Below are 57,671 nucleotides of genomic sequence, written 5' to 3' on the forward strand. Positions count from 1 at the left end.
CACACTCGATGACGCACAAGCGGCCAAACTCGACCTGATCTGCCGCAAGCTGCGGCTCAAACCCGGCCAACGTGTGCTCGACATCGGTTGCGGTTGGGGCGAAGCGCTGAAGTTCGCGGCGGAGCATTACGGCATCGAAGGCGTCGGTGTAACGGTCTCGCAAGAGCAGGCTGAATTTGCGCGCGAGTTGTGCAAGGGCCTGCCCATAGAGATCCGCCTGCAGGATTATCGCGAGCTCGACGAGACCTTCGACGCGGTCTTCTCGATCGGCATGTTCGAACATGTCGGTGCACTCAACTACCGCACCTATTTCGAAGTGGCACGACGAGCGCTGAAAGAAGATGGTTTGTTCCTGCTGCATTCGATCGGCAGCAACGGCTCGCCCTCGCGCCCCGATCCATGGATCGAGAAATACATTTTCCCCAATTCGATGATTCCGGCGGCAAGCCAGGTGACCGAGGCGCTGCAGAATCTTTTCGTGGTGGAGGACTGGCACAATTTCGGCGCGGATTACGATCGCACGCTCACCGCATGGCGGCAGAACTTCGATGCCGCGTGGCCAGTGCTGTCGGCCAACTACGACGATCGCTTCAGGCGCATGTGGCATTTCTATCTGGGCGTTTCCGCGGCAGTATTTCGCAGCCGCCGCGATCAATTGTGGCAACTCACGCTAAGTCCACATGGCGTGCCCGATGGTTATCGCGTACCGCGCTGATAGCGCTTCGTGAACGAGGGTCGACGTGCCCGACCAGTCCGGTTAGCCTCGAACGATGTCCCATCCACAAGCGGACATCGTCATCACCGACGTACCTGCGCGGCTCGACCGACTGCGCTGGGGCCGTTTTCATAGCCTGGTCGTCGTGGCGCTCGGCATCACCTGGATACTCGACGGGCTCGAAGTTACGGTTACCGGCTCGATCGCCGGCGCGTTGAAATCCAGTCCCGTGCTTCATCTGACCGACGAACAGGTCGGCCTCGCTGCCAGTTGCTATTTGATCGGCGCGGTGGGTGGCGCATTCGGCTTCGGCTGGCTTACCGACAAACTCGGCCGCAAGAAGCTTTTCAACATCACGCTCGGGCTGTATCTGACCGCGACCGCCTTGACCGCTTTCAGCTGGAATTTCTGGGCCTTTGTGCTGTTTCGCGCACTGACCGGCGCCGGCATCGGCGGTGAGTACGCAGCAATCAATTCGGCAATCCAGGAGCTGATTCCCGCGCGCTATCGCGGCCACACCGATCTTGTGATCAACGGAAGCTTCTGGATCGGTGCCGCGCTTGGCGCACTGGGTGCGGTGGTATTGCTCGACTCGCACTGGCTCCCGGCCGAACTGGGCTGGCGACTCGCGTTTGGCCTGGGCGCCGCGCTCGGCCTGGTGATCCTGCTGTTGCGGCGCTACATACCGGAAAGTCCGCGCTGGTTGATGCTGCACGGTCGCGTCGATGAAGCCGAGCGCATCATGACCGGCATCGAGGCGCGGCTTGGCGTGACGCTGCCGGATGAACCGCTACCGACACTGCGCCTGCGTCCGCGTGAACTGCGCCTGCCCGATGTCGCACGCACGCTGTTTCGCGACTACCCGCAACGCACCCTGGTCACGCTGGTGCTGATGGCTTGTCAGGCGTTTTTCTACAACGCGATCTTCTTTACCTATGCGCTGGTCTTGAGCCGCTTCTACGGTATCGCCGACGATCGCATGGGCTGGTTCCTGCTGCCCTTCGCGGCCGGCAATTTCCTCGGACCACTGTTGCTCGGCCGCTGGTTCGACACGATCGGACGCCGGCCGATGATCGCCATCACGTACGCCATGTCGGGGGTGTTGCTTGCGCTGACGGCGTGGCTGTTCGGGCAAGGCGTGCTTACCGCGCAGACCCAGACGCTTGCGTGGAGCGTGGTGTTTTTCTTCGCCTCCGCCGCCGCCAGCTCGGCGTACCTGACCGCCAGCGAAAGTTTCCCGCTGGAATTGCGCGCTCTGGCCATCGCCTTGTTCTATGCGCTGGGCACGGCCATCGGCGGCGTAATCGGGCCGTGGCTGTTCGGCGTACTGATCGGTAGCGGCCAGCGTATCGCCATTGTCTGGGGCTACCTCGGCGGGGCCGCGCTGATGCTGATCGCGGCACTGGTGGTCTGGCTCTGGGGTGTGGCCGCCGAGCGGCGTGCGCTGGAAGACATTGCCGCGCCGTTGTCGCTGGACGAATCGTAAGGCTTGTCGCGACAACCGACCGCTCCACGATATAGTCCCGGCATGGTCGATAAGGGGAAATCCATGAAGCGCTATGTCGTTGCCTTGGTCGCCTTGCTGGGCGCCTGTTTCAGCCTTGCTACACAGGCCGTGGAGAGCTCGCCCAAACCGGGCAGCTATTTCGATCAGACCGGTCGCGACGACGTGCTCGCCGGCGGCGTGAAGATGATCGAAATCACCACGCCCAAGGGCAAGTTTCACGTCTGGACCAAACGGGTTGGCAACAATCCCAAGCTCAAGGTGCTACTGCTGCACGGCGGCCCGGGCGCCACGCACGAATACTTCGAAGCGTTCGACAGCTATTTCCCCGGTGCCGGCATCGAGTATTACTACTACGACCAGCTCGGCTCGGCCTATAGCGATCAACCCAAGGACGACGCGTTGTGGACCACCGATCGCTTTGTCGAAGAAGTGGAACAGGTACGCCAGGCGCTGCACCTGGACCGCGACAACTTCTGCCTGCTCGGCCATTCCTGGGGTGGCGTGTTGGCGATCGAATACGCGCTGAAATATCAGCAGCACCTCAAGTGCCTGGTCATTTCCGACATGGTCGATTCGATCCCGGCCTATAACGAATACGCCACCAAGGTCCTTATGCCGAAGATGGACCAGGCCAAGCTGGCTGAAGTGAAAAAGCTCGAAGCCGAACACAAGACCGACGATCCGCGTTACATGGATATCCTGATTCCTATGCACTATGAGCAGCATCTGCTGCGCATGCCGCACGATCAGTGGCCCGACCCGGTGAACCGCGCCTTCGGCCATCTCAACGAGCACCTCTATCAGCTGATGCAGGGCCCCAGCGAACTGGGTGCCAGCGGGCGCTTGCTCAACTGGGACCGCAGCAAGGATCTGCATCGCATCGATGTGCCGACACTCGTGATCGCTGCGCAATACGACACGATGGATCCCGCCTACATGGCACAGATGGCAAAGCGCCTGCCCAAGGGACAGTTTCTGCTCTGCCCCAAAGGCAGCCATATGGCGATGTATGACGACCAGCAAACCTACTTCAACGGCCTGATCGGCTTTTTGAAGAACGTCGAGCAACACGACTGATCCGAGGTTCAAGTGCAAAGGTTTTATCGCTTTCTCGCTGTTATCACGCTGTCGTTCCTGCTAGTCACCACAGCGTCGGCCAAGCCGCTGCTGTGGTCGGTCAAGCAGGGCAACACCACGATCTATCTGTTCGGCACCGTGCATCTGCTGCCGTCCGATACCGACTGGATGTCGACCAAGCTCGACGATGCACTCCATCGCAGCCAGCGCCTGAGCATCGAGCTGATCGATGACGATCCGGTCACCATGCAGTTGCTGGTGATGAAATACGGCCTGGACCCTGCGCATCCGCTATCGCAGAAGCTCCCTGCCGCCGACCGGGAAAAGCTCAAGCTGGCCGCGGTCGAAGCGAAGCTACCCCGTGGCGAGCAGTCGCTCGAACCGATGCGACCCTGGTTGGCGGCCCTGGTGCTTACGGTGACGCCGCTGGTTCAAGCGGGCATGGATCCGAGTCAAGGTGTCGACAAGCAACTGAAAGCGCGCATGACGAAGGATGGCAAGCCGGTCGACGGCCTCGAAACGGCCGATCAGCAGTTGCGCATCCTGGCCGGCATGCCCGAGCCGCTGCAGTTGGACATGCTGCGCCAGACCTTCCGCGAAATCGAAGAAGGCCCGAAGAAACTGCGTGAGCTGATCGATGCCTGGAAGAACGGCGACACCCAGGTCATCGCCAGGCTGGAAAGCACCGAGCTTCAGCAGGAAAGCCCCGAGCTCTACAAACAGCTGATCGTCGATCGCAACAAGGCCTGGGCGCAGACCATCGCCAAGCGTCTGCGCGATCCGGCCGGGGGCACCAGCATCATCGCGGTGGGTGCCGGGCATCTGGCCGGTCCCGACAGCTTGCAGAAGCAGTTGGAAGGGATGGGGTTTACGGTGGTGAAGGAGTGAGCACCGGCGCATCCGGTGAGACCTGGGCAAGCCAAAATCCCCTCGATCTGGCACCATCTCCCGGTTAAGGCCGCCCCGCGGCAACCCTATAGCTGACGTAACTTCATGAATCTGCAAGCCAATTACGAACAGATCCCGCTCAAGGAATACGCCGAGAACGCCTACCTCGATTATTCGATGTATGTCGTGCTCGACCGCGCCCTGCCCTCCGTCCGCGACGGCTTGAAGCCGGTCCAGCGCCGCATCATCTACGCCATGAGCGAGCTCGGACTGCCGGCGAGCGCCAAGCCGAAGAAATCGGCGCGCACCGTCGGTGATGTCATCGGTAAATTCCATCCGCATGGCGACAGCGCCTGCTACGAAGCGATGGTGTTGATGGCGCAGCCGTTCTCCTATCGCTATCCGCTGATCGACGGCCAGGGCAACTTCGGTTCGCCCGACGATCCGAAGAGCTTCGCGGCGATGCGTTACACCGAATCGAAGCTGCGGCCGATCGCCGATGTACTGCTGGGCGAACTGGGGCTGGGCACCGTGGACTGGGTCGCCAACTTCGACGGCACCATGGAAGAACCGAGCTGGCTGCCCGCGCGCCTGCCGCACGTGCTGCTCAATGGCTCGATGGGTATCGCCGTGGGCATGGCCACGGATATCCCGCCGCACAACCTGCGTGAAATCACCAGCGCCTGCATCCGCCTGCTGGACGATCCGGATGCCACCGTCGCCGACCTGTGCGAACACGTGCGCGGCCCGGACTACCCGACCGCCGCGGAAATCATCACGCCGCGCAGCGAACTGCTGGCGATGTACAAGACCGGCAACGGCTCGGCGCGTGCACGCGCGGTGTATGAACGCGAAGACGGCAACATCGTCATCACCGCATTGCCGCACCAGGTCAGCCCGTCGAAGATCCTCGAGCAGATCGCCGCGCAGATGCGCGCGAAAAAGCTGCCGATGATCGAAGACCTGCGCGACGAGTCCGATCACGAGAACCCGATCCGCCTGGTGATCGTGCCGCGCTCGAACCGCGTCGACGCCGACGAGATGATGCAGCATCTGTTCGCTACCACGGACCTGGAAAAGAGCTTCCGCATCAACCTCAACATGATCGGCCTGGACGGCCGTCCGCAGGTGAAGGATCTCAAGCGCATCCTCAGCGAGTGGCTGGTCTTCCGTACCGATACGGTCATGCGCCGACTCAACCATCGCCTGGCCAAGGTCGAGCGCCGACTGCACTTGTTGGAAGGCTTGCGCATCGCCTACCTCAATCTGGACGAAGTGATCCGCATCGTTCGCACCGAGGAAGAACCCAAGCCGGTGCTGATGGCGCGCTTCAAGCTGTCCGACGAACAGACCGACTACATCCTCGAAACCAAGCTGCGCCAGCTGGCCCGCCTGGAAGAGATGAAGATCAACGCCGAGCGCGACCAGCTCGAAGAAGAGCGCGCGCGCATCAACGTGTTGCTGAAGTCGCCGGCCAAGCTCAAGAGCCTGATCAAGGACGAACTGCGCGCCGATGCCGCCAAGTACGGCGACGACCGTCGCTCGCCGCTGGTCGAACGTGAAGTGGCGCAGGCACTGGACGAGAGCGCGTTAGTCGCCAGCGAACCGGTAACCGTGGTGCTCAGCCAGAAGGGTTGGATCCGCGCCGCCAAGGGGCACGATATCGATGCCGACGGCCTGTCCTATCGCGAAGGCGACAGTCTACTTGCCGCGGTGAAGGCCCGTACCACGCAACAAATAGCCGTGATCGACTCCACCGGTCGCAGCTATTCCACGCCGGCGCACACGTTGCCTTCCGCGCGCGGCAACGGCGATCCGCTGACCGGCCGCTTCACGCCACCATCAGGCGCCAGCTTCGATGCCCTGGTCGCCGGAGACAACGACACGCGTCTGATCCTCGCGACCAATTTCGGCTATGGCTTCGTCACCCGCTTCGAGGCGCTGACCGGCCGCAACAAGGCCGGCAAGCAGATCATCAGCCTGAGTGACGGCTCCAAAGTGCTGCAGCCGCAGATCAGCACCGATCCGTCGCGCGACCGCATCGTGGTGGTGACGACCGAAGGCCATCTGCTGATGTTCTCGGTCGCCGAGCTGCCGGAACTCGACAAGGGCAAGGGCAACAAGCTGATCGAAATCCCCAAGGCCAAGCTGAGCTCGGGCGACGAGCGCGTTGCCGGCGTGGCCGTGGTCACCGAGGGCAAGGGCGAAGTCACGCTCTATGCCGGACAGCGCAAGCTCACCCTGCGCTGGTCGGACCTGGTCGAATTCGGTGGCAACCGCGCCACACGCGGTGGAGTCTTGCCACGCGGGCTGCGACGCGTCGAGAGCATCCAGACCACTGGCTGATGTCCATACGATGCTCCGTGCCAAACGCACGGAGCATCGCGCACCCGTTGGCACGCTAGCGGAAGTCGCGAAAACCGATAGGCGAGGCATTGCCCGCGGAGTCCAATCCGTAGGCGCAGAACCGCCATGGCGCACCCGACTTGGCAAGTGTCGTCAACATGCCCCGGCGCTGCCAACGATACCCGTCCATATCCTGACAATCCGTCTCGTCCGAAGGACCAAACTTGATCACTGCCACCTGGGTATCGTGATAAGCCTCACGTGCCGTTACCTGCCAGCGATCCTCTTCGTCGAACGGAACATCGATGACAGGCGCCTGGGCAGGCGGGGTATCGTCGATCTTGCGCAATTGCATTGTCGCGTTTGCCACCGATTGCCAGATGTCGCTACCGGCCCGTTTACCCACGGCGCACAGCATGTGGATGCCCTCGACCGGTTGCATCGCTAATGTTTCCAACGGCTGCGTCTCCACTGATAACGGCAGGCCGTAACCCCATTCGTCGGCGCAGATCGTCTCCGTGGCAAGACCCTCCTTGTAACGAATTAACTCGAACTGCGGATCGATAGCCAGATCCCTGCGCGGAACCTGGCAAGCGCCGGCCTCATCCGGAACGCAGGACTGGCTGTCCCATCCAGAGTGCAGCCGCTGCAAAGGGATGCCATCGCCCTGATCGAGCTTGTGTATATCGAGCTCGCCCTGCGGCGTAAGGGCCAACGCCACCGTATCTACTGGGATGTAATAGCTGGCGCCTTCGCGGGCTACGTGCCCCGATCCGGCGACCTCACACGGCCGGCCGGGACCGCATCCTGTATAGCCACGGTCGACCGTAGTGTTGAGTACGCCTACTACCCGGTCTACTCCCTCGGCCATCACGGGAGAACCTGACGTGCCGCCGGATACACCCGCGCAATCGTTAGCTACGGCGTCTTTCCAGAACCACGGCGAGTAGTTTTCGTAGATATCTGTCGGGCGGCGAGCGGAACAAGATGCATAACGCATGAACTTTTCATCCTGCGGGACGCCAACCACAGGAATCTGAACCAGCTCGATCGGCATGCCATCGTAGGATGGCCGCGTCTGCAGGCGCATCGGCGCGACGTTCAATCGACTCAGGTCAGCATAAGTGGCGTCGAGTTCCAGGACGGCAAGATCCCTGTTTTTCATGCTTGCATAAAGCACTCGGGCAACCGGAAAAGACTGATGCTCGGCCTGGGTATCGATGAAGAATGCCGGCGTATAGGTCCAGGACTCAGGCGCAGCCTGGTCGGTAATGACCTCGTTTGTCGTCATCGTGTCCTTGACGCAATGACCTGCCGTAAGAATTAGTGCACGACGATCGGGAGCCGGTTCTGCAGAACCGGCAATTAATGTTGCCGTGCAATGGCTGCCCGCAATCAATTGACCTGCAGCGCGAAAGCGCGATGCCTCGGGATCTGTCGACCTCAACAACCTCGCTTCGCTTTGTTGCCCTTCTGTCTTGTTTAGGTGGCTCTGGGTAGCAGTAGCGGACTGCGCATGGACCGCGATCAAGGCCACTCCCGTCGCTAGCGCCATGACAGCTACGACTCTCTTCTTGAACATGACGACTCCTTCGTCAATTAAAGGCACGTAAGCCTCTCAAACCAAGAACGCCAGCGACGTGACCTTTGACACGTAGATCTGTCAGCCAAATAAGGCTTTTTTAGAGGGCAATAGTTCATAAATGATGTCCTAGCTCGCTGAGACGCCATGTCAGGAACTTCTTAACGCCGCCAGACGTCCAAAGCGCTACGGTGCACGCATTGACGCGCGATGCGTTGAATGCACTGAATCCAAGAGGCAGAACACGATGAACCGAGCCCTGATCGCAATCGCAGTCTGCCTGACGGCGTTGGGCGCACAGGCGCAAAGCGCCACCCCGCCGTTGAATCTGAAGCTACCCAACGACATGCCGCCGGCCATGGCGCCCGCGTCGAGCAGCACAGCGGCCGCCAAACCCAGCTCCGGCGCTACCGCCTCCAGCGATAGCAACAGCACCAAGCCCAAGGATGCGCCTGGCGTGTATTACGGCGACACCAGCGGACGCACCTACCACGAGGACGAGGACCGCGTGGCCGCGGCCCGCCAGGATTGCGACGACGCCACCTACAACAACACCCAGGTCCACGGCAGCGTGGGCATGGGCGTGGTCAGCGGCAGCCACTTCGGCGGCAGCTACCAAACCGGTGACGTCAACTTCACCAAACGCACCGGCAGCTGCGATCACCCGACCGGCGGGGTCAGCGTGTCGATCGGCGTGGGGCAGTTCCACGGGCATTGAACCTGGCCTGATCCCCCCGGAAAGTTCTCAGAAAGAGTCCAGCCCCACACTGGAAGCTCAATCTCAGCTCTTCCCGGTGCCCATGCTCCCTGCCGTCTTGTCCCACGTCGTCGCGCCTAAGGCGGTCCGTTCATGATCGAAAACGTCGAATTCCGCTTCGAAGGCGGACGCGCCGGCGTGCTGCTGATTCATGGCCTGACCGGCACGCCGGCGGAAATGCGCCTGGTCGGCAAGGGCCTGAGCCGGGCTGGCTTTTCCGTGTACGGCATGCAGCTGGCCGGGCATTGCGGCAGCGTCGAAGACCTGCTGAAAACCGGTTGGCAGGACTGGTACGCCAGTGTCGAGGCCGCGGCGGAGAAGTTTCGCCATGAAGTCGACCACCTGTTTGTCGCCGGCCTGTCGATGGGCGCCGTGCTGTCGCTCAAGCTCGCCGCCGAGCGCCCCGAGTGGATCAAGGGCGTCGGTGTCTACGGCGCGACGTTCCGTTACGACGGCTGGGCCACACCCTGGTACAACCGACTGTCGTTCCTGCTGCCGCTGATCGGCAAGTTCGGCATCGGCAAGCACCGGATGGTGCATGAAAACGAGCCTTACGGCATTCGCGACGAACGCCTGCGCGCGCAGGTGGCCGGTCTGATGCTCGGCGGTAACAGCGCCGCCGCCGGACTCCCGGGCAATCCCTGGCCCTCGCTGGCGGAGATGTACAACATGGCCAAGGTGGTGCGCCGCGATCTGCCGCGCGTACAGGCGCCGTGTCTGGTGGCGCATGCGCTCGAAGACGACATCGCCAGCGTCGCCAATGCGCGTCTGGTCGAGGAAGGCGTCTCCGGTCCGGTGGAAATGCTGATGCTCAAAGACAGCTACCACATGATCACGATCGATCGCGAGCGTCGCCTGCTTACCGAACGCTCCGCGGAGTTCTTCGGTCGCGTTGCCGATACGTACAAGCCCGCCGCGCGCGCAGCGGCCTGAGGGCGCGCGCGTGACGCCTCTGGTTGTAGTGCTCTGGCTGCTTAACGTCACCCTCGATACGGTCGGCCAACTCGCGTTCAAGGCGGCGGCCGGCGATCCCAATGCCGGCGATGGCCTGGCGCGCTGGCGCTATATGGCATCGCGGCCATGGATCTGGATCGGCATCGTGTCCTATGTGGCCGAATTCCTGGTGTGGATCGCGTTCCTTTCGCTGGTCGATCTGTCCGAAGGCGTGTTGCTGGGTTCGATCAACATCGTGGTGATCATGATTGCCGGACGCATTCTTTTCCGCGAAAAGCTCACGCCACTGCGCGTGACCGGCATCCTGCTGGTGACGCTCGGCGTGGCCATCGTCGGCGTGGCGGGAGGCTGAGCCGATGAAGCGTTTCTACCTGATCGGCTTCACCGTGCTGGTGCTGTTCGACACCATCGTGCAGCTGAGCTTCAAATATGCCGGCAACCATGCGTTTCCGCCCGAAGCGAACTGGGCGTGGATCGTGCGTGTCTTTGGTCATCCGTGGATCTACTTTGCGGTAGTCGGCTACGTCGGCAACTTTTTTACCTGGATGACTCTGCTCAAGCACGCGCCGATCGGGCCGGCCTTTGCCGTCACCCACCTGGAAGTGGTCAGCGTGATGCTGTTCTCGGCCTACCTGTTCCACGAGCCGCTGACCTGGCCGCGCGTACTGGGCGCGGCGGTTATTGTCGCCGGTATCGTCTGCCTGGCGTTTGCCGAAACCGGCGCGCATCCAGAAAACGATGCGCCGACCGAAGCCAAAGGGGCGCTGGGCGTAGCTGCCGGCGACTGAGACGCGGCCATGCGCGAACTTCCGCCGACTGCCGGACTTCCGCTCAACGTCACTGACCTGCGTCCGGGCAGCGCGGATTTCGCCGCGCAAGCCACCGCATGGCTCGGCACACCGCCGTTGCAACTGGAATGCTCGGGAACAGCGGCGCTGGTCGTCACGCTGCATGCCATGCGCAAGCTCAAGCCCGAACGACATGAAGTGGTCGTACCGGCCTGGACCTGTCCGCTGGTCGCACTGGCCATTCATCGCGCCGGCTTGGTACCGCGCCTTTGCGATCTTGCACCGGATCACTACGACATGGACGCCGAACAGCTGGCGGCCGTCACGGGTCCTGACACGCTGGCGATCGTACCCACGCATATCGCCGGCCGCGTCGCTGACGTCCATACCTCCAACACGATCGCGCGACGCGCCGGTGCCTTCGTCATCGAGGACGCCGCACAAGCTACCGGTGCGCGCCAGGATGGTCGCAGCGTCGGCCTGCTAGGCGATGCGGGCTTCTTCAGTCTGGCGGTCGGCAAAGGGCTGACCCTGTTCGAGGGAGGCCTGCTGACGGCACGCGATTCGGCCATGCGCGATGCGCTTATGGCCAGCCACAACGACATCATTCACGCCGACCCGCGCATGGACCGGCAACGCGCGCTGGAACTGACGGGCTACGCCTTGATGTATCGGCCGTCGCTGCTGTCGCTGGTCTATGGCAATCCGTTGCGCAAGGCGCTGGCCGCGAACGACCCCGTGGCCGCCGTCGGCGACGATTTCGGCCCTGATATTCCCTTGCATACCGTCAGTCGCTGGCGACAGGCGGTCGGCGCACGTGCGCTGCCGCGACTGCATGGTTTTTTGCAGGAGACACGCAAGCAGGCACAACGGCGACTTGAACGGTTGCGCCGCATTCCCGGCATCGTCGCATTCGACGATGCCGCCGGCGATGAAGGCGTGTGGCCATTCCTCTTGCTGTTGATGCCCAGCGAAACGGCACGCGACGCGGCACTGAAAGAACTCTGGACCGCCGGCCTGGGCGTCAGCCGGCTGTTTATCCACGCCCTGCCCGACTATGGGTATCTGCGCGACATCGTCGCACCGACCGCATTGCCGCGAGCGCGCGACTTCGCCGCACGTTCACTGACCATCAGCAACAGCCTGTGGCTGCGCGATAGCGAATTCGCGCGCATCTGCGACGTGCTGGAACGCACTGCCTCAGGCTAGAGGCTGCTGGCCGCGATCGCTGTCAACAGCCGTGCATTCAGCGCGCGCTGTTGCGCCTGCCAGGCGTCGAGTTCGCTTTGCGGCACCGGCGTCTGGCCGTCCATGCCGCTCAGCCAGCGCTTCCACCAGGTGCGATAGCTATACGCGGATACCTCACCATTGATGTCGCTGGCGATGATGCGCCCGCGCAACGCCTCGATGATCTCCATGGCGTGATGTTCTTCAATACGCCCCTGATCCCAATTGGTACGTGCGGTATCGATACTGAAAGCATCCTTGTCGATCGAAAGATAGGTCGCCTGCGGCGCGCTGCGCAGCTGCGCCACGAAGGCGGCCGTCAAGGCATCGGGATCGTCGTAACGCCGGAAGGCGTCGCCAATGCCAAGTTTCGCCGCCCAGGCAACGTCTACGTCCATGCACCAATAGCTCAACTTGCCAGCACGCAACGGCTGCAAGTAGTTCTCCCACGCGTGCTTGGCGCCGATGTCGCCTGACGTGATGCCGACCACATGCACGTGACTCACATAAGGAAGCATCGCCACCTTGCGCACCCATGAGCCGCAGTGGATGCCCCAGGGAAAACGCATATTGTCCGGATGGTTGTCGAACACCACCAATTGAAACGGACCCTTGCCGCGTTGACGCTCCACCAGCGGCCAGGTGAGATGGTGATAATCGCCCGACCCCATCAGCACGGTGCCGTAATCGGCCGGCATCTGCGTATCGAGGTGCTTGCGCAAGGTACTGAACGTACCCAGCGTGCAGCCGAAGCGGATCGCTTCCTGCCAGTCGTTCAAGGCAATGACCGTCGCACCGGGCAGCTCGCCAATGGAACTGTCGAAATCAAGAATCAGCGGATCACGCTTGCTCATGCGTCGCCCATTGGCTGTCGCTTTCAAAGAATCGGCCAAGTCGCCGCGCCAGTGCGCGCAATAACGGATTGCGCAAATAGATCGCGTGCCGGGTCAGGGTAAATTTTGCGCCGAGATAGGATTTGATCTCGGGATCGGTCCAGCCGGCGACATAGTGGGTCAGGCCACGTTCGCGCGCCCAGGCCAGGTTGTGAAACCAGCTGGTGAAGTACAGATTGTGCTCGCGTGCGGCGGGATAGACAAAGCCGACGTATTTGTCGATCAACTTGCCGTCGACCACAAAACAGATGTTCCAACCGATCATCGCCTCTTCATGGCGGTAGACGAAAATCACGCCGTTCACCGCTGCATCGCGTAACACAGCGGCGAAGAAGTCGCGGCTCAGCCGATCGAAATGGATTTCGCTCTGTGCATAGACGTTTTCATATAAAGCATAAAATTGGTCCACCAGCGCATCGGCAGCGAAGCACGCATCCCCGCAGCGCACGACCTCCACCTCGACCTGTTCGCGCTTGCGCAACTTGCGGCGTATATCCTTTCGGCGTCCCGAGGAAAGACGGGCGAGGTATTCGTCCTCGTTCGCAAAGTCGATGGGCACATAGGCCAATGCCTGGCCTTCGAGCAAAATGAAGCCCTCGTTCGCGCAAGCGTCTGCAAACGCCTGGTTCCAGTGATTGCTGGCATCGTCGAGCAAAGGCGACACCGAAGGGATGTCCTTGACGACCGAGAGTCGCTGCTGCCTGCCGATGGCCTGGCGCAAGGCACCGGGCAACGTATCGGCGTTCGCATCGCGGGGGAACAAGGCGTATTCGGAAACCGTAGTGCCGACAAAGGTCGTGCGCCAGCGCAAGAGGCGTCCCCACCAGCGGTATCCCGGTGCAGCCAGCATGCGCTTGCGCACCGGGGCGTCGGCAGTCGTCAACAGATCGAAGGCCGCGGCGAAGGCCGGCGTACCCGCCGCATCCAGCACACGAAAATCGACAGGAGGATGCTCGGCGAACTTCGCCACCAGGGCGTCGGGCTCGAGCTGATTCAGGTACCGCACGCGTCAGGATTCCACCGCAAACCGACGCATAGCATACGACCGCGCGCCTCCGGGTTCGAAAAGCCCGGCGAAAGGTTCGAGGATCAACGTCCCCATCGACCCCAGCTGGACAACGCCCAACGAGTTCGTCAGGCTTGCGAAAGCGGCGGGCGCATCGCGTCCAAAACCTCCTTTTTGGATAAGAGGACAGCGAAAATGAGTACACAGCAGGAAACGTTCGAGATCATCGCCAAACAGGCCAAGATCGACATCGACACCATCAAGGTCGAGTCGACCCTGAAAGACCTGGGCATCGCCTCCCTCGACGCCATCGAAGTGATCTTCGACCTGGAAGAACATTTCGACGTCACCTTGCCCAACGAAGATACGGACTTCGACAATGGCACCGTCGGCCATCTGGTCGAAGCGATCGATCGGCAGCTCGCGGCCAAGAACGCCGGATAACCCATGCGCCGAATAGTGATTACAGGCATGGGGGCGATCTGCGCCCTCGGGAATGACGCCGCCTCCACCTGGAAAGCCATGACCCAGGCCCGCAGCGGCATCGGCGTCATTGAACGCGTCCCGGCCGATCAATTGCGCGCCGGCGGCGTGGTCGCAGAGATCAAAGGCTTCGATCCCACCTCGCGCATCGCCGAACAGCGGGCGGCGATGATGGACCTGGCCGGTCAGTACGCGCTGGTGGCGGCCGATGAGGCGATCGCGCAGTCGGGCATCCGTTTCGAAGGCGAGAATGCCTCGCGTACCGCGGTCGTCGTCGGCACGGGCGCGTCCGGCGAAGCCACACGCGACGATCAATACCGGCGCCTGTACGCCGACAACGCATCACGGCTGCACCCGTTGGGCATCGTCAAGATGATGATCAATGCCTCGGCCAGCCATATCAGCATGGCCCATGGCATCACCGGCCCTACCTTCGTGGTGGCCAGTGCCTGCGCCTCGTCCAACCATGCGTTTGCACAAGCGGCGATGATGATCCGCTCCGGCCTGGTCGACGCCGCCGTAGCCGGCGGCACCGAAGCCTGCATCACGCTGGGCACCCTGCGCGCATGGGAAGCGATGCGCGTACTCGCTCCCGAATGCCGCCCCTTCAGCGCCGGCCGCCGCGGCATCGTGCTGGGCGAAGGCGCGGGCATGTTTGTGCTGGAAACCCTGGAACATGCACAGCAGCGCGGCGCCACCATCCTGGCCGAGCTGGCCGGCGCCGGCATGAGTTCCGATGCCGGCGATATCGCAGCACCCTCGGATGTGGGGGCTGCGGCAGCCATGAGGGCCGCGCTGCGCGACGGAGAGATGTCGCCCGATGAGGTTGATTACATCAGTGCGCATGGCACCGGGACCCAGGCGAACGACAGCACCGAGACGCGTGCCATTCATCAGGTCTTTGGCGAGCATGCGCGCAAGCTTGCCGTGTCCTCGACCAAGCCCATGCATGGGCATGCGCTGGGGGCTGCCGGGGCGTTGGAGATGATTGCCGTGATGGGGGCGCTGCGCGAGGGGATTGTGCCGCCTACGCTGAATTATCTGGAGGCGGATCCGGCTTGCGACCTGGACTATGTGCCTAATGTTGCTCGTGAGATGGCTGTTTCTGCCGCTGTGAGCAATTCGTTTGCGTTTGGGGGGTTGAATGCGGTGGTGGCGTTGAGGAGGTGGAAGTAGGTTTTTTGGTGCGCTGGTGTTTTTGCGACGTGGCCGCTTGCGCAGCCTCTCCTATTTCGTCATTCCGGCGTAGGCCGGAAGCGCTTTACAACAGCGAAGCTGGTCACCCAGTGGCGTCAGTGCTTGGTTCTTGCCTGGGTGTTCGGGCGATCTGGCCGCTTACGCAGCGGGCGTTTCACTCGCCTGCCGGCGAGCGAGTCACTTTCTCTTTGCTGGCCCACGCTTGCGCGTAGCGCATGCGAACGGCGAAGCCGGCCCGCAGGGCGGAGGACCTTTAGGTCCGGAGTAAAGAGAAAGTAACCAAAGAGAGAATGGCCTTTAGAGCCAAGGCTCTGAGCAGCATTGAGAGATACAACCGTTCGTGCCGCCTACTCGAATCGATAGGGGACACTTCTGGCGCTTCTGAGGTGCGCCGGAGCTGTGCGCGAGGCGTCGTGGCGGCGAGGACTTAAGGTGCTCCCTCACCCTCGCCTACCCCTCTCGTCATTCCGGTGCAGGCCGGAATCTACTCCTCAGGCTCTCGCTCGTCAGACGACATATCGCAAGCGGAAACCTTGAGGTATGGATGACCAGCTTCGCTGTTGAAAAGCGCCTCCGGCCTGCGCCGGAATGACGGATAGGGGAGATGGAGCGAGGTTGGAGGTCGATCTTCGCTCTTGGCAAGCGATGCGTAGCGAGCGGTCAGCTATTGGGGCCGCCTCGGGAGCCGAGTGAGGTTTGGACGATCAGGCCCCGAAGGGGGACTCGGCAGGGATGCCGAGTCCTTTTCGACAGGACAGGGACGTCCTGTCGAAAAGCCCGGCCAAGCCTCACGGTCGCGCAGCGACGGCGGACTAGGGGTGTCCTTTCTTTGGTTATCTTTCTTTACTCCGGGCCTTGCGGCCCTCCGCCCTTCGGGCCGGCTAACGCCGTTCGCACTGCGTGCGTGGACAAGCAAAGAAAGTAACTCGGCGACCGGCAGGTCGGCGAAACACGCCAAAGGCGACTTTCTAGCCGAAGCGCAGAATCAGAGCGACAGACGCTCCAGCGACAACCCAACACCGAAGCCACTGGATCCCCACCTACGCGGGGATGACGAGGTTGGAGAATGAGGCGAACCCTGCAGAACGACGAGAATGTGGTGCCAAGGCAAACCCCATCACAACCGTGTAAACCCCCACGACTGCATCTTCCCATCCCGATACGGCATCACCCCATGAAACGGCCGCGCATCCTCGTCAAACACCAACGGCAGGAAGTGGCGATCGCCCTCCCACATCGGCAGCTCCATCAGGCGATCCCGCTCTACCCATTCCAGCGCCCCCTCAGGATTACGCTCAAAAGGCTCGCCACTGAAGGCGTCGATCAGAAAAATAAAACCCAGCCAGTCCTCGCCCTGTTTGCCGAACCCCGGCCAGTTCAAGGTGCCGCGTAGACGCATCGACTGGCACTCGATACCGGCTTCTTCGAGAATCTCGCGACGCATGCAGGCGGCGATGTCTTCGCCCGGCTCCATCTTGCCACCCAGGCCGTTGTACTTGCCCAGATGAATGTCGTCGGGACGGGAATTGCGGTGAATCATGAGCACCCGACGACGGTCCGCGGACAGCACGTAGCCGAGGGTAGCGACAATAGGGGTGTAGGGCATAACGTCGGCTGCGCGTAAAAACAACAGTTTAGCGCGCCAACACCCGCGCCGCAGCCGAATCGCCCCAAGCGTAATGGACTTGCATCCGTCGTATCACCCCGGCGACCATCAGCGCTATGTGCGCGCCCACCCGACGTCTCCCCTTTTATTTGTTGCCACTGGCCATCCTCGGCTTCCTGGCCGGATGCACGCGCCAGGCACAGGCCGTCGACAGCAACGACATCGTGTTCGACAGCCAGAGTTTCAAAGTCGTCACCGTCGATATCGCACGCGAGCCCTTAGCCCTGTTCTGGAAAAACCCCGACAGCGGCGAGCCGTTCGGTACGATCGAAACGCTTCGGCAATGGGGCATGGCCAAAAACCGGAAACTGTTGTTCGCGGCCAATGCCGGCATCTACGACCGCCAGTTCTCACCGCTGGGTCTTTACGTCGAAAACGGCAAGGCACAGGTGCCGTTGAACCTCGCGCGAGGCAATCCGGCATCCGGTAATTTTTCATTGCAGCCGAACGGCGTGTTTGCGATCTACCCCGATGGCCGCGCGGCAGTACGCAGCAGCACCGACTTCAAGGCCGATGGCAAGCCCGCACAATGGGCAACCCAGTCCGGACCGATGCTGGTGATCGACGGGCAGCTCAACAATCAATTCGTCGACGACTCGTCCAGCATGAAATGGCGAAGCGGCGTTTGCGCGCGTACACCGCACGAGGTGGTGTTTGCGGTCAGCACGGCGCCGGTGAATTTCCATACATTCGCCCGCCTGTTCCGCGACCAGATCGGCTGCCGTGATGCGCTGTACCTGGATGGCACCATCTCACAGTTCTACCTCGATGGTGCCGGTTATGCCGGCGCACCCACGTTCATGGTCAAACCCTATGCTGGCATCTTCGCTGTTTTCGCCAATGACGAGTAAGCCACGCAGGACACAGCGTGGCCGTATCTGCTGGCTGCGCTTCCTTGTTTCGCTCATCGTCATCGTCATCCTCGCCGCACTGCTTACCGGCTGGGCATTGATATACGGCAGCCGCCCACAACTGAGCGGCGAACGAACCCTCCCCGGTCTCGGCGATGCGGTGGCCGTAACCCGCGACGCACAGGGCACCGTCACGCTGCAAGCAAAAAATCGCGCTGACATCGACTACGCACTTGGTTATGTGCACGCCCAGGAGCGCTATTTTTCGATGGACCTGATGCGCCGCCTGGCTGCCGGCGAACTGGCCGAACTCGTCGGGCCGGCCGCGCTCGACACCGACCTCAATCATCGTCGCCATCGCTTGCGCGCCGTCGCCGAAGCAGCATACGCACAGCTCCCTCCGGAACAGCAGCAGCAACTGATCCGCTACGCAGCGGGTGTCAACGCCGGTCTGGCCGACCTGCAAACCCGCCCGTGGGAATATCTGTTGTTGCAGACACAGCCCAAGGCGTGGCGCCCGGAAGACACTTTCCTGATCGTCGCGGCGATGTATCTGGACCTCAACGAAGACGGCCGTAACCAACGTGAATTACGCATCATCCGGATGCGCTCCGAACTGCCCGATGCGCTGGTGGACTTCCTGCTCGCACCCAATCCGGATTGGGAAGCGCCGCTGAGGGGCGATCTCTCGCGACCGCCAGTGATTCCTGGCCCGGATGTTTTCGACCTGCGCAAAACTACGCCTGCCGCTTCGAGCAGCGATGCAAGCGTGCTTGCCTCGGCGATCGCGCCCGCGCTCGACGATGCGCGACCCGGCAGCAACAGCTTCGCCATCGCCGGCAACCTCTCTGAAACGGGCGCGGCCATCCTCGCCAACGATATGCATCTGGGCTTGCGCGTGCCCAATATCTGGTTCCGTGCACGCTTCCGATATACCGACAGCACCGCACCCAACGGCACGCGTGAGGTCAACGGCGTCACCCTGCCCGGTACGCCCGCCATGGTGGTTGGAAGCAATGGTCAGATAGCGTGGGGCTTCACCAACAGTTACGGCGACTGGCAGGACTGGTTCCGCGTGCAACGCGATCCCAGCGACAAGTCGCGCTACAAGGTGCCTGAAGGCTGGGCCACGATCGAGACGCATGACGAAGTCATTCACATCAGGGGAGCGGCCTCACGCACGCTCACGGTGGAAGACACGCGCTGGGGGCCGATCATGGCCGCCGATGCCGACGGTGCGCCGCTTGCGTTGGCCTGGGTCGGTGGCATGGCCCACGGCTACAACCTGGGCTTCGCGTCGCTGGAACGTATGAACAGCACGCACGCCGCACTCGATCTGGCCCCTACCTTGGGGATGCCCCCGCAGAATCTGCTGGTCGCCGACAATGCTGGGCATATCGGTTGGACGATCGCCGCCAACAGCATCCCGCTTCGCTCGAATGTCGATCCGCAGCATGCGATCGACGGCTCGCTTGCCGAGCACGGCTGGATGGGCTGGTTGCCTGCTGCGCAATATCCGCGCATCGAAGATCCGGCGGATGGCCGGCTGTGGACCGCAAATAACCGCACAGTCGACGGCCCCGAGCTTGCCGTGCTCGGCAACGGCGGCCACGATCTTGGCGCCCGTGCCCAGCAGATCCGCGACGACTTACGCGCACGCAACAGTTTCTCGCCCGGCAATCTGCTGGATGTGCAGCTGGATAACCGCGCCGTGTTCCTCGGGCGTTGGCAGCGCTTGTTGCAGGACACGCTGGCCAGCACACAGGAACCCGCCTTGGTCCAGTTGCGCCAGCTCACTGCGCAATGGACGAACCGTGCCGCAGTCGACAGCGTCGACTATCGCCTGGTGCGCGCATTCCGCGAGCAGGTTTTCAAAGATGCGCTCGCACCTTTCGTCGAGCGCCTCAAGGCCCGCTACAGCGATTTCACCTGGCCAAACCTGAGTAGCTCCGAAGCCGCCGTGTGGATCATGGTCCGCGACAAACCGATGAATCTGCTCGACCCCAAATACAGCGACTGGGATAGCCTGCTGGTAGGCGCGGCGCGCGAAGTTGCCAACGATCTGGGCAAGCAGCCGGGCGGCCTGTCGGCACGTACCTGGGGCGAGGCCAATCGCGCGGCCATCGATCAACCGCTGGCGCGCGTCCTGCCGAGTCCGCTTGCACGACTACTGAACATGCCCCAAGAGGCGCTCGCGGGCGATACCAATATGCCGCGCGTGGCTGGACCCGCGTTTGGGGCGTCGGAACGTCTCGACGTCAGTCCGGGGCACGAGGCCCAAAGCATCCTGCATATGCCTGGTGGCCAGAGCGACAACCCGCTGTCACCGTTCTACGGCGCGGGCCACGAGGACTGGGTGAACGGCCGTCCGACACCCTTGCTGCCCGGGCCGGATCACTACACCTTGACACTGCGCCCGCCACATTAATCGCGCTTGACTGCCCTCGCTGGCAGGAGGACATTCATGGCCACAGTGCGCTGACCGGGGAGGTCGGTCGCACTGCGAAACAACGCTTTTGCTTTACTGACGATGCACTTTGGGGATAGCACGTCGCACAAGGAGGCAAGCGAGCATGAGCCAGATTGATCGTGTCGCTCTTCGGCGCGTTGTAAAGCGCGCTCACTATCTTGTGATCACACTGAGCATGACGCTTTCGGTTGTCGCGATCGGCGCTCATGCGCAGGATACGCAGACACTCGATAACGCCATGGCTACGGCCAGCAGTTGGCTCGCGCAAGCGGATGCCGATCAAGCCGACGTCATGTGGCAGAACAGCGATGGTGTCTTGCAAAAGAGCGTCAGCAAGAGCGCCTGGAAAAAATATCTCACTGGCCTGCATCGGCAATGGGGCGCACTGAAAGGCCGCGAGTGGCTACAGGTCGCGCATATCAGCGATCCCAGCGGCTTGCCGCCCGGCGAATATCTCAATGTGATCTACAGCGCGACCTATACCAATGCGCCGCTGCTGGAAACCGTTTCGCTGATGCGTAACGGCAACCAGTGGACGCCGGTGGGCTATACCGTACGCCCCGTTCACGAGCAGGCCCCACCGATAGCGCAGGCTGCCGCGGCGCGTCCTTAGGCGAGCATTCGCTCGCAGATGGCTTCATACAGCGAAGGCAAACGCTCCAAGTCGGCAATGGCCACGCATTCGTCGACCTTGTGAATCGTCGCGTTCACCGGCCCCAGTTCCACGACCTCGGCGCCAAGTGGCGCAATAAAGCGACCATCCGATGTCCCGCCGCCCGTGCTCTGCTCAGGCTCGACACCGCACAGATCCAGACACACCGACACCACGACATCACGCACCCTGCCGCCCGGCGGGGTCAGAAACGGTTCGCCCGAAAGATGCCAATCGATATGCCAGTCCAGACCATGCTTGCCGAGTACCGTTTCGACGCGCTCGCGCAGTTCTTCGGCACGACTGGCGGTACTGAAGCGAAAATTGAACAGCGCCGTCAGCGCACCGGGGATAACGTTGTTGGCACCGGTACCGGCATTGAGATTGGATATCTGGAAGGACGTCGGCGGGAAATCCGCATTGCCCTGATCCCATACTTGCGCCGCCAATTCGGCCAGGGCGGGCGCAGCTGCATGAATCGGATTGAGTGCCTTTTCGGGATACGCCACATGCCCTTGCACGCCGCGCACGGTCAGCGTGCCCGACAACGAGCCGCGACGACCGACGCGAATCAGATCGCCCAGTTTCGCTTTCGCCGAGGGCTCACCTACGACACACCAGTCGATGGTTTCACAGGTCGCGCGGAAATGCTCCACCACCTCACGCACGCCATGCAACGCCACACCTTCTTCGTCGCTGGTCAGCAGCAACCCGACACGACCCGCATGCTCTGGCCGGGCAGTAACAAAGGCTTCGAGCGCGACGACCATCGCCGCTACCGAGCCTTTCATGTCTGCCGCGCCACGGCCGTAGAGATAGCCATCCCGCACGGTCGGCTCGAACGGCGGACTCTGCCAGTCGGCTTCCGGTCCCGTGGGCACGACATCGGTATGCCCAAGAAACATCAGTAGCGGACCGCTCTGTCCGTGCACGGCCCATAGATTGTCGACATCGCCATAACGCAGGTGTTCGATTCGGAAACCCTGTTTCTCCAGGCGTGCGGCAATCAGCGACAGACAACCCGCATCCTCCGGCGTGACGGAGCGGCGGCGTATCAAATCGCAAGTCAGGTCAAAAACGTCGGACATAGCGGTGTCATTCCAATTCGGCGTCGCGCCTTTCCAGATAAATCAGTGCGGCAAGCAACAGGATCGCCAGGCGAAACGCGGACTCGATGCCGTTCCAATGATCCGACATCCACATGCCGAACCATTCACCGCCGATCCCCATAAAGCCCACGAGCCAGATCAACAGACCCACACTCAAACCTGCCGCTGCCAATCCCTTGGCGCGCTGGAACTGAGCGGCCGATGCGCGACGACTACGCCACATGCGCCACACGCCAGACCAGCACAGGATCGCGGCAAATGTCTCGAACGCGATAATCAAAATATACGCCGCATGCTGCAGTGGCACCGAGGTAATGGCGCGGTAGTGGATGGTCGCATCGGGAAAGATCGTATCCATCGCCAACACATGCTGCACAAACGCCAGGTTGGTGCCGTAATCGGTGATGTTGCCGAAGGCGACAAGGCTGATCTGCAACGCCAGCGCCGCGATCACCAGGATCCTGGTCAGCCGAAAAATCATCCTCGGCCAAACAACTTCTTGAAGCCGTTATCGCTGAAGCCGACGCTCACCGCGCCATCGGCCTGGACCACTACCGGGCGACGGATCAGCGCCGGATACTCCTTCAACAGCAAGGTCCACTCCGGATCGCTGCCAGGGTTCTTGCGCTGCGGCAGCAGATTGCGCCAGGTCGTACTGGACTTGTTGACCAGCTTCTCCCAACCGCCCACCTGCTCGGCCCACGCTTTCAATGTGGTTGCCGGCACAGGATTGGCCCGGTAGTCGACAAAGTCATGCGGCACTTCGAAGCGTGCCAACCAGTTGCGCGCCTTCTTGCAGGTATCGCAGTTGGGAAGTCCATAGAGCGTGGCAGCGGTCATTGCTGAGTTTCCATCGTGAGGTGCTGTCGTTGCAGCATGCGAATGATGAAGAAAAAAGTGAATGCCGCGGCGACATGCTTGATCGTGTGCCCGCTCACCAGCTCGCCTGTCGCACGAAAAACGACCGGATCAAGCTGTTCGCAGGCAAATGCCAATGCGTAGCAAGCGAGTGCGGGCACCAGCCAGCGTCGCTCGCTCCACGGCGTGGGCAAGAGCATCAATGACAGCAGCAATAGAAGGATCGAGCCGCCCTGGGTGATCAGATAAGGCAGTAGATTGCCGCTGAATTTCCAGTACACGACCGTTCCCACGCCCCACAGCGTCAGCACGATCAAGGCCATGTCCGAACGCCAGCGCAAACGCTCGGCGAAAGTGGCCGCCAGCAACGGCATGAACACGATGGTCATCGGGAGGCGGTCCCACACCAGTCGCTCATCGGATGGCGACCAGTGGTAGTAACTCGACCCGAACGCGGTCAGCAACAGGCCGAAAAACATCAGCGCATAGGCATGCCGCGCCGCGGTGTTCATCGCCCTGACCGCAGGCAGCTGCACCGTCCACAAGCCGATCACGGCGAACAACAGGAAGAACGCATTGGATGCCACATCACCGGTGTTGGGTATGCCCAGCCAGCTGCGTCGATCGGCAAACTGGTGATAGCCCTGCGGCTGCGCATAGGGTGGCAATGCTACCGCTGCAATAGCCAGAAGAACGACGATGGCAGCCAACACGTAAACGCGTGGCGACCGCATCGAAGCTTCTGACCCCTGCATGCGATTACTCCGCGCTGCGCAGCAGTTCGTTGATACCGGTCTTGCTGCGCGTCTTCTCGTCCACCTGCTTGACGATAACCGCGGCGTACAAGCTATGCGAACCGTCTTTGGCCGGCAGGCTGCCGGCAACGACGACGCTGCCTGCCGGCACACGGCCATAGCTGACTTCGCCGGTCATGCGGTTGTAGATGCGCGTGGACTGCCCGAGGAACACACCCATGCCGATCACGCTGCCGCGCTCGACCACGACGCCTTCAACCACTTCCGAGCGCGCACCGATAAAGCAGTTGTCTTCGATGATGGTCGGATTGGCCTGCAACGGCTCGAGCACACCACCAATGCCGACGCCGCCGGACAGATGCACGCCCGCACCAATCTGCGCGCAGGAGCCGACCGTTGCCCAGGTGTCGACCATGCTGCCTGCACCAACATAGGCACCGATATTGACGTAGCTGGGCATCAGCACGGCGTCCTTGGCGATATGGGCGCCACGACGCACCAGCGCGCCCGGTACGACACGTGCGCCAAGCGTCTCCAGCTCCACGTCGTTGCCGTGCGCGAAGCGCAGCGGCACCTTGTCGAACGCCTGCGCCGAGCCGCCGTCGACCACGCGGTTGCCATTGATGCGGAAGTACAGCAGCACGGCCTTCTTGATCCACTGGTTTACCGTCCAGCCGCCTTTACCGTCCGGCTCGGCAACGCGACGCTCGCCCGATTCGAGCAAGTCGATCACCTGCTCCACCGCTGGCCGCAGATGCGTTTCGACTTCGGCCTGGGCCAGCTCGTTGCGACGTTCGAAGGCGTCGTCGATCAGGGATTCGATGCTTTGCATGAGAAGGAGCCTAAAAGAAACCAGCGGAGATAGTAGCGAGAATGCGCCGCGCTGTGCTGCATGGCAGCGCAAAATCCGGGGTCGAATCTATCGGTTGATGCGTTCGAGCAGCTTGTGCAAGAGCTGATCCTGCTGCGGCAGACTGAGCGGCTCGTCATTGCGGTTGGTCACCAGGAAGAAGTCCTCAGCGCGCTCGCCGAAGGTGGCGATACGTGCGTCATGCACGCGAACGCCGGCCTCGGCCATCGCCTGCGCCACCGCCGCCAGCAGACCCGGACGATCGGTTCCCACCAGCGACAGGCGGGTGCGGTCTCCCACCACGTTGAAGGCGATTTTCGGTGCGAACTGAAAATGCTTCAGGTGGCGGGACATATTGCGTTTGGACGGCTGGTGCGTATGTCCCGGCTGTGCCAGCGCGCGCAGCATGCGTTGCTTGAGTTCTTCGGCGCGCATTTCGGTGGCCGGCTGCTGGGTCGCGGCGTCGAGCAACAGGAACGTATCGAGCGCCATGCCAGTGTGCGAACTGAGGATGCGCGCCTCCATCACCGAGAAATGCAGGCGATCGAGCATCGCCGTCAACGCCGCAAACAAGCCATCGCGATCGGGAACGTAAACGAACAACTCCGTGGTGCCGCGGACGGAAAGCGGATGGACTTCGACCAGCGGCGTCGCCCCGTTGGCACGCAGGATCGCCGCCGTCTGCCAGGCAATCTGCTCCGGGCGGTGACGTAGAAAGCTGAGCTCGGGAAAGTCCGCCCAGGTCCGCACGCAAGCCGCCTTGGAAAAACCTTCGGCTTCCAGCAACTCGAGGGCACGCTCGCGACATTCGCGCATCCGGGTAGGCGCGTCGCCGAAGACCTCTTCTTCGCTGCGTAGTGCGTAGCGTGTGGCCGTATAGAGGTCCGCGAGCAGGCGGTCCTTCCAGCCGTTCCACAACTTGGGACTGGTGCCGATGATGTCGGCGATGGTCAGCAGGTAAAGCAGATCCAGCTTGTTGCGGTCGCCGACGAGATCGGCAAAACGCTGCACCACGTCAGGATCGGTGATGTCCTGGCGCTGCGCGGTCGTACTCATCAGGAGGTGCCAGCGCACCAGCCAGGCGACCTGTTCGCCGTCTTCGAAAGCCAGGCCGAGCTTGGCGCAGAAGCTTCGTGCCTCTTCTTCGCCCAGCACCGAATGATCGCCGCCACGCCCCTTGGCAATATCGTGGAACAAGGCAGCCAACAGCATCAGCTCGGGCTGTTCCAGCGTCGGCCAGATTTCGCAGGCGATCGGGAAATCCGCCCTGGCCGCAGGGTCGGCAAAACGCGCCACGTTATGCAGCACGCGCAAGGTATGTTCGTCCACGGTGTAGACGTGGAACAGGTCGTACTGCATGCGGCCAAATACGCGGCCGAACGCCGGCAGGATCGCCGCCAGCAAGCCGTGGCGATTCATCCGCCACAAGGCATCGACCGCCGGCGCGCCCATGCGCAGCAGGCGCAGGAAGGCATCGAGCACGGCCGGATCGTCGGCAAGCTGGCCTTCGAGTACGGCCGTCGCCTGGTGCAGTCGACGCATCGTGTCGGCGGTAAAGCCGACGATACCGGGCGCTTCCACGCGCGCAATGAACAGCTCGACCAGCGTGGCGGGTCGATAGAGCAATTGATCCGGATCGCGTACCGCCAGACGTGCACCGTAGCGTACGAAATCCGTACCGACCGGCTGCGGCTCGCTGGGCGTTTCGAGCATCTCCTCGAAACGCTCGACCATTTGCGCGCCCAGCCGATCGATCTGACTGGCAGCGCGGTAATAGCCCTGCATGAATTGCTCGACGCCAAGGTTCTTCGCATGTTCGTCGCGAAACCCCAGCCGCTCCGCCAAGGGGCGCTGGTAGTCGAACAACAGGCGCTCTTCCGGCCGCCCGGCTTCCAGGTGCAAGGCCCAGCGATAGCGACGCAGCGTCGCCTCGGCCTGCTCCAGCGTCTCCTGTTCGGCCGGGTCGAGCAGACCATCGGCGGTCATATCGCGAAAATCGTTCGCGTGCGCCAGTCGGCGACCCAGCCAGCGCAACGAATCGAGCGTGCGCATGCCGCCCGGACCGTCCTTGAGATTCGGTTCGAGGTTGTAGGCCGTGTCGTTGAAACGCGCATGCCGCGCATTGCGCTCAGCCAGGCGCGCGTCGAGATAGGCGCGCGGCGGCCACAGTTGCGGGTCGTCGACGATCGCGCGCAGGCGTTCCTCCAACGCTGGGTCGCCGGCGAGACGGCGCGCATCGAGCAGGCTGGTAAATACGCTGGGGTCTTGCGCGGCCAGCTCTTTGCATTGCGCGGGATTGCGCACCGCATGCCCGACTTTCAGACCCACATCCCACAAGGTGGCGAAGCATTGCTCCAGCGCACGCAGACGCGGCGGATCGCCGTGCTCGACCAGCGCCAGCAAATCGACGTCCGAATGGGGAAACAACAGACCGCGGCCGAAACCGCCGATAGCGAACAGAGCCGCCTCGGTCACATCGCCCAGGCACGCATTCCACACATGCACGACGATCCGCTGCACCGACTCGCCACGCCGCCGCGCCAACGCAGTGGCATCGGCACCATCGCGAAATGCGGTGGCAAGCGCGCGATCGAGGTCGCCGAGCAATTGCCGCAACGCACGCCGCGCCTCGCTCGATACGCCCGAGCGGGGAATGGCGATGGGGAGGCGGGGCAGCGGCGGGAGTGAAACGGAGGCAACCATGGGGACAGTAAAGCCGCTCGCTGCGCTTGCTGTAAAGCCGCGTTTGCGGCCGGCCTCGCCGCCCTAATCAGGCATCCGGCCAGGGCGTCAGGATTTCAAAGCCGTCATCGGTAACCGCAATGGTGTGCTCCCACTGCGCTGACAGGGAATGATCCTTGGTCACCACCGTCCAGCCATCCGGCAGCTGCTTGGTCTGCGGCTTGCCGGCGTTGACCATCGGCTCGACCGTAAAGGTCATGCCCTTCTGCAGGGTCAGGCCGTTGCCGGCCTTGCCGTAATGGAGCACCTGCGGCTCGTCGTGATAGACCTTGCCGATGCCATGACCGCAGTACTCGCGTACCACCGAGAAGCCCGCCGCTTCGGCATGCTTCTGAATCGCATGGCCGATATCGCCAAGGGTGGCGCCCGGGCGCACCGATTCGATGCCGCGCATCATCGCTTCATAGGTGGTGTCGACCAGCCGCTTGGCCAGTACCGACGGCGTGCCGACGAAGTACATGCGGCTGGTATCGCCGTGCCAGCCGTCCTTGATGACCGTGACATCCAGATTGATGATGTCGCCGTCCTTGAGCGTCTTGGTCGGCGTGGGGATGCCGTGGCAAATCACATGATTGACCGACGTGCACAGGGTCTTGGGAAAGCCGTTGTAACCGACGTTCGCCGGAATCGCCTTCTGCACGTTGACGATATGCTCGTAGGCCAGGCGATCGAGGTCTTCGGTGGTGACACCGGGCTTGACGTGTTCTTTGAGCATCGCCAGCACTTCGGCGGCCAGTTGGCCGGCCACGCGCATCGCTTCGATGTCTTGAGGTGTTTTCAGGGTAACTGCCATGGTTCCACTCAAATGGCGGCGGCAGCCCTGAAAAACCAGTGGCTTGCCGCCCTGCCGGCTAACCGGCTACAATTTCGGAGTTTTGCTGGCCCGATCTCCTGGTTTCCACCGTCGAGACCGTGCCGTCGCAAAGCGTCTGGGATTGTAAACCGCCCTGCGGCCGATCCCTTAAGTCCTTGATTGGACAACTAAACGCCACACACGTATCGGCACCGTCTTCGGGGTGCCATGAATCTTCCTCACACTTATGGGGGTTCATGGTCGAAGCCGGGGATACGTGGAGGTCCCAACCCCCGGGCCCAACCGGCCCATAAAATTTGGAGTTACACCCATGGCACAAGTCACCATGCGCCAGATGCTCGAAGCTGGCGTGCATTTCGGTCACCAGACCCGCTACTGGAACCCGAAGATGGCCCCGTACATCTTTGGCGCCCGCGGCAAGATCCACATCATCAATCTGGAAAAGACCCTCCCCCTCTTCACCGACGCGATGAACTTCCTCTCGGGCGTTGCGCAGAAGCGCGGCACCGTGCTGTTCGTCGGCACCAAGCGCTCCGCTCGCGAAGCGCTGGCCGAGGAAGCCACCCGCGCCGGCATGCCGTTCGTGACCGCCCGCTGGCTCGGCGGCATGCTGACCAACTTCCGCACCGTGAAGCAGTCGGTTGCCCGCCTGAAAGAGCTGGAAGCCGCTGAAACCGACGGCAGCTTCGAAAAGCTGGTCAAGCACGAAGTGCTGGCCCGTCGTCGTGAGCGCGACAAGCTGGAAAACTCGCTGGGCGGCATCAAGGACATGAACCGTCTGCCCGACGCGCTGTTCGTGATCGATATCGGCCACGAAGACATCGCCGTGCAGGAAGCCAAGAAGCTCGGCATTCCGGTCATCGCGGTGGTCGACACCAACTACAACCCGGAACTGGTCGACTACGCCATCCCGGGTAACGACGACGCCATCCGCGCGATCCAGCTGTACGCCCACGCCGCCGCCGACTCGATCCTGGAAGGCAAGGCCGCTGCGCCGTCCGCCGCCCAGGGCGATGCCAACGAGTTCGTCGAGCTCGACGAAGAAGGCAACCCGGTCGCCAAGGAAGAGCGCAAGGCTGCTCCGCCGCGTCGCGACAACCGCGGCCCGGCCAAGAAGGGCGCTGGCGCGCCGCGTCGTGACGGTGGCCGTGGTGGCCGTCGTGGCAGCGACGAGTCGTCGACGGACGCCGAGTAAGTTTTTACCCGCCCCGGTTTCGGCCGGGGCGTTTCCAAGATTCTGAGGATTGCAGATGAGCACCCCCATTACCGCAAAACTGGTCAGCGAGCTGCGCGAGCGCTCGGGCGCCGGCATGATGGACTGCAAGAAGGCCCTGACCGAGACCAACGGTGACATCGACGCGGCTGCCGAGCTGCTGCGCAAGACCGGTCTGGCCAAGGCCGACAAGAAGGCTGATCGCGTTGCTGCCGAAGGTCGCATCTCGGTCGCCCAGGGCAACGGCCACGCCGTCCTGGTCGAGATCAACAGCGAGACCGATTTCGTCGCCAAGGCGCCGAACTTCATCGAGTTCACCGACAAGATCGCCCAGGACGCGCTGAAGGCGAACGCCTCCACCGTGGAAGCGCTCAAGGCCGCCCCGCACGCTGACGGCGGCACGGTCGAAGAGGCCGCCAAGGCCCAGACCGCGACCATTGGCGAGAAGATCGACGTGCGCCGCGTTGCCCAGGTGTCGAACGATGGCCCGTTGGCCGTCTATTCGCACGGCGGCAAGATCGGCGTGATCGTGGCGCTCAAGGGCGGCTCGGAAGAGCTGGCCAAGGGCATCGCCATGCACGTGGCCGCCATGAACCCGCCGCACATCAAGCCTGAAGACGTCCCGGCCGACTTCGTCGCGAAGGAAAAAGAGATCGCGCTGAGCCAGATGACCGACAAGGACAAGGCCAAGCCGGCCGAAATCCTCGAGAAGATCATCGCCGGCAAGATCAACAAGATCGTCTCGGAAGTGACCCTGGTCGGCCAGCCGTACGTGCTGGACACCAATGTCACCGTCGGCGACGCGCTGAAGAAGGAAGGCGCCGATGTGATCAGCGTCGTCCGTCTGGCCGTCGGCGAAGGCGTCGAGAAGATCCAGGAAGACTACCTGGCCGAAGTGGCCAAGGCGATGCAGGTCTAAGGGCCGCGCCGCCTCACTTCTGGACATTAAAGAGCCGTGGGAAACCACGGCTTTTTTTATGCCCGCAGGAGAGGAGTGAGTGGAGAGGAGTGAGGAGTGAGAAAACGGCCCCAGCGTACGAAAGCCCTCGCCCCCTAGCACACCGTCCATTACAATACGGCCGTTTTGCCCCACACAATTCGGAGACCCCATGAGCGAACAGCTTAAGTACCAACGCATCCTGCTCAAACTCTCCGGCGAAGCTTTGATGGGTGAGGCCGACTACGGCATCGACCCCAAAGTGATCGGCCGCCTTGCCGACGAAATCATCGAGATCCAGCGCGCCGGTATTCAGATCGGCGTGGTGATCGGCGGCGGAAATATTTTTCGCGGCGCCGGCCTCGCAGCCGCTGGCATGGACCGTGTGACAGGCGATCACATGGGCATGCTCGCCACGGTGATGAATGCCCTTGCGATGCAGGATGCGATCGAAAAGCGCGGCGGTTTCGCACGCGTGATGAGCGCGATCCAGATCCACGACGTGGCCGAGGACTTCATTCGCCGTCGCGCCATTCGCCATATCGAAAAAGGGCGCATCGTGCTGTTCGCAGCCGGCACCGGCAACCCGTTTTTCACCACCGACTCGGCCGCAGCGCTGCGTGCCGTGGAAGTGGGCGCACAACTACTGCTCAAGGCCACCAAGGTCGACGGCGTCTACTCGGCCGACCCGGCCCGCCATGCCGATGCAACGCGTTACGAACACCTCGACTACGACCAGGTAATCGAACGCAAGCTCGCTGTGATGGACACCGCAGCCATCGCCTTGTGCCGCGACCACAAGATGCCGCTGCGCATCTACGACATGACCGTGCCAGGCAGCCTGATGCGGATCATGAAGGGCGAAGCGATCGGCACCTTGGTCGATTGACCGCGAGTGAGAAGTGAGGGGTCAAGAGCGAGGCGCCAAAGCACCCTCCTGACCCCTTACTCCTCACCCCTAACACGCCTGCTATACTCATCGGCTTGCACGTTTCCAGGGTGATACCCATGCTCAACGACATCAAGAACGATGCCCAGACCCGCATGGGCAAGAGCATCGACTCGCTCAAGCACGATCTGACCCGTCTGCGTACCGGACGCGCCAGCACGTCGCTGGTCGACAACATCCGCATTTCGGCCTATGGCTCGGAAATGCCGCTCAACCAGGTCGCTTCGGTGAGCCTGGGCGACTCCCGCTCCATCATCATCACGCCGTTCGACAAGAGCCACGTCGCTTCCATCGAAAAGGCAATCCTTGCCTCGGACATCGGTATCACGCCGAACACCGCCGGCACCGTGATCCGCCTGAACATGCCGCCGCTCACCGAAGAGCGCCGTAAAGAACTGGCCAAGCACGTCTCGCATGAAGGCGAGAACGCGAAGATCGCGATCCGCAACGTGCGTCGTGATGCAATGCAGCAGGTCAAGGATCTGTTGAAGGAAAAGACCATCACCGAGGACGACGAGCGTCGCGCCGAGGACGATATCCAGAAGCTGACCGATCGTTTCGTCAAGGAAGTCGACGACGTCGTGAAGCGCAAAGAAGATGAGCTGATGGCCGTCTGACGGCTGTCGGTGCCGCCCACTCCGGGGGGAGTCGGGCGGCTATCGATGCATAATCGACACATCGGGAAGTGCATCAACGTCGCGTCAAGGCGCACACCCGCCCTTCATCCGCTCAAAGCGGCCTCGCTCACTGAGAAGAAGGCAGCACGGTTTCGCCCTTGCACATCCATGACTGATTCCAAGCCCAGCACCGTCCCGCGCCACATTGCCATCGTCATGGATGGCAATGGTCGTTGGGCGAAAGCGCGCCATCGTCCACGCACCTTCGGCCACAACGCGGGCCGCAAAGCCGTGCGCGAAGTGATCGAAGGCTGCATTCGGCAGGGCGTTCAGGCGTTGACGCTGTTCGCGTTCTCGAGCGAAAACTGGAAACGGCCGGAAGACGAAGTCGGTGCCTTGATGGAATTGTTCGTGCGCGCGCTCGACAAAGAGGTCGACGAACTGCACGAACAGCAGGTGCGCGTGCGCTTCGTCGGCGATCTGAGCGCCTTCGAAGCCGGCTTACGTCAGCGCATGAACGCGGCCATGTCGCGCACGGCGGCCAATACCCGACTGCAATTGAACATTGCGGTGAATTACGGCGGTCGCTGGGACATCGTGCAGGCAGCACGCAAGGCCGGTGAGGCCGTCGCGCGCGGCGAGATCCGTCCGGATGATATCGACGAAGCCTTGCTCGGCCATTGGATGTGCCTGGCCGACCTGCCGCCGCTGGATCTGTTCATCCGTACCGGCGGTGAGTTCCGCGTCAGCAATTTCCTGTTGTGGCAGCTGGCCTATGCCGAGCTGTATTTCACTGAAACCTTGTGGCCCGACTTCGATCAAGTCAGTCTGCAAAACGCGATCGATGATTACGCCCGCCGCGAACGCCGTTTCGGCCGCACCGGCGACCAGGTCGCCCAGGGCTGACGAGGACACCATGCTGCTTCAGCGAGTAATGACGGCCCTGCTGCTTTTCCCTCTGGCGTTGCTGCTGGTGCTGTGGCCCTCGACGGAAATTTTTGCACCACTGGTAGCGATCGCTTTCCTGGCTGCTATCTGGGAATGGACCCGGCTGGCCGGCGTCACCAACGAAGGCTTGCGCGCGAGCCTGCTGGTGGCATCGACGGTGATCTTTTTCGGCCTCTGGTCGCTGCGCAACAGCGGGCTGTGGCCCTGGCTGATCGTGCTCGGCGTGCTGTGGTGGATCGCCACCTGCCAGTGGCTGCGCCATTTCGCCTTCGCTGCCGCGCCCACGCGCGAAAACCAGCTGCTCAAGCTGGGGGCCGGCGCACTGGTGATCTTCCCCGCCTGGGTCGCCGGCATGCAGATTCATGGCCAGCCGCCGCACGGCCACTGGTGGACGCTGCTCGCCCTGGCGATCGTCTGGGCGGCGGATATCGGCGCCTATTTCAGCGGACGACTGTTCGGCAAGCGCAAGCTCGCCCCGACGATCAGCCCCGGCAAGACCTGGGCGGGCGTCTACGGCGCCTTTGTCGCCGGCGCCCTGGTCGCCGGCTTCGGCGGCTGGCTGCTCGGCGTGACCGACCTGAAGCTGGCCGGCCTGGTCGTGCTCTCCGTATTTACCGTGGTCGCCTCCATCGTGGGCGATCTGCTGGAAAGCCTGATGAAGCGCCACGCTGCCGTGAAAGACTCCGGCAACCTCTTCCCCGGCCATGGTGGCCTGCTCGATCGCATGGATAGCGTCTTTGCCGCCCTGCCCGTCTTTGCGGCGGGCAAGCTGCTGCTCGGCCTATGACCGGCGCGGCTCCTCGCAAGGTCGCCATCCTCGGCGCCACCGGTTCGATCGGTGGCAGCACGCTGGATGTGATCGCCCGCCATCCCGAGCGCTTTCGCGCCACCGTGCTGACCGCGCAGCGCAATGTCGACGCGCTGGTCGCACTATGCGTCACCCACCGTCCCGAACTGGCGGTCATCGCCGATAGCGCGCTGGAAGCGCAGCTGACGCAGCGCCTGCGTACCGCCGGGGTAACGTGCGAGGTCGCCAGCGGCCATGACGCCTTGACCGTGGCGGCCGCAAGCTCGCTGTGCGACACGGTCGTGGCAGCCATCGTCGGTGCCGCCGGACTGGATTCCACGCTCGCGGCTGCGCGCGCCGGCAAGCGCCTGCTGCTGGCGAACAAGGAATCGATCGTGATGGCCGGCCAGCTGCTGCTGCAGGCTCTGGCCGAGGGCGGCGGCGAGCTGATCCCGGTCGACTCGGAACACAACGCCATCTTCCAATGCCTGCCCGGCGGCCGACCCGATCTGGATGCCAGCGGCGTACGCCGCCTGATCCTGACCGCCTCCGGCGGCCCGTTCCGCGGCCGCAGCCGCGCTGAACTGGCCGGCGTTACGCCCGATGAGGCCTGCAAACACCCCAAATGGGTCATGGGCCGCAAGATTTCTGTCGATTCGGCCACTTTGATGAACAAAGGGCTGGAGGTCATCGAGGCGCACCATCTGTTCGGCGCCCCGGTCGACCGCATCGAGGTGCTGGTGCACCCGCAGAGCCTGGTTCATTCCCTGGTCGAATATGTCGACGGTTCGGTGCTGGCCCAATTGGGCAACCCGGACATGCGCACGGCCATCGCGCACGCGCTGGCCTGGCCGGAACGGGTCGATGCCGGGGTCTCCATGCTGGACCTGGCCACCAGCGGCGCCCTGGCCTTCGAGGCGCCCGACCTGACCACCTTCCGCTGCCTGGCCCTGGCTTACCAGGCGCTGAGCGCTGGCGGCGATGCACCGGCCCTGCTTAACGCAGCCAACGAGGTTGCGGTAGAGGCCTTCCTGGCCGGAAGCCTCTCGTTCCTGTCGATTGCCGACGTCGTCGAAAGCGTACTTACGGAACTGCCGCCCGCTCCCGTGGTCGATGTCCAGATGCTTGTCGAGCGAGACCGGTTGGCCAGGGAGGCTGCTCGACGGGTGCTCTGCAGCGCTTGCTGATAAGCTTGGACTCCCCGCGGACACGTTCTCTTTGATGAATCCTTTCTTTGGCTCGATATTCTGGTTGCTGGTCACGCTTGGCGTACTGGTGACTTTTCACGAGTTCGGCCACTACTGGGTCGCGCGCCGCTGTGGCGTCAAGGTGTTGCGCTTCTCGGTCGGCTTTGGCCGCGCCATTTGGAAACGCATCGGCAAGGACGGTACCGAGTACCAGATCGCCGCGATTCCGCTCGGCGGCTACGTCAAGATGCTCGATGCGCGCGAGGGTGACGTCGACCCCGCACTGCTCGACCAGGAATTCACCGGCAAGTCGGTGTGGAAGCGCATCGCGATCGTCGCGGCGGGCCCGGGCTTCAATCTGATTTTCACCATCGTCGCCTTCTGGGTGATGTTCATGCTGGGCAAGCCGGACATCGCGCCAGTGGTGACCGCAGCACCGCAAACGATGGCTGCCGAAGCGGGCATCCGCAACGGCGATCGCATTCTTACAGTCGACGGCAAGCAAGTCGAAACGTACAGCGACACCATGGAAGCCATCGCCAACGGCATGCTCGGTCGTACGCCGCTGCCGCTGAGCTTGCGCGATCCAGACGGCACGCAGCGCACGATTACCCTGCCGCTGAACCAATTACCGGCCGGCCAGGATCTGGGCCAGTACGCAGACAAGCTCGGCCTGGAGCCGGCATCCCCGCCCGCCGTAGTCGACAAGGTCAACGCCGGCCTGCCGGCCGCTGCCGCGGGTATGCAGAGCGGCGATCGCATCGTCAGTCTCAATGGCACACCCGTCGCCGACTGGATCGCCTTCACCAAGCTGCTGCATCAGGTTGCCGCCAAGTCGCCGCAACTGGCGATCGTGGTCGAACGCGCCGGCCAGCAGATTCCGCTGACCGTGACCGCACGCTACGAATCGCAGCAGGGTCAGCCGCAGAACTGGATCATCGGTATCGAGGGGGCATCGCGTGAGACGGTGATGCAGCACTTCGGCCCCGTTCGCGCCTTCAGCGAATCGCTGAAAAGCACCTGGGCTCGCGCTGCCACGACCTTCAACATGATCGGCAACCTGGTCACCGGCCAGGCCTCGACCAAGAACCTTTCCGGCGTCGTGGGCATCGCCCAGGTCGCCAATGTCTATGCCAGTCAAGGCCTGACCCGCTTCCTGGAATTCCTGGGACTGGTGTCGCTGAGCCTGGCGATTCTCAACCTGCTGCCTATCCCCGTCTTGGACGGGGGCCACCTGCTGTATTACCTTATTGAGTTGGTCAAAGGCAGCCCCGTGAGCGAACGAGTGATGATGGCCGGACAATATGTCGGCCTCGCGCTGTTGCTTACCATGATGGGACTGGCGTTCTACAACGACATTCACCGCATCATATTGCCTTCGTGACGCAAGCAGCTTGGGCCAGCGCCGGGGAACGCCTGGGGCATACGAGCTGCGCGGCGAAGCAATGCGTCGTCTTGAAGACGGTGCGATGCGTTGAGATGTCTTATGCCGGGCCTGTCATGGGCACGGCAACAATCAGGGGCAAGGGGAATCCCTCGCTTCATAAGAAAATGAGCGGGGTGGGCCCAAAGCCCGCCTCGTCGGAATAACCTAACGGAATCGACGATGAAGCGTATCGCCGCTCTGATCCTGCTTGCCACACTCTCTGCCAATGCGCTCGCTTTCGAGCCGTTCGTCGTCTCCGATATCCGTATCGACGGGCTTAGCCGTATTACGCCCGGCACCGTGTTCAACTATCTCCCGATCAACAAGGGCGACCGGGTGACCACCGATGGCGCACAGCGCGCCATTCGCGCGTTGTACCAGACCAAGTTCTTCAGCGACGTGGAAATCGACCGCCAGGGCGACATCCTGGTGATCAAGGTGGTCGAACGCCCCTCGATCGCCAAGCTGACCCTGCGCGGCAACAAGGACATCAAGGAAGACGACCTGCGCAAGGGCCTGAAGGAGATCGGCCTGTCCGAAGGCGAGACCTTCGACCGCCTGTCGCTGGACCGCGTGCAGCAGGAACTGATTCGCCAGTACTACAACCGCGGCAAGTACAACGTGTCGGTCGAACCGCACGTGACCTACCTCGACCGCAACCGCGTTTCGGTGGATATCGAAATCCGCGAAGGCAAGGCGGCCAAGATCAAGGCGATCAACATCGTCGGCAACACCGCGTTCACCGACAAGGCGATCCGCAAGACCTTCGAGTCGGACACCTCCAACTGGCTGTCCTGGTACTCCAAGGACGACCAGTACTCGCGTGAAAAGCTCAGCGGCGATCTCGAGAAGTTGCAGTCCTACTACATGGACCGCGGCTACGCCGACTTCGGCGTCGACTCCACCCAGGTAGCGATCGCGCCGGACAAGCGCGCGATGTACATCAGCGCCAGCATCAAGGAAGGCGAGATCTACAAGATCTCCGACATCCACCTGCTCGGCCAGTTGATCCTGCCCGAAGACACGCTGCGCCAGCTGATCTTCGTGCACAAGGACGAAACCTTTAACCGCAAGGCGATCGAGTCGAGCTCCGACGCGATCAAGGGCATCCTGGCCAGCATCGGTTATGCGTTCGCCAAGGTGACGCCGGTGCCGAAGCTGGACAAGGACAACCGCACCGTCGATCTCACCTTCTACATCGAGCCGGGCAAGCGCGTTTACGTGCGCCGCGTCATTTTCCAGGGCAACACCCGTACGGAAGACGATGTGATGCGCCGCGAACTGCGCCAGCTCGAAGGCAGCTGGTACTCGCAGCCGGCGATCGATCGTTCGAAGATCCGTATGCAGCGCCTGGGCTACTTCAAGAAGGTCGACGTCGACAAGGCGCTGGTGCCCGGCACCGAAGACCAGGTCGATCTCACCTACAAGGTCGAAGAACAGTCTGCCGGCAGCCTGATGTTCGGCGTGGGCTATTCGCAGTTCTCCGGCATCATCCTGTCGGCGTCGGTGTCGCAGAACAACTTCCTGGGTACCGGCGACAGCTTCACTGTCGGTGCGCAGCGCAGCGACTTCTCCACCAGCATCAGCGCGAGCTACTACAACCCGTACCTGACCGATAACAACATCGGTATCGGTTATACGGCCGCGTTCACGCGTACCGACTACGGCGATACCAACAACGACTTCGTCAACTACACCACGAGCCAGAAGTCGTTCACCACGTTCCTGAACTTCCCGATCACCGAAACGGACAACATCCGTGCCGGCCTCGGCTTGAACAGCAACAAGATCAACCTGCAAGTCGACCAGATCGACCCGACCACCGGCCAGATCGTCACCACGCAGTTCTCGCCGCAGGAACTGATCGACTACCAGAACGCGCTGGGCCATCGCACGATCCACTCGTGGACTGGCCAGTTGGGCTGGACCCACGACACCCGCAACGGTTACTGGGCGCCGACACGCGGCGGCTTGATGTCGGTCAACACCAACATCGCGCTACCCGGTTCGACCGTGCAGTTCTACAAGATCGACCTGGAAGCCAACCACTATTGGCCGATCGGTCGCGGCTTCGTGCTGTATATGGACGGCCAGGTCGGTTATGGCAACACGTATGGCGGCCAGACGTTCGACAATAACGGCGGAGATACCTACAAGGCGGGGCAGCCGGTAACGTTCCCCTTCTGGGAAAACTATTTCTCCGGCGGTGTGCGTGACGTGCGTGGCTTCCAGGACAACACCCTGGGTCCGAAGCTCTGCGTACCGAGCACGCCAGGCGTGGCGATCAAGCCGAACGCAGACGGCACCTGTACCGGCAGCCTCTACACCTTCGCCCAGCCGATCGGTGGTGCGTTCAAGGTATTGGGCACGGCGCAGGTCTACCTGCCGCTGCCGTTCCTCAAGGACGTCAACACCGCACGCGTGTCTTGGTTCGTCGACGTCGGTAACGTCTATTCCAGCTACAGCACCTTCAGCGCCGCGGATCTGCGTGCCTCGACGGGCTTGTCGTTGCAGTGGCAGGCGCCGATCGGTCCGCTGATCATCAACTTCGCCATTCCGTTCCGTGCGAAGGATGAAGACAAGCATTACGAAGAACGCATCCAGTTCACCTTCGGCAGCCAGTTCTAAGTCGAACCGGAAAGTCTGCGGTATATGCAGGGAAAGCGCGGCCAGTCCGCGCTTTCTTTTTGTAAGCACGAGGCCAATGCGCAAGCTTTTGCCCTACGTCCTACAATGCCCGCCATGTCTCGGAGAGCACCATGAGCGCAACCCAATTCACCATCGCCGAGATCGCCGAACGGTTCGAACTGCCGTTTCATGGCGATGGCACACGCGTGATCGACGGCGTGGGCACGCTGGCGGGCGCGAGCCCCAGTCAGCTGAGTTTTCTATCCAATAGCAAATACGGCGCGCAACTGGCCGCCACCGGTGCCGGCGTGGTCGTGCTGCGCGAGGAAAACCTTGCCGACTGCCCCACTGCGGCACTGGTTGCACGCGACCCGTATGTCGCCTACGCCAAGATCGCTGCATTGTTCGAGCAATTGCCCGCCTCCCCGGCCGGAATTCATGCCAGCGCCGTGGTCGATCCAGATGCACGCGTGGCGCCGACGGCCAGCGTGGGCCCCTGCTGCGTCGTGGAGAGCGGCGCGGTCATCGAAGACGGGGCCATTCTCGGCCCGCATTGCATCGTCGGCGCCGGTTGCGTGGTTGGGGCGCAGTCGCGGCTGGTGGCACGGGTGACGCTGGTGACGCGCGTCACGCTGGGCAAACGCGTGATCGTGCATCCGGGCGCCGTGATCGGTTCGGACGGCTTTGGCCTCGCCTTCGATCGCGACCACTGGATCAAGCTGCCCCAGCTAGGTGGCGTACGGATCGGCGACGATTGTGAAATCGGCGCGAATACCACCATCGACCGCGGCGCGCTGGAAGACACCGTGCTCGAGGAAGACGTGCGCCTGGACAACCAGATTCAGATCGCCCACAACGTTCACATCGGTGCGCATTCGGCCATGGCCGGCTGCGCCGCGGTGGCCGGTAGTGCGAAAATCGGCCGTTATTGCATGATCGGCGGCAACGCCGGCGTGCTGGGGCATCTGGAGCTGGCCGACCGGGTTACCATTACGGCTAAAAGCCTGGTTACGCATTCGATTCGCGAGCCCGGCGAATATTCATCGGGCGTGCCGTTGCAGGAAAACCGCCTATGGCGTCGCAACGCAGCCCGTTTCAAGCATTTGGATGAGTATGCGCGTCGATTGTCGGCGCTGGAGAAGGACAGTAACAATGACTGAGAAAACCGTGCCCTTCCACCTGCCGGTCAACGTCGAGCAGATCCAACAACTGCTGCCGCATCGCTATCCGTTCCTGCTGGTCGATCGGGTGACCGAACTGGTGCCGGACAAGAGCATCGTCGCGCTCAAGAACGTCACCATCAACGAGCCGTTCTTCCAGGGCCATTTTCCTGGCCACCCGGTGATGCCGGGCGTGCTGATCGTCGAGGCCATGGCGCAGACCGCCGGGCTGCTGACGCAGATCAGCAGCCGCCTGAAGGGCAATACCGGCAGCCCGCTGTTCTACCTGGCCAAGGTCGACAACGCGCGTTTCAGCGCGATCGTCGCGCCCGGCGATCAGCTGCGCATGGAAGTGACGCTCAAGCGCCTGTTGCGCAGCATGGGCATCTTCGAAGCCAAGGCAACGGTGGACGGCAAGGAAGTGGCAAGCTGCGAACTGATGTGCGCGGCGAGGTCCGAAAAATGATCCATCCGACCGCGCAGATCGATCCATCCGCAACTATCGGCGCCAATGTCACCATTGGTGCCTACAGTGTGATCGGCGCCGACGTGCAAATCGGCGAAGGCACGACGATCGGCCCGCATGTGGTGATCGAAGGCCCGACGCGCATCGGTCGCGACAATCGCATCAGTCAGTTCGCCTCGCTGGGCGGCCCGCCGCAGGACAAGAAATTCGCGGGCGAGCGCACGGAGCTGGTGATCGGCGACCGTAATCTGATTCGCGAATTCGTTACGATCAATCGCGGCACCGGCGAAGGCGGCAGCGTCACGCGCATCGGCAACGACAACTGGCTGCTTGCCTACGTGCACGTCGCGCACGACTGCCAGATCGGCAACAACACCGTGTTCTCCAATTATTCCGCCCTCGCCGGCCATGTGGAAATCGGCGACTGGGTGATCATGTCCGGCTTCTCCGGCGTGCATCAGTTCTGCAAGGTCGGCGCGCACGCGTTTATCGGCATGGGCTGCCTGGTCGGCTCGGATGTACCGCCTTTCGTCATGATGGCGAACGAGCAGCGCGGACGTCCGCGCGGCATCAACAGCGAGGGTCTCAAGCGCCGCGGTTTCGACTCCAACCGCATCGCCGCGATCAAGCGCGCCTATCGCACCTTGTACATGGCGGGTCTGACGCTGTCCGATGCGCGCGAACAACTGCTGTCGCTAGCCACCGAGAGCGACGACGTACGCGCCATGCTGGAGTTCCTCGAACGCAGCGAACGCGCGGTCGCGCGCTGAGCCTGGCCCGATGTCCACAAACGCGCGCCAGGCTCCCCTGATCGCACTGATCGCCGGTGAGGATTCCGGCGATCAGCTCGGTGCCGATCTGATCTCGGCGCTGCGCAAGCGTTACCCCGATGCGCGCTTTGTCGGCATCGGCGGTGCGCGCATGCAGCTCCAGGGTTTCGATTCCTGGTACGACATTCGCGAACTGTCGGTGATGGGTTTTGCCGAAGTCGTGCGGCATCTGCCGCGGCTGCTCAAGCTGAGAAAAGCCCTGGTCACGCGCCTGCTGACGGAGCGGCCGGATGTGGTGGTCGGCATCGACGCACCGGATTTCAATCTCGGCGTCGAGCAACGACTCAAGCAGGCGGGATTGCGTACCGTGCACTATGTGAGCCCGTCGGTCTGGGCCTGGCGCGAAAAGCGTGCGGAGAAGATTGGCCGTAGCGCCGACCGGGTGCTTTGCCTGTTCCCGATGGAACCGCCGATCTATGCGAAGCACGGCATCGATGCGCGCTTTGTCGGCCATCCATTGGCCGACCGTTTTGCACTCGTGTCTGACCGCGTCGGCGCGCGCGACGTATTGAACGTGCCGCAGAACGTCCCCGTACTGGCCGTGCTGCCCGGCAGCCGCCCGTCGGAACTCGCCCGTCTGGGCACGATCTTCCTGGATGCCGCCAAGCGCGTCGCCCAGGCGATGCCGGGGTTGCGCATCATCATTCCGGCAGCCAACCCGCGCGTGCACGAACAACTGCAGACATTGCTGGGCAGTTGGGGCGACGCGGAGAGCGCGCCCTTGCTACTCGATGGCAAGGCCCATGAGGCCATGCTTGCGGCCGATGTGGTGTTGCTCGCTTCGGGAACCGCAACGCTTGAAGCGATGCTTTCCAAGCGCCCGATGGTCGTCGGTTATCGCGTGTCGCCGACCAGCTATCGCATCGCCCGCGCCTTGAACATGCTCAAGACCGACGTCTATGCCTTGCCCAATATCCTGGCGCGCGCCTGTGGTCTGGGCAACGATCTGCTCGTCCCCGAACTGATGCAGGACGATTGTACGGCCGCGAATCTCGCCTCGGCCACGCTGGCTCTCATGCAGGACAGCGAGCGTCGCGGCCATGTCGTGGCCGCCTTTGAATTCCTGCATCAGCAATTGCGCGGCCAGCTTGAAGGTGAAGCCGCCGATCATGCCGCCGATGCGATTGCCGAACTGCTCGAAGCACCGGCAGCGCCCGCGGCGGGTTGACCCCGGCCGGCGGCGGAACACACCATAGCGCCATGCCCCGCAAACGCCGCGTCACTGCCCAACTCGATCCTTCGCTGCTCGTCGCCGGCGTGGACGAGGCCGGCCGCGGACCACTGGCGGGTCCGGTAGTGGTGGCTGCCGTCATTCTCGATGCAAGCAAACCCATCCGTGGCTTGAACGATTCCAAGCAGCTCAACGAAGCGACCCGCGAAAAGCTCTATGACCGGATCATCGAGCGAGCCATCGCATGGAGCGTGGTCTTCGTGGAGCGGGAGGAAATCGACCGCATCAATATTTTCCAGGCAACGATGCAGGGCATGACGCGCTCGCTGCTTGGCCTTGCCACGCCCCCCGGCTATGCGCTGATCGACGGCAATCGCCTGCCCAAGCATTTGCCCTGCCCGGCACAAGCAGTCGTCGGTGGCGACGCCACGGAGCCCGCTATCAGCGCAGCATCGATCCTGGCCAAGGTCAGCCGCGACCGTCACATGGTCGCGCTCGATGCGCTTTTCCCCGGCTACGGTTTCGCGCGGCACAAGGGCTACAGCGTGCCCGAACATCTCGATGCCCTGACCCGCCTGGGCCCCTGCGAACACCATCGCCGCAGCTTCGCCCCGGTACGCATGCTGCTCGAACCCGAGCCCATGCTGACGAACGACTTGTTCTCCGCGCTTTAAGCATCAACCGCACCAACCGCCCCCTGCCCTTCGGCCCGGGTAATGCGCGTGGCATCGCCGTATGATCCACTCACACAGACCGATGCATGCAACCTTTTCCCACCCCGGCGCATCGGATGTAAGTGGACGCAAAGACGTCCCACCGCTTTCAAGGCAAGGACGCTCCTGCGGCAGCGTCGATGCGCTGTCGACTTTATCTGGCATCCAACGCGTTCACATGACGCAGGAGTTCTGCCATGACGCCCGACCAACTGCCTCAGGCGCCCGCTGCCACTGAGCAAGCCCCCGTTCCGCAAGTTGCCGAACCTGGCTTGCCGCTTGTTCATACCGATTACGATCGTCGGCCGTTGGCGGTCGAACATCTGGAGCATTATCTTGATTTGAGGGCGGAGTATCAGAGGTTTCGGATTGGGTGAGGGAGTGTTGGGATTTTGCGTGTGCAGCCTCCCCTAATTCGTCATTCCGATGCAGGCCGGAGCTTTTGACGTGGCGGCCTCGTTCTTGCCTGTGTGCTTTGGCGACCTGGCCGCTTACGCAGCGGGCGTTTCACTCGCCTGCCGGCGAGCGAGTCACTTTCTCTTTGCTGGCCCACGCTTGCGCGTAGCGCATGCGAACGGCGAAGCCGGCCCGGAGGGCGGAGGACCTTTAGGTCCGGAGTAAAGAGAAAGTAACCCAAGAGAAATGGCCTGTGGATCAAGAGCTCTGAGCAGCATTGAGAAATAAAACCGTTCGTACCGCCTGCTCGAATCGTCAGGGGACACTTCTGGCGCTTCTGAGGTGCGCCGGATTTGTGCGCGAGGCGTCGTGGCGGTGAGGACTTAAAGCCCCCCTCACCCTAACCCTCTCCCCCGGCGGAGCCAGGGGAGAGGGGACTGACTGAAGCGAGCCTTCAACACTGCGAGTTTGCTCCCTCTCCCCTGGCTTCGCCGGGGGAGAGGGTTGGGGTGAGGGGGCCGGGTGCTCGCGGAAACATCACCCACAGCGCAGCTTTGCTCTCGACAAGCGATGCGCAGCGAGCCGTCAGCTCTTCGGGCCCCCTCGGGAGCCGAGTGAGGTTTGGACGATCAGGCCCCGAAGGGGGCATCGACAGGACGTCGATGCCTTTAGGACGGGACACGGATGTCCCGTCCTAAAGCCCGGCCAGACCTCACGGTCCGAAGGACGGCGGACGCGGGGTGTCCTTTCTTTGGTTAGCTTTCTTTGGACAAGCAAAGAAAGTAACTCGCGCGCCGGCAGGCGAGCGAAACACGCCGAAGGCGACTTTCTCGCACGAACACTAAGCCAGAGCGATGCACGCTCTCGCGACAACCCGACACCGAAGCCACTGGGTCCCCGCCTACGCGGGGATGACGAGTAGGCGGGAATCAGAAAACCACAAGGAGCGACGACTCACCCCTTCCGCAACCGACTATGCCGATACCCATAAAACACATAAATCAGCATACCCACCGCCGTCCACCCCGCCAGCAACAACCAATTGGCCAGATTCATCTGCGCCAACAAAAACAGACAAACCACCACACCAAGCACACACACGACAGGCGCCGCAGGCACTCGAAACCCGCGCTTCAGATGCGGATGCGTGCGACGCAGAATCAACACGCCAATGCACACCGTGGAGAACGCCAACAACGTGCCCATCGAAAGCAGATCACCCAGCAGGTTGAGCGGAAAGATCGCCGCCAACACGCCACCGATCACACCCACCAGCAAAGTGGTGCGATGCGGTGTCTGATGTTCGCTGTGCACCGCATTGAAGAAGCGCGGCAACAAACCATCGCCAGCCATCGTATAGAGAATGCGCGACAGCCCCAGATGCATGACCAGGATGACCGAGGTAAGACCAGCAACCGCGCCGATCTGCGTGACGACCTTCAGCCATCCCAGCGCAGGATGCGCCGCCAGCGCGGTGGCCACCGGCTCGGCCGTACCCAGCTGCGCATAGGGCACCAGACCGGTCAGTACCGCCGCCACGATGATGTAAAGCACCGTGCAGATGGTCAGCGAAATCAAAATACCCGCCGGCACGTTGAACTGCGGGTTGCGCGTTTCCTGCGCCGCCGTCGCCACCGCATCGAACCCGATATAGGCGAAGAACACACTGGTGGCCGCGCGGAATACGCCTGACCAGCCATAGTGATCGCCGCCCTGGTTTGCCGGCACGAACGGATGCCAGAGGGACGGATCGATGTATTGCACGCCGAACAACACGAACAACAGCACCACCAGCACCTTGAGCACCACCACCACACTGGCAAACCAGGTCGACTGACGCGTGCCGCGATAGAGCAGCAAGGTGAGCGCGGCCACGATCAGCAGCGCCGGCAGGTTGAGCCAGGCACCGGTCCATTGCAGGTGGCCGTCCTTGAAACTCACCGGCGCGTCTGCCAGCACACCCGGCACGTGGATGCCGATGCTCTTGAGCAAACCCACCGCGTAGCCGGACCAGCCGACCGCCACCGACGAAACCGCCAGCAGGTACTCCGCCACCACGTTCCAGCCGATGAACCAGGCCAGCAGCTCGCCGAAGGTGGCATAGGCGTAAACGTAGGCGCTCCCGGAGACGGGCAGCATGGCGGCGAACTCGGCGTAGCTCAGGGCCGCCAGCGCAGCGGCAAGGCCGGCCAGCACGAAGGACAGGGTCAGGGCCGGGCCGGCGTGCTCGGCGGCGGCCTGGCCGGTAATCACGAAGATGCCCGCACCGATCACCGCACCTACGCCCAACATGACCAACTGGGTAAGCCCCAGGGTGCGGCGCAGCGCGTTGTCGCTCGAAAGCGAGGCCTCGACCGGCTTGACCGCAAAAAGTGAGCGTACCAGGGACATCCGCGTTCCTTTCCTATTTCGTAAACAACGAGGTTTAACCCTGAACCATGCCAGCCGGGGGCAGCGCTGACAACCCGTTTGCAAAGATGGCGGCATCCGGGCCACGCTTTGGTTAGCATGGCACCGGAGCCGTGCGTTTCGTTGAGCTGCTTTCAGGGGAGAGCCACAACCGTGCGTCTGGTCTGGATCGCGCTGGCCTTGCTCGGAATCCAGGCGTTATTCGCCTGGCATGGGCTGGGCGCACAAGAAGTCCTGGCGCGTTGCCTGTTTATCGCGATCCAATGCGTCGCCCTGGCGGCCATCGCTGCGCAGTACCGGCGCGACCCCACCCCGATCCGCGGGCTATGGCTGCTACTGGCGCTCGCGGTCGGCATGCAGGTGTTGTGGGCGGGGACCAATTTGATCGCCCAGATCTACGGCGACCCGCGCGGCTGGCTCACATCGACGGGCGTCGTGCTTTCCGGGCTCTACATGATCCCCTGCATGCTGATGATCGCGCGCTCCTTCGACCGCCGCGAACCCAGGGCCGTACTGATACTCGACCTCGCCCTTTCCGCGGAAGTCGGCGTGCTGCTGTGCGCTTTGGTATTTCGCATTATCGGCGGTGTCGGCGAGCCGACCTCGGCCGACATCTACGTGATCATCCACCATGCCGACGCCATCGATTTTTCGCTGTCGATCCTGGCCCTGCTGCGTATGCTGGGCATCCGCAGCGTGCATGGCCGCTTTTTCTATTTCTGCTCGGCGGTTTTCCTGTGGACCAACGCCATCGCGGCGGCCATCTACAACCGCGTCGAGCTGAGCGGCCTGCCACCCTGGAGCATGCCGATGATCGGGCTGGCCTACGTCGCCCTGGCGACCGCGGTTTCGCGACCGATCCCGCGCTTCTTGTGGCGCTACCGTCCCTCGCGCCGTATCACGCAAACCATCGTGTCGTTCGCGCCGGTGGTGACATCGCTGGCCGTGCTGCTGCTGGCGGTCAGCGTGTCGCGATTGAACTACATCCTTGGCATGATCGCCGCCGTCGCATCCGTGTTGCTGTATGCATTGCGCGTCGCGTTCATCCAGAGCCGCAATCAGGACATCCAGCGCATCGCGCAACTGAACAACCAGCGTTTGCAACAACAGGTAGGCCGCGATCCGTTGACCGGCATCGCCAACCGCAGCCTGCTCGATACGCGCCTGCCGGCGATCTGGCGCGACGGCGCGCGGCAAGGCAAGACCTGCGCCTTGCTGATGGTCGATATCGATTTTTTCAAGCAGTTCAACGATAGCCAGGGGCATCTGGCCGGCGACGAATGCCTGATCAAGGTCGCCACCGTGCTCGCGGCCAACGTGACCGCGCCGCAAGGGCTGGTCGCGCGTTACGGCGGCGAGGAGTTTGCGATCGTCCTGCCGGATGCGCACGAGGCGCAGGCGATCGAAGTGGCCGAACAACTGATCGAGGCAATCGAACGTATCGACATCCCGCATCCGCAAAGCCCGCTCGGACGCATCACGGTGAGTATCGGCATTGCCACCCTGATATGCAGCAGCGAAGGCAGCGCCACCGTGTTGCTGGAAGCTGCCGACCAGGCCATGTATCGGGCCAAGGAGCTGGGTCGCAACCGGCATGAAACAACCGGCACACCCGTGTTCGACCCGTCGCGCGCGCCTTGCGAACGCCCTGCGTCATGACGCCCGAGCCCCAACAACGAGGCCTGGCAACGGGTCCTGACAATCGGCCAATGTCAATTCTTGCCCGCTCCCGAGCGCACCGCTAGGCTGGGCATCTATCTCGCGCGCACGCCATGTCCGTCAGTTTCGCTCACCTCCATTTGCACAGCGAGTACTCGCTGGTCGACTCGACTATCCGCATCAAGGGATTGGTCGCTGCCTGCGTGCGCGAGGGTATTCCGGCTGTCGCGCTGACCGACGACAGCAACATGTTCGCCCTGGTGAAGTTCTACAAGGCATGCAGCGCCGCCGGCATCAAGCCGATCGGCGGCAGCGACCTGTGGATCAGCGCACCAGACGACCCGCGCCCCTGGCGCCTGACCGTGTTGTGCCAGAACCGCGACGGCTACCTGAACCTGTCGCGGCTGATCTCGCGCGCCTGGCGCGACGGCCAGCACAACGGCAAGGCGCTGGTCGACGCCCTCTGGCTCACACCCGATACCTCGCATGGCTTGATCGCCGTGCTCGGGCGCGAAAGCGAAGTCGGTCGTATCGCCTTGAATCAGGGCGTCGACGCGGCGGTGGCCAAGCTGCGTCCCATGACGCGCCTGTTCCCGGACCGCCTGTATCTGGAATTGACGCGTTGCGGCCGCGAAGGCGAGGAAAACTGGAACGCCGCCGCGCTCGCCATCGCCGCCGAGCTGAACCTGCCGGTGATCGCCAGCAACGACGTGCGTTTTCTCAAACGCGACGATTTCGAGGCGCACGAGGCACGCGTTTGCATTCATCAGGGTCGCGTGCTCGCGGACCCGAAGCGCCCGCGCGACTACAGCCAGGAGCAGTACCTCAAGACGCCGGGCGATATGGCGACGCTGTTCGCCGATATTCCCGAGGCACTGGAAAACACGCTCGAACTAGCCAAGCGTTGCAACCTGGAACTGAGCTTCGGCACGTATTACCTGCCCGATTTCCCGGTACCGGCGGGCCATGACCTGTCCAGCTACATCCGCGAGATTTCCCGCGAAGGGCTGAAGGAACGTCTGGCCCATGCGCCGCTCGCCGACGGCTGCACCCTGGCCGACTACGAAGCGCGCCTGGAACGCGAGCTGGACGTCATCATCAAGATGGGCTTCCCCGGCTACTTCCTGATCGTGTCGGACTTCATCAACTGGGGTAAGCAGCACGGCATTCCGGTAGGTCCGGGACGCGGTTCGGGTGCCGGTTCGCTGGTCGCCTGGGTGTTGAAGATCACCGACCTCGATCCTTTGCAGTTCGCCTTGCTGTTCGAGCGATTCCTGAATCCCGAACGCGTATCGATGCCCGACTTCGATATCGACTTCTGCATGGATCGCCGCGACGAGGTGATCGACTACGTGTCGCGCAAATACGGCCGCGACCACGTCAGCCAGATCATCACCTACGGCTCGATGGCGGCCAAGGCGGTGCTGCGCGATTCCGGCCGCGTGCTCGGCATGGGCTACAACGCGGTCGACAAGATCGCCAAGCTGATTCCCGCGCGCCCGCTCGACCTGACCCTGTCGTGCGCACTCGGACGCAGCGAGAAGGCGCAGAAAGAACCCGATCGCGTCGTCAAGGAATTCTGCGAGCTGTACGAGCAGGACGAAGAAGCACGCACGCTGATCGACCTGGCACTGAAGCTCGAAAGCCTCACCCGTAACGCCGGCAAGCACGCCGGTGGCGTGGTGATCGCACCGACACCGTTGACCGATTTTGCCCCGCTGTACTGCGAACCGGGCGGCGGTGGCGTGGTGACCCAGTACGACAAGGACGACGTCGAGGCGGTTGGCCTGGTGAAGTTCGACTTCCTGGGCCTGCGTACGCTGACCATCATCGATTGGGCGGTGAAGGCGATCAATCTGCGTCGCGCGAAAACCGGCGAAGCGCTGCTCGACATTGCGACGCTGCCGCTCGATGACGCGTACACCTACGATCAGGTATTCAAGAAAGCGCAGACGGTAGCGGTCTTCCAGTTCGAATCGGCCGGCATGCAGCGCATGCTCAAGGACGCCAAGGCGGACCGCTTCGAGGACCTCATTGCGCTCGGCGCGCTGTATCGCCCCGGCCCGATGGACCTGATTCCAAGCTTCGTGGCGCGTAAGCACGGACGCGAGGAAGTCCAATACCCCGACCCGCGCGTCGAGCCTGTCCTGAAAGAGACCTACGGCATCATGGTCTATCAGGAGCAGGTGATGCAGATGGCGCAGATCGTGGGCGGTTACTCGCTCGGCGGCGCCGACCTGCTGCGCCGCGCGATGGGTAAGAAGAAAGTCGAGGAAATGGCGAAGGAGCGCGCCAAGTTCCGCGAGGGCGCGGCCAAGGACGGGCTCACCGGCGACAAGGCCGATGCCATCTTCGACTTGATGGAAAAATTCGCCGGCTACGGCTTCAACAAGTCGCACGCCGCCGCCTACGCCCTGGTCTCCTACCAGACCGCCTGGCTGAAAGCGCACTACCCCGCCGAGTTCATGGCCGCGACGATTTCGTCGGACATGGACAACACCGACAAGGCGGTCACCTTCCTCGACGAATCGCGGGCGATCGGCCTGACCATCCAGCCGCCGGACGTGAACGCTTCGCAGTTCATGTTCGTCGCGGTCGAGCCCAAGGTCATTCAGTATGGCCTGGGCGCGATCAAGGGCGTCGGCGAAGGCGCCTGCGAGGCCATCGCCGAAGAACGCCGTCGCGGTGGTGTCTACAAGGATCTGGCCGACTTCTGCCGCCGTGTCGATGGCAGCAAGCTCAATCGCCGCGTGCTCGAAGCGCTGATCTACTCCGGCGCGCTGGATGCGCTGGCGCCCAACCGCGCCAGCCTGATGGCGCAGCTGCCCAATGCGATGAAGGCGGCCGAGCAGCACCTGCGCGACAAGCAGTCGGGTCAGAACGATATGTTCGGGGCGATGATGGAGTCGGTGGCGCCGGTCGTGCAGATCGACCTGCCCACCGTGCCCGAGTGGCCGCTGGAGCAGAAGCTGCAGGGCGAGCGCGACACCCTGGGCCACTACCTGTCCGGCCACCCCACCGACCCCTGGCGGGACGAGCTGGCGCAGCTGTCGACCTGCCCGCTGGGCGAGATTCCCGACCGCTACCAGCCGCCCAAGCCACGCAAGAACGACAACGACGACGGCAACCGCTTCCGCCGCGGCCCGGATACGCCCTGGACCGTGGCAGGCATGGTCACGGGCCTGCGCAAACGCGGCGACAGCGATGCCTTCGTGCGGCTGGAAGACGGCACCGGCATTATCGAAGTGAGCTTTTTCGGCGAGCTATATCAACAGGTCGCCCCCCTGCTCACCCGCGATGAGATGCTGGTGGTCGAAGGCGGCCTGCGCATCGACGATTTCTCCGGCGGCGGCTTCCAGTTGCGGGCCCGCAGCGCCTACTCCCTGAGCGACGCCTGCCGCCGCTACGCCCGCCTGCTGCAGCTCAAGCTCAACGGCATCCAGCCCAGCTTCGTCGAGGACCTGCGCCACGTCCTGGCCGGTTTCCGCAACGGCCGCACCACCGTGCTCCTGCGTGGCTACCACAACCAGAACGCTCAGGCCGACCTGGAACTGGGCGAGGAATGGCGCGTGGACGCGATTCCGGCGCTGCTGCGGGCGGTGCGGGGGATGCCGGGGGTCGAGGCGGCCCGGCTGCGCATCGTTAAGAGCCAGGAGTGAGTGAAGAGGAGTGAGGAGTAAGAGAGAGCAAGAGCAGAGCGAGAGCCTGCTTTCTCTCACTCCTCACTCCTCTTCACTCACTTCTGCCCTCCCGGGCCACCGTACGGTCCCGTTCCCGCGAACCGCCCCCACCCAGCTATACTGCGCCGCTTCTGTGCCACAAACACCTGCGAATGAACCCTAACTTCCTTGATTTCGAACAACCCATAGCCGAGCTGGACGCGAAGATCGAAGAGCTTCGTCACGCCAGCCACGGACAGGCGTTCAACATCGAGGAAGAGGTCGGCCGGCTGCGCGAAAAGCTCAAGACCAAGACCGCCGATATCTTCCGCAACCTGACGCCCTGGCAGATCACCCAGCTGTCGCGTCACCCGGGCCGTCCCTACACGCTCGACTACATCGGCGTGATCTGCGAGGAATTCCACGAACTGGCCGGCGACCGCGCCTATGCGGACGACGCGGCGATCGTCGGCGGCCTGGGTCGCATCAACGGCCGTCCGGTGATGATCATCGGCCATCAGAAAGCCCGCGATACCAAGGGTAAGGTGCGCCGCAATTTCGGCATGCCGCGTCCCGAGGGCTATCGCAAGGCGCTGCGCCTGATGAAGATGGCCGAACGTTTCGGCCTGCCCCTGCTGACCCTGATCGACACCCCCGGCGCCTACCCCGGCGTGGGCGCGGAAGAGCGCGGCCAGAGCGAGGCAATCGCACGCAATCTGCTGGAAATGTCCGAGCTGAAGGTGCCGATCATCTGCACCGTCATCGGCGAAGGCGGCTCGGGCGGCGCGCTGGCGATCGGCGTGGGCGACCGTACGGTCATGCTGCAGTACTCGACCTATTCAGTCATCTCGCCCGAAGGCTGCGCGTCCATCCTGTGGAAGAGCGCCGATAAGGCCAAGGATGCCGCCGAAGCGCTGGGCCTGACCGCCCCGCGCCTGCTCGAACTCGGCCTGGTCGACAAGGTCGTACGCGAACCGCTCGGCGGCGCCCATCGCAACCCGCAGTCGATGGCGGTACGCCTGAAGGCCGTGCTGATGAACCAGCTCGACGAGCTGGAAGCCATGCCGGTGAAGGACCTGCTCGAGCAACGCTACAAGCGCCTGCGCAGTTACGGCGCGTACACCGAGTAAGACGGTGACCGGGGTCCGCGGCCTCGCTCATATCAATCTGCATGCACCTGCAGCGCTGATCGAACGCGTACGCGAGTTTTATATCGACATCGTCGGTCTGCGGGACGGCCCTCGCCCCGCTTTCCGGTCCAAGGGTTATTGGCTCTATGCGGGCGATACCGATGTGCTGCACCTGAGTGTCTATTCGGGTGATGAGGGACCCCACACCACCGGGTGGATCGATCACATCGCCTTCAGCTGCAGCGACCTTGCCGGAACCTGCCACCGTCTCGATCACGCGGGCATTCCCTACCGGCTCGACACAGTCGCTTCGCTGAACCAGATGCAGCTGTTCGTGCGCGACCCGGCCGACATCGTCGTCGAACTGAATTTCCCCATCGACTTGTACAAAGGCTGATCACAAGTCGCGCTACCATCGTCGCCAATGTCATCGGATGAACGATCATGGCCAACGAACACGCCACCAAGCTCGCCGTACTGATCGACGCGGATAACGCGCAGCCGGCGATTGCCGACGGCTTGCTGGCCGAGGTGGCCAAGTACGGCACCGCGCACGTAAAGCGTGCGTATGGCGACTGGACCAGCAATCATCTCAAGGGCTGGAAAGAGCAGTTGTTGACGCAATCGATCCAGCCGATCCAGCAATTCGGTTACACCAGCGGCAAGAACGCGACCGATTCGGCGATGATCATCGATGCGATGGACTTGCTCTACTCGGGCCGTTTCGACGGTTTCTGCATCGTCTCCAGCGACAGCGACTTCACCCGGCTGGCCGCGCGCATCCGCGAATCCGGCTTGATCGTCTATGGCTTCGGCGAGCGCAAGACACCCGATCCGTTCGTCGCCGCCTGCGACAAGTTCATCTACACCGAAATCCTGATTGCCAAGCCCGACGAAGAGCAGCCGCTGAAGCCGCGCACGGCGGCGGAGCTCAAACGCGACGGCAACCTGGTCAACCTGCTACGCAACGCGGTCGATGCGGCATCGGACGATGACGGCTGGGCAGGCCTGGGCGGCGTCGGCTCGATCATTACCAAGCAACGCCCGAACTTCGACTCGCGCAGCTATGGCTACGGCAAGCTCAGCGAACTCATCACGGCGACTACGTTGTTCGAGATGGATCGCCGCAGCCCGGGCGACGGCCGTCCGAAAGTCATCTACGTGCGCAACAAGACCAAAGCCGCCAAGCCCGACGCGTGAGCCCGACCGATCTATCCGCCACATTGCGCGCGGCGCTGGCAGCGCATCCTGAAGGCGAACTCTGCGTCGCATTCAGCGGCGGCCCCGATTCGACCGCGCTGCTGCACGCGTTGGCGCAATTGCCCGAAGCGCGCAAGCGCGGCTTGCGCGCACTGCATGTCGACCACGCATTGCATCCCCAAAGCGCGCACTGGGCGATGCAGTGCGAAGCCATTTGCAATGCATGGCAGGTCGAGCTGCGCATCGTGAAGGTGCACGTCGAGCGTGCATCGGGCGACGGCATCGAGGCCGCCGCGCGCAAGGCGCGTTATGCCGTCCTCGCCGAGGCGCTGCGCGAGGGCGAGCGCCTGCTGCTTGGCCATCACCGCGACGATCAGATCGAAACCGTATTGCTCAAGCTGCTGCGCGGAGCCGGGCCGGAAGGACTGGGCGGCATGCGTGCGCAGCGCGAACTCGGTCGCGGCATCTTGTGGCGTCCGCTGCTGGACCTGCCGCGCAAGACCCTGCTCGACTACGCTGTCGCACATGGGCTTGGTTTCATCACCGACCCCTCCAACGATGACCGTCGTTATTCACGCAACCGCCTGCGCCACGAGGTGCTGCCGGTGCTTGCCGCGCATTGGCCGCATGCCGGCGACGCCATCATGCACAGCGCTCGCCTCAGCCGGGCCGCGGCCGATGCGCTGGCTACGCAATGGCAAACCGCGCTGAGCACGCTGCTCGATCCGTCGACGCAAAGCCTCGATGCCGATGGATGGAGCCGGCTTGCTCCTGCATTGCGCGAACCCTTGCTCGATCACTGGCTGCACGAACGCGGCTGCATCGCGCCCACGACGGCACAGCGCGTGCAGATCGAGCGGCAGATTCATGCGCGCGAAGGCCGGGTACCCTGCATCCACTGGAGCGGCACCGAGTTGCACGTCTGGAAAGGACGACTTTGGGCACGCCAGCCGCCCCCCTCTTTCGACCCCCAATGGGAGTCGCCCTGGTATGGCGAACCGCTCATCCTGCCCGATGGCGGCCGGCTGACGCTCTCTTCGCCCGTGGCGCTGTCGCGCCCCCTTACGGTGCGCCTGCGCCGCGGTGGCGAGCGCCTGCGCCCGGTCGGCGACGCGCATACGCGCGAGCTGCGCGATCTGTTCCAGCAAGCCAATCTGCCGCCCTGGCAGCGGACCGCCTGCCCGTTGATCTACGACGGCGAGACCTTGCTTGCCGTGGCCGATCGTTGGTTCGATGCACAGGGCAACACCTTCTTCGAAGCCATCGGCAGCAAACCTTGCTGGCAGCCCGTTTAAGGCCCGCACCACGCTTTTTCGATTGATTCCGGCGCGCCTGTGCGCTAGTTTTGCGGCCCATGGCCAAGCCCGCTCCCGCCGCCCCCGAAACCAACACGCCTGCCGATTTCGAGCACTCGCTGGACGAGCTCGAACAACTGGTCGCGCGGATGGAAGGCGGCGAGATGAGCCTGGACGAATCGCTCTCCTCGTTCGAGCGCGGCATCGGCTTGTATCGCCATTGCCAGCAGGCCCTGGAAAAGGCCGAACTACGCGTGCGGTTGCTGCTGGACCCCGAAGCCCCCGATCACGCCGAACCGTTTGAACCCGAACTCTAAGCTTGGCCCGGCCCTGCAAGCACTGATCCGCCGAGCCGACGAGGCCCTGGCGCAGGCGCTGCCCGCCGAACACCTACCGCCTGAATCGCTCCATCGCGCGATGCGCTACGCCGTGCTCGGCGGCGGCAAGCGACTGCGCCCCCTGCTGGTCTACGCGGCGGGCGCCGCGCTGGGCGAACACGGCGTGGTACTGGATGCGCCAGCCTGCGCGGTCGAGCTGATCCACGCCTATTCGCTGGTGCACGACGACCTGCCGGCCATGGACGACGATGCCATGCGACGGGGCCGCCCGACCTGCCATATCGTGTTCGGCGAAGCGATGGCGATCCTCGCCGGCGATGCCTTGCAGGCGCTGGCGTTCGAGTTGCTCGCACACGACATTCACGCCACCAACGGCATCGAGATGCTGCGCGTACTTGGCCGCGCCTGCGGTGCCGAAGGCATGGCCGGCGGCCAGGCGCTGGATCTGGCTGCGGTGGGGCGCAAGCTCGAACTGCACGAACTGGAGCACATGCATGCCTGCAAGACCGGCGCGCTGATCCGCGCCTCGGTACGGCTGGGTGCGCTGGCTGCCGGCGCCGACGAGGACACACTCGACGCGCTGGATCGCTATGCCCATGCGGTCGGCCTGGCTTTCCAGGTGCGCGACGACATTCTCGACGTGGAAGGCGAATCGGCGGTGATCGGCAAGACCGCCGGCAAGGATGCCGCGGCTGACAAACCCACCTTCCCATCGATCATCGGGCTCGATGCATCGCGTCATCGGCTGGACGAGTTGATTCATGCCGCTCTCGCCGCCATTAAGCCGTTTGGCGAACGCGCTGTCCTGCTCGATGAGCTGGCCCGCTACGCCGCCGCCCGCCATCATTAGCGGAACGCGCCCCTCCCGGTCGTCCCGACCGGCACGTCGAGCGTTCCCGGTTCAGACGCATAACAGGGTTCCCCGATGAAACAGCGTTATCTCGCCTTTACCCTCGCCGCACTCCTGGCCGGCGTGGGGCCTCTGGCCACACTGCACGCCGACACCGCTGCCGCACTGCCCGATTTCAGCGGTGCCTGGCGCCTGGACGACACCAATAGCGACAACGAGGCCGCCGTCACCAAGCTGTTGCAGGATGAAAGCCAGAGCGAACAGAACGCCAGCGATCAGCAGGCGCCGGCCGCCACGCCTTCGCCGACCGAGCACGCTGGCCTGCATGGCCGCCGTGGTGGCGGTGGCCATAAAAAGGACAAGGACGACAAGAAGGCCGACGACGAGCCGGCCAAGCCGCGCGAGTACCCGTTGCCGCCGACATTGAAAACCGATTCGGTGCTGCTGATCCAACAGGACAGCAAAAGCGTGCAGGTGCGACTGAACAGCGGCGATACCCTGAACGGACGTCTGGACGGCCAGAGTCAACAATCGCTCAATGGGGCCGCCATCGTGCGCAGCCACAACGAGGCCGGCAAGCTGATCATGCAGTTTCAGTTCTCCGACGGCTCGACCTTGCAACAGACCTGGGAACTGTCGGCGGACAAGCATCGCCTGACCGTGTCGGAACAATGGAAGCCGTTCGGCCTGCAGCAGCCGGTGTATTTCAAGCGCAGCTACGTCGGGCTGGGTTGATGTTCCCGTAAAAAAAAGGGGACCCTCAGGTCCCCTTTTTCGTGTTACTTGATAAACCTCAGCGTAAACGGATACCGATACCGCACGCCTTCGTTAGCCTTTACCGCGGCAACGATCGTCAGTACCAGCCACGCAATGCCGACGATGAAACCGACCGGTCCGGCGATAAAGATGCCGATGCCGAAGGTGATCACGGTCAGGATCAACAACACCACGCAGATGATCGCCACGGTGATATTGAAGTTCAGTGCTTCCTTGGCCTGATCGTTGACGAAGGGCATCGTGTCTTTCTTGATCAGCCAGATGATCAGCGGGCCGATAAAGCAGCCCCAGCCAAACCACGGGCCGGTAAGAATGCAGCCTGCCAATGCCGACAGATGGGCGAACAAGGCCCACTGCCTTTCCTCGCTGCTGGGGACAGCCGCGTCCTCGACGATGGGACCTTGCGACGGCGGCGGTACGGCGGACTCGGGTGGGACGCTCATGCCAATCTCCTGGCTTCTCAGCCATGCTTGCCGGTGTAGGGCAGATGCTAGCAAGCGACTCGCAGGTTTTTAATAGCTCTTCCGGCACCTCGCCGCCCGTTCACTGGCCTACTCGCCGGCGATCGTCATCCGCTCCAGCAGGATCGAACCGGTAAGCAAGTGTGAACGCGGGTCCACGTCGTTACCGACCGCAACGATGTTGGCATACATATCGCGCAGGTTGGCCGCGATGGTGATTTCCTCGACCGGATAGACGATCTGGCCGTTTTCGACCCAGAAACCGGACGCGCCACGCG

The 57,671-nt window shown here is 62.9% G+C and carries 52 protein-coding genes (2 of these 52 only partly in view); 38 read left to right on the plus strand and 14 right to left on the minus strand.

The window, feature by feature from the left end; translation table 11 throughout:
* The 5 genes from cfa to parC form a co-directional block, all read left to right on the plus strand.
* Window positions 1-715: the 3' portion of a cyclopropane fatty acyl phospholipid synthase gene (gene cfa, locus QMG46_RS20620; protein ID WP_281849767.1), read on the plus strand. 404 nt of this gene lie to the left of the window's left edge; 715 of the gene's 1,119 nt are visible here — the last part of the coding sequence; its start codon lies beyond the left edge, outside the window; it ends in the stop codon at window positions 713-715.
* 55 nt (window positions 716-770) lie between these two features.
* Window positions 771-2,201: an MFS transporter gene (locus QMG46_RS20625; protein WP_281849768.1), complete on the plus strand. Its 1,431-nt coding sequence runs from the start codon at window positions 771-773 to the stop codon at window positions 2,199-2,201.
* A gap of 63 nt (window positions 2,202-2,264) precedes the next feature.
* On the plus strand, window positions 2,265-3,299 hold the full coding sequence (locus QMG46_RS20630) for a proline iminopeptidase-family hydrolase (protein WP_281849769.1): 1,035 nt from the start codon (window positions 2,265-2,267) through the stop codon (window positions 3,297-3,299).
* 12 nt (window positions 3,300-3,311) lie between these two features.
* On the plus strand, window positions 3,312-4,187 hold the full coding sequence (locus tag QMG46_RS20635) for a TraB/GumN family protein (protein WP_281849770.1): 876 nt from the start codon (window positions 3,312-3,314) through the stop codon (window positions 4,185-4,187).
* Window positions 4,188-4,292: 105 nt separating this feature from the next.
* Window positions 4,293-6,533 carry a DNA topoisomerase IV subunit A gene (gene parC / locus QMG46_RS20640; RefSeq protein ID WP_281849771.1) on the plus strand — a complete coding sequence of 747 codons (2,241 nt, stop codon included), beginning with the start codon at window positions 4,293-4,295 and terminating at the stop codon, window positions 6,531-6,533.
* 55 nt (window positions 6,534-6,588) lie between these two features.
* Here parC and QMG46_RS20645 read toward each other — a convergent pair whose 3' ends face one another.
* Complete coding sequence (locus QMG46_RS20645) at window positions 6,589-8,115, minus strand: trypsin-like serine peptidase (RefSeq protein ID WP_281849772.1); 1,527 nt, start codon at window positions 8,113-8,115, stop codon at window positions 6,589-6,591.
* A gap of 247 nt (window positions 8,116-8,362) precedes the next feature.
* Between QMG46_RS20645 and QMG46_RS20650 the strand changes: the two genes are divergently transcribed.
* The 5 genes from QMG46_RS20650 to QMG46_RS20670 all read left to right on the plus strand — a co-directional run bounded on the left by QMG46_RS20650 (window position 8,363) and on the right by QMG46_RS20670 (window position 11,823).
* Window positions 8,363-8,833 (plus strand): hypothetical protein, encoded by a 471-nt coding sequence (locus QMG46_RS20650; RefSeq protein WP_281849773.1) that lies wholly within the window; start codon window positions 8,363-8,365, stop codon window positions 8,831-8,833.
* Between the two features lie 132 nt (window positions 8,834-8,965).
* Window positions 8,966-9,805 (plus strand): alpha/beta hydrolase, encoded by an 840-nt coding sequence (locus tag QMG46_RS20655; protein ID WP_281849774.1) that lies wholly within the window; start codon window positions 8,966-8,968, stop codon window positions 9,803-9,805.
* 10 nt (window positions 9,806-9,815) lie between these two features.
* Window positions 9,816-10,178 (plus strand): EamA family transporter, encoded by a 363-nt coding sequence (locus tag QMG46_RS20660; protein ID WP_281849775.1) that lies wholly within the window; start codon window positions 9,816-9,818, stop codon window positions 10,176-10,178.
* Window positions 10,179-10,182: 4 nt separating this feature from the next.
* A complete protein-coding gene (locus tag QMG46_RS20665; protein ID WP_281849776.1) occupies window positions 10,183-10,614 on the plus strand; it encodes a DMT family transporter in 432 nt (143 codons plus the stop codon).
* 9 nt (window positions 10,615-10,623) lie between these two features.
* Complete coding sequence (locus QMG46_RS20670) at window positions 10,624-11,823, plus strand: DegT/DnrJ/EryC1/StrS family aminotransferase (protein ID WP_281849778.1); 1,200 nt, start codon at window positions 10,624-10,626, stop codon at window positions 11,821-11,823.
* Here QMG46_RS20670 and QMG46_RS20675 read toward each other — a convergent pair.
* Together QMG46_RS20675 and QMG46_RS20680 are read right to left on the minus strand one after the other, a co-directional pair.
* On the minus strand, window positions 11,820-12,695 hold the full coding sequence (locus tag QMG46_RS20675; protein WP_281849779.1) for a hypothetical protein: 876 nt from the start codon (window positions 12,693-12,695) through the stop codon (window positions 11,820-11,822). The genes QMG46_RS20670 and QMG46_RS20675 overlap by 4 nt on opposite strands.
* Window positions 12,682-13,740 (minus strand): GNAT family N-acetyltransferase, encoded by a 1,059-nt coding sequence (locus QMG46_RS20680; RefSeq protein WP_281849780.1) that lies wholly within the window; start codon window positions 13,738-13,740, stop codon window positions 12,682-12,684. The genes QMG46_RS20675 and QMG46_RS20680 overlap by 14 nt, the downstream gene beginning before the upstream one ends.
* A 195-nt stretch (window positions 13,741-13,935) precedes the next feature.
* On the opposite strand from QMG46_RS20680, the gene QMG46_RS20685 reads away from it, so the two are divergent.
* Both QMG46_RS20685 and QMG46_RS20690 read left to right on the plus strand, forming a co-directional pair.
* Window positions 13,936-14,184 carry an acyl carrier protein gene (locus QMG46_RS20685; RefSeq protein ID WP_281849781.1) on the plus strand — a complete coding sequence of 83 codons (249 nt, stop codon included), beginning with the start codon at window positions 13,936-13,938 and terminating at the stop codon, window positions 14,182-14,184.
* A 3-nt stretch (window positions 14,185-14,187) separates the two neighbouring features.
* Window positions 14,188-15,399 (plus strand): beta-ketoacyl-[acyl-carrier-protein] synthase family protein, encoded by a 1,212-nt coding sequence (locus QMG46_RS20690; RefSeq protein WP_281849782.1) that lies wholly within the window; start codon window positions 14,188-14,190, stop codon window positions 15,397-15,399.
* 1,138 nt (window positions 15,400-16,537) lie between these two features.
* Here the strand turns inward: QMG46_RS20690 and QMG46_RS20695 are convergent.
* Window positions 16,538-17,026: an NUDIX hydrolase gene (locus QMG46_RS20695; RefSeq protein ID WP_281849783.1), complete on the minus strand. Its 489-nt coding sequence runs from the start codon at window positions 17,024-17,026 to the stop codon at window positions 16,538-16,540.
* 116 nt (window positions 17,027-17,142) lie between these two features.
* On the opposite strand from QMG46_RS20695, the gene QMG46_RS20700 reads away from it, so the two are divergent.
* From QMG46_RS20700 to QMG46_RS20710, 3 genes are all read left to right on the plus strand, one after another.
* Window positions 17,143-17,937: a phosphodiester glycosidase family protein gene (locus QMG46_RS20700; RefSeq protein ID WP_281849784.1), complete on the plus strand. Its 795-nt coding sequence runs from the start codon at window positions 17,143-17,145 to the stop codon at window positions 17,935-17,937.
* Window positions 17,927-20,365 (plus strand): penicillin acylase family protein, encoded by a 2,439-nt coding sequence (locus tag QMG46_RS20705; RefSeq protein ID WP_281849785.1) that lies wholly within the window; start codon window positions 17,927-17,929, stop codon window positions 20,363-20,365. The genes QMG46_RS20700 and QMG46_RS20705 overlap by 11 nt, the downstream gene beginning before the upstream one ends.
* 145 nt (window positions 20,366-20,510) lie before the next feature.
* Window positions 20,511-21,020 carry a DUF4019 domain-containing protein gene (locus QMG46_RS20710; RefSeq protein WP_281849786.1) on the plus strand — a complete coding sequence of 170 codons (510 nt, stop codon included), beginning with the start codon at window positions 20,511-20,513 and terminating at the stop codon, window positions 21,018-21,020.
* On the opposite strand, the gene dapE is transcribed toward QMG46_RS20710, so the two are convergent.
* The 7 genes from dapE to map form a co-directional block, all read right to left on the minus strand.
* Entirely contained in the window at window positions 21,017-22,147 is a 1,131-nt protein-coding gene (dapE, locus tag QMG46_RS20715; protein WP_281849787.1) for a succinyl-diaminopimelate desuccinylase, read from the minus strand. The genes QMG46_RS20710 and dapE overlap by 4 nt on opposite strands.
* A gap of 7 nt (window positions 22,148-22,154) precedes the next feature.
* Window positions 22,155-22,649 (minus strand): DUF2165 family protein, encoded by a 495-nt coding sequence (locus QMG46_RS20720; protein WP_281849788.1) that lies wholly within the window; start codon window positions 22,647-22,649, stop codon window positions 22,155-22,157.
* On the minus strand, window positions 22,646-23,008 hold the full coding sequence (locus tag QMG46_RS20725) for a Spx/MgsR family RNA polymerase-binding regulatory protein (protein WP_281849789.1): 363 nt from the start codon (window positions 23,006-23,008) through the stop codon (window positions 22,646-22,648). The genes QMG46_RS20720 and QMG46_RS20725 overlap by 4 nt, the downstream gene beginning before the upstream one ends.
* Window positions 23,005-23,760: a hypothetical protein gene (locus QMG46_RS20730; protein WP_281849790.1), complete on the minus strand. Its 756-nt coding sequence runs from the start codon at window positions 23,758-23,760 to the stop codon at window positions 23,005-23,007. Before QMG46_RS20730 ends, QMG46_RS20725 begins: the two co-directional genes overlap by 4 nt.
* 25 nt (window positions 23,761-23,785) lie before the next feature.
* Window positions 23,786-24,613 (minus strand): 2,3,4,5-tetrahydropyridine-2,6-dicarboxylate N-succinyltransferase, encoded by an 828-nt coding sequence (gene dapD, locus QMG46_RS20735; RefSeq protein WP_281849791.1) that lies wholly within the window; start codon window positions 24,611-24,613, stop codon window positions 23,786-23,788.
* An 87-nt stretch (window positions 24,614-24,700) separates the two neighbouring features.
* Complete coding sequence (glnD, locus tag QMG46_RS20740; RefSeq protein WP_281849792.1) at window positions 24,701-27,334, minus strand: [protein-PII] uridylyltransferase; 2,634 nt, start codon at window positions 27,332-27,334, stop codon at window positions 24,701-24,703.
* A gap of 67 nt (window positions 27,335-27,401) precedes the next feature.
* Window positions 27,402-28,166, minus strand: coding sequence for a type I methionyl aminopeptidase (gene map / locus QMG46_RS20745; RefSeq protein ID WP_281849793.1), 765 nt, complete (start codon window positions 28,164-28,166; stop codon window positions 27,402-27,404).
* A gap of 331 nt (window positions 28,167-28,497) precedes the next feature.
* Here map and rpsB point away from each other — a divergent pair, with 331 nt between their 5' ends.
* From rpsB to rnhB, 14 genes are all read left to right on the plus strand, one after another.
* Entirely contained in the window at window positions 28,498-29,382 is an 885-nt protein-coding gene (rpsB, locus tag QMG46_RS20750; RefSeq protein WP_281849794.1) for a 30S ribosomal protein S2, read from the plus strand.
* 55 nt (window positions 29,383-29,437) lie between these two features.
* Window positions 29,438-30,319 (plus strand): translation elongation factor Ts, encoded by an 882-nt coding sequence (gene tsf / locus QMG46_RS20755; RefSeq protein ID WP_281849795.1) that lies wholly within the window; start codon window positions 29,438-29,440, stop codon window positions 30,317-30,319.
* A gap of 190 nt (window positions 30,320-30,509) precedes the next feature.
* Window positions 30,510-31,226 carry a UMP kinase gene (gene pyrH, locus QMG46_RS20760; RefSeq protein WP_281849796.1) on the plus strand — a complete coding sequence of 239 codons (717 nt, stop codon included), beginning with the start codon at window positions 30,510-30,512 and terminating at the stop codon, window positions 31,224-31,226.
* 119 nt (window positions 31,227-31,345) lie between these two features.
* Window positions 31,346-31,903 (plus strand): ribosome recycling factor, encoded by a 558-nt coding sequence (gene frr / locus QMG46_RS20765; RefSeq protein WP_281849797.1) that lies wholly within the window; start codon window positions 31,346-31,348, stop codon window positions 31,901-31,903.
* A gap of 168 nt (window positions 31,904-32,071) precedes the next feature.
* Window positions 32,072-32,809, plus strand: a complete 738-nt coding sequence (gene uppS / locus QMG46_RS20770) for a polyprenyl diphosphate synthase (RefSeq protein WP_281849798.1) — start codon at window positions 32,072-32,074, stop codon at window positions 32,807-32,809.
* A gap of 10 nt (window positions 32,810-32,819) precedes the next feature.
* Complete coding sequence (locus tag QMG46_RS20775; RefSeq protein ID WP_281849799.1) at window positions 32,820-33,638, plus strand: phosphatidate cytidylyltransferase; 819 nt, start codon at window positions 32,820-32,822, stop codon at window positions 33,636-33,638.
* Entirely contained in the window at window positions 33,635-34,825 is a 1,191-nt protein-coding gene (locus QMG46_RS20780) for a 1-deoxy-D-xylulose-5-phosphate reductoisomerase (RefSeq protein ID WP_281849800.1), read from the plus strand. Before QMG46_RS20775 ends, QMG46_RS20780 begins: the two co-directional genes overlap by 4 nt.
* Before the next feature lie 34 nt (window positions 34,826-34,859).
* A complete protein-coding gene (gene rseP, locus QMG46_RS20785) occupies window positions 34,860-36,209 on the plus strand; it encodes an RIP metalloprotease RseP (RefSeq protein ID WP_281849801.1) in 1,350 nt (449 codons plus the stop codon).
* Window positions 36,210-36,431: 222 nt separating this feature from the next.
* Window positions 36,432-38,879 carry an outer membrane protein assembly factor BamA gene (gene bamA, locus QMG46_RS20790; protein WP_281849803.1) on the plus strand — a complete coding sequence of 816 codons (2,448 nt, stop codon included), beginning with the start codon at window positions 36,432-36,434 and terminating at the stop codon, window positions 38,877-38,879.
* Window positions 38,880-39,010: 131 nt separating this feature from the next.
* On the plus strand, window positions 39,011-40,039 hold the full coding sequence (gene lpxD / locus QMG46_RS20795) for a UDP-3-O-(3-hydroxymyristoyl)glucosamine N-acyltransferase (RefSeq protein WP_281849804.1): 1,029 nt from the start codon (window positions 39,011-39,013) through the stop codon (window positions 40,037-40,039).
* On the plus strand, window positions 40,032-40,505 hold the full coding sequence (gene fabZ, locus QMG46_RS20800) for a 3-hydroxyacyl-ACP dehydratase FabZ (protein ID WP_281849805.1): 474 nt from the start codon (window positions 40,032-40,034) through the stop codon (window positions 40,503-40,505). Before lpxD ends, fabZ begins: the two co-directional genes overlap by 8 nt.
* On the plus strand, window positions 40,502-41,275 hold the full coding sequence (lpxA, locus tag QMG46_RS20805) for an acyl-ACP--UDP-N-acetylglucosamine O-acyltransferase (RefSeq protein ID WP_281849807.1): 774 nt from the start codon (window positions 40,502-40,504) through the stop codon (window positions 41,273-41,275). Before fabZ ends, lpxA begins: the two co-directional genes overlap by 4 nt.
* A 10-nt stretch (window positions 41,276-41,285) precedes the next feature.
* A complete protein-coding gene (gene lpxB, locus QMG46_RS20810; RefSeq protein WP_281849808.1) occupies window positions 41,286-42,503 on the plus strand; it encodes a lipid-A-disaccharide synthase in 1,218 nt (405 codons plus the stop codon).
* Window positions 42,504-42,535: 32 nt separating this feature from the next.
* On the plus strand, window positions 42,536-43,180 hold the full coding sequence (gene rnhB, locus QMG46_RS20815; protein ID WP_281849809.1) for a ribonuclease HII: 645 nt from the start codon (window positions 42,536-42,538) through the stop codon (window positions 43,178-43,180).
* A 1,389-nt stretch (window positions 43,181-44,569) separates the two neighbouring features.
* Here rnhB and QMG46_RS20820 read toward each other — a convergent pair.
* On the minus strand, window positions 44,570-46,006 hold the full coding sequence (locus QMG46_RS20820) for an amino acid permease (RefSeq protein WP_281849811.1): 1,437 nt from the start codon (window positions 46,004-46,006) through the stop codon (window positions 44,570-44,572).
* Window positions 46,007-46,177: 171 nt separating this feature from the next.
* Between QMG46_RS20820 and QMG46_RS20825 the strand changes: the two genes are divergently transcribed.
* The 9 genes from QMG46_RS20825 (at window position 46,178) to QMG46_RS20865 (ending at window position 56,890) form a co-directional block, all read left to right on the plus strand.
* The gene (locus QMG46_RS20825; RefSeq protein ID WP_281849812.1) at window positions 46,178-47,683 is read left to right on the plus strand and encodes a GGDEF domain-containing protein; all 1,506 of its coding nucleotides are present in this window, start codon (window positions 46,178-46,180) and stop codon (window positions 47,681-47,683) included.
* A gap of 113 nt (window positions 47,684-47,796) precedes the next feature.
* Entirely contained in the window at window positions 47,797-51,342 is a 3,546-nt protein-coding gene (gene dnaE, locus QMG46_RS20830; protein ID WP_281849813.1) for a DNA polymerase III subunit alpha, read from the plus strand.
* 173 nt (window positions 51,343-51,515) lie between these two features.
* A complete protein-coding gene (locus QMG46_RS20835) occupies window positions 51,516-52,472 on the plus strand; it encodes an acetyl-CoA carboxylase carboxyltransferase subunit alpha (protein ID WP_281849814.1) in 957 nt (318 codons plus the stop codon).
* Window positions 52,473-52,476: 4 nt separating this feature from the next.
* The gene (locus QMG46_RS20840) at window positions 52,477-52,869 is read left to right on the plus strand and encodes a VOC family protein (RefSeq protein WP_281849815.1); all 393 of its coding nucleotides are present in this window, start codon (window positions 52,477-52,479) and stop codon (window positions 52,867-52,869) included.
* Window positions 52,870-52,916: 47 nt separating this feature from the next.
* Complete coding sequence (locus tag QMG46_RS20845) at window positions 52,917-53,672, plus strand: NYN domain-containing protein (RefSeq protein ID WP_281849816.1); 756 nt, start codon at window positions 52,917-52,919, stop codon at window positions 53,670-53,672.
* Complete coding sequence (gene tilS / locus QMG46_RS20850) at window positions 53,669-54,967, plus strand: tRNA lysidine(34) synthetase TilS (protein WP_281849817.1); 1,299 nt, start codon at window positions 53,669-53,671, stop codon at window positions 54,965-54,967. Before QMG46_RS20845 ends, tilS begins: the two co-directional genes overlap by 4 nt.
* A gap of 59 nt (window positions 54,968-55,026) precedes the next feature.
* Complete coding sequence (locus tag QMG46_RS20855; protein WP_281849818.1) at window positions 55,027-55,284, plus strand: exodeoxyribonuclease VII small subunit; 258 nt, start codon at window positions 55,027-55,029, stop codon at window positions 55,282-55,284.
* Window positions 55,268-56,155 carry a polyprenyl synthetase family protein gene (locus QMG46_RS20860; protein ID WP_281849819.1) on the plus strand — a complete coding sequence of 296 codons (888 nt, stop codon included), beginning with the start codon at window positions 55,268-55,270 and terminating at the stop codon, window positions 56,153-56,155. Before QMG46_RS20855 ends, QMG46_RS20860 begins: the two co-directional genes overlap by 17 nt.
* A gap of 75 nt (window positions 56,156-56,230) precedes the next feature.
* Window positions 56,231-56,890, plus strand: coding sequence for a hypothetical protein (locus QMG46_RS20865; protein WP_281849820.1), 660 nt, complete (start codon window positions 56,231-56,233; stop codon window positions 56,888-56,890).
* A gap of 44 nt (window positions 56,891-56,934) precedes the next feature.
* Here the strand turns inward: QMG46_RS20865 and QMG46_RS20870 are convergent, their stop codons facing one another.
* Together QMG46_RS20870 and pmbA are read right to left on the minus strand one after the other, a co-directional pair.
* On the minus strand, window positions 56,935-57,375 hold the full coding sequence (locus QMG46_RS20870) for a DUF4870 domain-containing protein (RefSeq protein ID WP_345781778.1): 441 nt from the start codon (window positions 57,373-57,375) through the stop codon (window positions 56,935-56,937).
* A gap of 108 nt (window positions 57,376-57,483) precedes the next feature.
* A protein-coding gene (gene pmbA, locus QMG46_RS20875; protein ID WP_281849821.1) for a metalloprotease PmbA crosses the window boundary here: on the minus strand, window positions 57,484-57,671 show its 3' end. It continues 1,180 nt past the right edge of the window; the window shows 188 of its 1,368 coding nt (coding positions 1,181-1,368); its start codon lies beyond the right edge, outside the window — the gene reads right to left on this strand; it ends in the stop codon at window positions 57,484-57,486.

Origin of the sequence: Dyella sp. GSA-30 (genome assembly GCF_027924605.1) — a bacterium.
In the GTDB taxonomy this organism is placed as follows: domain Bacteria; phylum Pseudomonadota; class Gammaproteobacteria; order Xanthomonadales; family Rhodanobacteraceae; genus GSA-30.

Excerpts from the sequence above, each read along its gene's own strand:
- QMG46_RS20625 (WP_281849768.1), top strand. The coding sequence starts at position 771 with ATGTCCCATCCACAAGCGGACATCGTCATCACCGACGTACCTGCGCGG.
- QMG46_RS20630 (WP_281849769.1), top strand. The coding sequence starts at position 2,265 with ATGAAGCGCTATGTCGTTGCCTTGGTCGCCTTGCTGGGCGCCTGTTTC.
- parC (WP_281849771.1), top strand. The coding sequence starts at position 4,293 with ATGAATCTGCAAGCCAATTACGAACAGATCCCGCTCAAGGAATACGCC.
- QMG46_RS20645 (WP_281849772.1), bottom strand. The coding sequence starts at position 8,115 with ATGTTCAAGAAGAGAGTCGTAGCTGTCATGGCGCTAGCGACGGGAGTG.
- QMG46_RS20650 (WP_281849773.1), top strand. The coding sequence starts at position 8,363 with ATGAACCGAGCCCTGATCGCAATCGCAGTCTGCCTGACGGCGTTGGGC.
- QMG46_RS20655 (WP_281849774.1), top strand. The coding sequence starts at position 8,966 with ATGATCGAAAACGTCGAATTCCGCTTCGAAGGCGGACGCGCCGGCGTG.
- QMG46_RS20665 (WP_281849776.1), top strand. The coding sequence starts at position 10,183 with ATGAAGCGTTTCTACCTGATCGGCTTCACCGTGCTGGTGCTGTTCGAC.
- QMG46_RS20670 (WP_281849778.1), top strand. The coding sequence starts at position 10,624 with ATGCGCGAACTTCCGCCGACTGCCGGACTTCCGCTCAACGTCACTGAC.
- QMG46_RS20675 (WP_281849779.1), bottom strand. The coding sequence starts at position 12,695 with ATGAGCAAGCGTGATCCGCTGATTCTTGATTTCGACAGTTCCATTGGC.
- QMG46_RS20685 (WP_281849781.1), top strand. The coding sequence starts at position 13,936 with ATGAGTACACAGCAGGAAACGTTCGAGATCATCGCCAAACAGGCCAAG.
- QMG46_RS20690 (WP_281849782.1), top strand. The coding sequence starts at position 14,188 with ATGCGCCGAATAGTGATTACAGGCATGGGGGCGATCTGCGCCCTCGGG.
- QMG46_RS20695 (WP_281849783.1), bottom strand. The coding sequence starts at position 17,026 with ATGCCCTACACCCCTATTGTCGCTACCCTCGGCTACGTGCTGTCCGCG.
- QMG46_RS20700 (WP_281849784.1), top strand. The coding sequence starts at position 17,143 with ATGTGCGCGCCCACCCGACGTCTCCCCTTTTATTTGTTGCCACTGGCC.
- QMG46_RS20705 (WP_281849785.1), top strand. The coding sequence starts at position 17,927 with ATGACGAGTAAGCCACGCAGGACACAGCGTGGCCGTATCTGCTGGCTG.
- QMG46_RS20710 (WP_281849786.1), top strand. The coding sequence starts at position 20,511 with ATGAGCCAGATTGATCGTGTCGCTCTTCGGCGCGTTGTAAAGCGCGCT.
- dapE (WP_281849787.1), bottom strand. The coding sequence starts at position 22,147 with ATGTCCGACGTTTTTGACCTGACTTGCGATTTGATACGCCGCCGCTCC.
- QMG46_RS20720 (WP_281849788.1), bottom strand. The coding sequence starts at position 22,649 with ATGATTTTTCGGCTGACCAGGATCCTGGTGATCGCGGCGCTGGCGTTG.
- QMG46_RS20725 (WP_281849789.1), bottom strand. The coding sequence starts at position 23,008 with ATGACCGCTGCCACGCTCTATGGACTTCCCAACTGCGATACCTGCAAG.
- QMG46_RS20730 (WP_281849790.1), bottom strand. The coding sequence starts at position 23,760 with ATGCGGTCGCCACGCGTTTACGTGTTGGCTGCCATCGTCGTTCTTCTG.
- dapD (WP_281849791.1), bottom strand. The coding sequence starts at position 24,613 with ATGCAAAGCATCGAATCCCTGATCGACGACGCCTTCGAACGTCGCAAC.
- glnD (WP_281849792.1), bottom strand. The coding sequence starts at position 27,334 with ATGGTTGCCTCCGTTTCACTCCCGCCGCTGCCCCGCCTCCCCATCGCC.
- map (WP_281849793.1), bottom strand. The coding sequence starts at position 28,166 with ATGGCAGTTACCCTGAAAACACCTCAAGACATCGAAGCGATGCGCGTG.
- rpsB (WP_281849794.1), top strand. The coding sequence starts at position 28,498 with ATGGCACAAGTCACCATGCGCCAGATGCTCGAAGCTGGCGTGCATTTC.
- tsf (WP_281849795.1), top strand. The coding sequence starts at position 29,438 with ATGAGCACCCCCATTACCGCAAAACTGGTCAGCGAGCTGCGCGAGCGC.
- pyrH (WP_281849796.1), top strand. The coding sequence starts at position 30,510 with ATGAGCGAACAGCTTAAGTACCAACGCATCCTGCTCAAACTCTCCGGC.
- frr (WP_281849797.1), top strand. The coding sequence starts at position 31,346 with ATGCTCAACGACATCAAGAACGATGCCCAGACCCGCATGGGCAAGAGC.
- uppS (WP_281849798.1), top strand. The coding sequence starts at position 32,072 with ATGACTGATTCCAAGCCCAGCACCGTCCCGCGCCACATTGCCATCGTC.
- QMG46_RS20775 (WP_281849799.1), top strand. The coding sequence starts at position 32,820 with ATGCTGCTTCAGCGAGTAATGACGGCCCTGCTGCTTTTCCCTCTGGCG.
- QMG46_RS20780 (WP_281849800.1), top strand. The coding sequence starts at position 33,635 with ATGACCGGCGCGGCTCCTCGCAAGGTCGCCATCCTCGGCGCCACCGGT.
- rseP (WP_281849801.1), top strand. The coding sequence starts at position 34,860 with ATGAATCCTTTCTTTGGCTCGATATTCTGGTTGCTGGTCACGCTTGGC.
- bamA (WP_281849803.1), top strand. The coding sequence starts at position 36,432 with ATGAAGCGTATCGCCGCTCTGATCCTGCTTGCCACACTCTCTGCCAAT.
- lpxD (WP_281849804.1), top strand. The coding sequence starts at position 39,011 with ATGAGCGCAACCCAATTCACCATCGCCGAGATCGCCGAACGGTTCGAA.
- fabZ (WP_281849805.1), top strand. The coding sequence starts at position 40,032 with ATGACTGAGAAAACCGTGCCCTTCCACCTGCCGGTCAACGTCGAGCAG.
- lpxA (WP_281849807.1), top strand. The coding sequence starts at position 40,502 with ATGATCCATCCGACCGCGCAGATCGATCCATCCGCAACTATCGGCGCC.
- lpxB (WP_281849808.1), top strand. The coding sequence starts at position 41,286 with ATGTCCACAAACGCGCGCCAGGCTCCCCTGATCGCACTGATCGCCGGT.
- rnhB (WP_281849809.1), top strand. The coding sequence starts at position 42,536 with ATGCCCCGCAAACGCCGCGTCACTGCCCAACTCGATCCTTCGCTGCTC.
- QMG46_RS20820 (WP_281849811.1), bottom strand. The coding sequence starts at position 46,006 with ATGTCCCTGGTACGCTCACTTTTTGCGGTCAAGCCGGTCGAGGCCTCG.
- dnaE (WP_281849813.1), top strand. The coding sequence starts at position 47,797 with ATGTCCGTCAGTTTCGCTCACCTCCATTTGCACAGCGAGTACTCGCTG.
- QMG46_RS20835 (WP_281849814.1), top strand. The coding sequence starts at position 51,516 with ATGAACCCTAACTTCCTTGATTTCGAACAACCCATAGCCGAGCTGGAC.
- QMG46_RS20845 (WP_281849816.1), top strand. The coding sequence starts at position 52,917 with ATGGCCAACGAACACGCCACCAAGCTCGCCGTACTGATCGACGCGGAT.
- QMG46_RS20855 (WP_281849818.1), top strand. The coding sequence starts at position 55,027 with ATGGCCAAGCCCGCTCCCGCCGCCCCCGAAACCAACACGCCTGCCGAT.
- QMG46_RS20865 (WP_281849820.1), top strand. The coding sequence starts at position 56,231 with ATGAAACAGCGTTATCTCGCCTTTACCCTCGCCGCACTCCTGGCCGGC.
- QMG46_RS20870 (WP_345781778.1), bottom strand. The coding sequence starts at position 57,375 with ATGAGCGTCCCACCCGAGTCCGCCGTACCGCCGCCGTCGCAAGGTCCC.